This is a genomic window from uncultured Maricaulis sp. (genome assembly GCF_947259345.1).
Lineage (GTDB): Bacteria > Pseudomonadota > Alphaproteobacteria > Caulobacterales > Maricaulaceae > Maricaulis.
Window position 1 is genome coordinate 55,060 of the sequence record NZ_CAMYLS010000009.1, and the last position, 54,282, is coordinate 109,341.

At 63.6% G+C, this 54,282-nt stretch carries 59 protein-coding genes, 1 tRNA gene and 1 riboswitch (2 of these 61 cut by a window edge); of the genes, 28 read left to right on the forward strand and 32 right to left on the reverse strand.

The window, feature by feature from the left end:
• Positions 1-103 carry the final stretch of a 30S ribosomal protein S21 gene (rpsU, locus tag Q0X62_RS05330; RefSeq protein WP_075188542.1) on the forward strand. It extends 134 nt beyond the left edge of the window, so the window shows 103 of its 237 coding nt (coding positions 135-237); its start codon lies off the left edge, out of view; it ends in the stop codon at positions 101-103.
• A 123-nt stretch (positions 104-226) separates the two neighbouring features.
• On the opposite strand, the gene Q0X62_RS05335 is transcribed toward rpsU, so the two are convergent.
• From Q0X62_RS05335 to Q0X62_RS05345, 3 genes are all read right to left on the reverse strand, one after another.
• Positions 227-1,627, reverse strand: a complete 1,401-nt coding sequence (locus Q0X62_RS05335; protein ID WP_297732483.1) for an ABC transporter permease — start codon at positions 1,625-1,627, stop codon at positions 227-229.
• Entirely contained in the window at positions 1,627-2,568 is a 942-nt protein-coding gene (locus tag Q0X62_RS05340) for an ATP-binding cassette domain-containing protein (RefSeq protein ID WP_297732485.1), read from the reverse strand. The genes Q0X62_RS05335 and Q0X62_RS05340 overlap by 1 nt, the downstream gene beginning before the upstream one ends.
• Positions 2,569-2,661: 93 nt before the next feature.
• Positions 2,662-3,159 carry a DinB family protein gene (locus tag Q0X62_RS05345; RefSeq protein WP_297732487.1) on the reverse strand — a complete coding sequence of 166 codons (498 nt, stop codon included), beginning with the start codon at positions 3,157-3,159 and terminating at the stop codon, positions 2,662-2,664.
• Between the two features lie 90 nt (positions 3,160-3,249).
• Here Q0X62_RS05345 and Q0X62_RS05350 point away from each other — a divergent pair, with 90 nt between their 5' ends.
• Entirely contained in the window at positions 3,250-3,573 is a 324-nt protein-coding gene (locus Q0X62_RS05350; RefSeq protein WP_297732489.1) for a TraR/DksA C4-type zinc finger protein, read from the forward strand.
• A 100-nt stretch (positions 3,574-3,673) separates the two neighbouring features.
• The gene (locus tag Q0X62_RS05355) at positions 3,674-4,414 is read left to right on the forward strand and encodes a 2OG-Fe(II) oxygenase family protein (protein WP_297732491.1); all 741 of its coding nucleotides are present in this window, start codon (positions 3,674-3,676) and stop codon (positions 4,412-4,414) included.
• Here the strand turns inward: Q0X62_RS05355 and Q0X62_RS05360 are convergent.
• The gene (locus Q0X62_RS05360) at positions 4,411-4,956 is read right to left on the reverse strand and encodes a DUF4269 domain-containing protein (protein WP_297732493.1); all 546 of its coding nucleotides are present in this window, start codon (positions 4,954-4,956) and stop codon (positions 4,411-4,413) included. The genes Q0X62_RS05355 and Q0X62_RS05360 overlap by 4 nt on opposite strands.
• A 126-nt stretch (positions 4,957-5,082) precedes the next feature.
• Here Q0X62_RS05360 and Q0X62_RS05365 point away from each other — a divergent pair, with 126 nt between their 5' ends.
• Both Q0X62_RS05365 and Q0X62_RS05370 read left to right on the forward strand, forming a co-directional pair.
• A complete protein-coding gene (locus tag Q0X62_RS05365; protein ID WP_297732495.1) occupies positions 5,083-5,703 on the forward strand; it encodes a class I SAM-dependent methyltransferase in 621 nt (206 codons plus the stop codon).
• Positions 5,704-5,863: 160 nt separating this feature from the next.
• Positions 5,864-6,337: a DUF6265 family protein gene (locus tag Q0X62_RS05370; protein ID WP_297732496.1), complete on the forward strand. Its 474-nt coding sequence runs from the start codon at positions 5,864-5,866 to the stop codon at positions 6,335-6,337.
• 16 nt (positions 6,338-6,353) lie between these two features.
• On the opposite strand, the gene Q0X62_RS05375 is transcribed toward Q0X62_RS05370, so the two are convergent.
• From Q0X62_RS05375 to Q0X62_RS05395, 5 genes are all read right to left on the reverse strand, one after another.
• Positions 6,354-6,650, reverse strand: coding sequence for a hypothetical protein (locus Q0X62_RS05375; RefSeq protein ID WP_297732498.1), 297 nt, complete (start codon positions 6,648-6,650; stop codon positions 6,354-6,356).
• A gap of 45 nt (positions 6,651-6,695) precedes the next feature.
• Complete coding sequence (locus Q0X62_RS05380; protein ID WP_297732500.1) at positions 6,696-8,099, reverse strand: NAD(P)(+) transhydrogenase (Re/Si-specific) subunit beta; 1,404 nt, start codon at positions 8,097-8,099, stop codon at positions 6,696-6,698.
• 2 nt (positions 8,100-8,101) lie between these two features.
• Positions 8,102-8,440: an NAD(P) transhydrogenase subunit alpha gene (locus Q0X62_RS05385; RefSeq protein ID WP_297732502.1), complete on the reverse strand. Its 339-nt coding sequence runs from the start codon at positions 8,438-8,440 to the stop codon at positions 8,102-8,104.
• A 2-nt stretch (positions 8,441-8,442) separates the two neighbouring features.
• The gene (locus Q0X62_RS05390) at positions 8,443-9,573 is read right to left on the reverse strand and encodes a Re/Si-specific NAD(P)(+) transhydrogenase subunit alpha (protein WP_366946110.1); all 1,131 of its coding nucleotides are present in this window, start codon (positions 9,571-9,573) and stop codon (positions 8,443-8,445) included.
• Positions 9,574-9,701: 128 nt separating this feature from the next.
• The gene (locus Q0X62_RS05395) at positions 9,702-10,007 is read right to left on the reverse strand and encodes an aa3-type cytochrome c oxidase subunit IV (protein WP_297732504.1); all 306 of its coding nucleotides are present in this window, start codon (positions 10,005-10,007) and stop codon (positions 9,702-9,704) included.
• A 174-nt stretch (positions 10,008-10,181) separates the two neighbouring features.
• Between Q0X62_RS05395 and Q0X62_RS05400 the strand changes: the two genes are divergently transcribed.
• Genes Q0X62_RS05400 through Q0X62_RS05415 form a run of 4 tightly spaced genes read left to right on the forward strand, consistent with a single transcriptional unit; the run spans position 10,182 to position 12,782 of the window.
• On the forward strand, positions 10,182-10,754 hold the full coding sequence (locus Q0X62_RS05400) for a hypothetical protein (RefSeq protein ID WP_297732506.1): 573 nt from the start codon (positions 10,182-10,184) through the stop codon (positions 10,752-10,754).
• 17 nt (positions 10,755-10,771) lie between these two features.
• On the forward strand, positions 10,772-11,875 hold the full coding sequence (locus tag Q0X62_RS05405) for a sensor histidine kinase (RefSeq protein WP_297732508.1): 1,104 nt from the start codon (positions 10,772-10,774) through the stop codon (positions 11,873-11,875).
• A complete protein-coding gene (locus Q0X62_RS05410) occupies positions 11,872-12,474 on the forward strand; it encodes a response regulator transcription factor (RefSeq protein WP_297732510.1) in 603 nt (200 codons plus the stop codon). The genes Q0X62_RS05405 and Q0X62_RS05410 overlap by 4 nt, the downstream gene beginning before the upstream one ends.
• A gap of 50 nt (positions 12,475-12,524) precedes the next feature.
• A complete protein-coding gene (locus Q0X62_RS05415; protein WP_297732512.1) occupies positions 12,525-12,782 on the forward strand; it encodes a hypothetical protein in 258 nt (85 codons plus the stop codon).
• A gap of 4 nt (positions 12,783-12,786) precedes the next feature.
• On the opposite strand, the gene Q0X62_RS05420 is transcribed toward Q0X62_RS05415, so the two are convergent.
• Both Q0X62_RS05420 and Q0X62_RS05425 read right to left on the reverse strand, forming a co-directional pair.
• A complete protein-coding gene (locus tag Q0X62_RS05420) occupies positions 12,787-13,734 on the reverse strand; it encodes an alpha/beta hydrolase (RefSeq protein ID WP_297732513.1) in 948 nt (315 codons plus the stop codon).
• Positions 13,735-13,765: 31 nt separating this feature from the next.
• Complete coding sequence (locus tag Q0X62_RS05425; RefSeq protein ID WP_297732515.1) at positions 13,766-14,599, reverse strand: CPBP family intramembrane glutamic endopeptidase; 834 nt, start codon at positions 14,597-14,599, stop codon at positions 13,766-13,768.
• Between the two features lie 196 nt (positions 14,600-14,795).
• Here Q0X62_RS05425 and Q0X62_RS05430 point away from each other — a divergent pair, with 196 nt between their 5' ends.
• Positions 14,796-16,259, forward strand: a complete 1,464-nt coding sequence (locus Q0X62_RS05430; RefSeq protein WP_297732517.1) for a sigma-54 dependent transcriptional regulator — start codon at positions 14,796-14,798, stop codon at positions 16,257-16,259.
• A gap of 93 nt (positions 16,260-16,352) precedes the next feature.
• On the opposite strand, the gene Q0X62_RS05435 is transcribed toward Q0X62_RS05430, so the two are convergent.
• The 12 genes from Q0X62_RS05435 to ykgO all read right to left on the reverse strand — a co-directional run bounded on the left by Q0X62_RS05435 (position 16,353) and on the right by ykgO (position 26,449).
• Complete coding sequence (locus Q0X62_RS05435) at positions 16,353-16,829, reverse strand: ASCH domain-containing protein (RefSeq protein ID WP_297732519.1); 477 nt, start codon at positions 16,827-16,829, stop codon at positions 16,353-16,355.
• A gap of 50 nt (positions 16,830-16,879) precedes the next feature.
• A complete protein-coding gene (locus Q0X62_RS05440; RefSeq protein ID WP_297732521.1) occupies positions 16,880-17,308 on the reverse strand; it encodes a hypothetical protein in 429 nt (142 codons plus the stop codon).
• A gap of 88 nt (positions 17,309-17,396) precedes the next feature.
• The gene (locus tag Q0X62_RS05445; protein WP_297732523.1) at positions 17,397-17,867 is read right to left on the reverse strand and encodes a hypothetical protein; all 471 of its coding nucleotides are present in this window, start codon (positions 17,865-17,867) and stop codon (positions 17,397-17,399) included.
• A gap of 26 nt (positions 17,868-17,893) precedes the next feature.
• On the reverse strand, positions 17,894-18,178 hold the full coding sequence (locus Q0X62_RS05450) for a DUF2312 domain-containing protein (protein WP_297732524.1): 285 nt from the start codon (positions 18,176-18,178) through the stop codon (positions 17,894-17,896).
• A 55-nt stretch (positions 18,179-18,233) separates the two neighbouring features.
• The gene (locus Q0X62_RS05455; protein ID WP_297732526.1) at positions 18,234-19,226 is read right to left on the reverse strand and encodes an alpha/beta hydrolase; all 993 of its coding nucleotides are present in this window, start codon (positions 19,224-19,226) and stop codon (positions 18,234-18,236) included.
• A gap of 3 nt (positions 19,227-19,229) precedes the next feature.
• The gene (locus Q0X62_RS05460; protein ID WP_297732528.1) at positions 19,230-19,808 is read right to left on the reverse strand and encodes a hypothetical protein; all 579 of its coding nucleotides are present in this window, start codon (positions 19,806-19,808) and stop codon (positions 19,230-19,232) included.
• Between the two features lie 73 nt (positions 19,809-19,881).
• The gene (locus Q0X62_RS05465; RefSeq protein ID WP_297732530.1) at positions 19,882-20,337 is read right to left on the reverse strand and encodes a response regulator; all 456 of its coding nucleotides are present in this window, start codon (positions 20,335-20,337) and stop codon (positions 19,882-19,884) included.
• Positions 20,334-22,973: an ATP-binding protein gene (locus Q0X62_RS05470; RefSeq protein WP_297732532.1), complete on the reverse strand. Its 2,640-nt coding sequence runs from the start codon at positions 22,971-22,973 to the stop codon at positions 20,334-20,336. The genes Q0X62_RS05465 and Q0X62_RS05470 overlap by 4 nt, the downstream gene beginning before the upstream one ends.
• A gap of 138 nt (positions 22,974-23,111) precedes the next feature.
• The gene (locus tag Q0X62_RS05475) at positions 23,112-24,200 is read right to left on the reverse strand and encodes an acyl-CoA dehydrogenase (protein ID WP_297732534.1); all 1,089 of its coding nucleotides are present in this window, start codon (positions 24,198-24,200) and stop codon (positions 23,112-23,114) included.
• 3 nt (positions 24,201-24,203) lie between these two features.
• Complete coding sequence (locus Q0X62_RS05480; protein ID WP_297732536.1) at positions 24,204-25,385, reverse strand: acyl-CoA dehydrogenase family protein; 1,182 nt, start codon at positions 25,383-25,385, stop codon at positions 24,204-24,206.
• A gap of 218 nt (positions 25,386-25,603) precedes the next feature.
• Positions 25,604-26,218 carry an HAD family phosphatase gene (locus tag Q0X62_RS05485; protein WP_297732538.1) on the reverse strand — a complete coding sequence of 205 codons (615 nt, stop codon included), beginning with the start codon at positions 26,216-26,218 and terminating at the stop codon, positions 25,604-25,606.
• 105 nt (positions 26,219-26,323) lie between these two features.
• On the reverse strand, positions 26,324-26,449 hold the full coding sequence (gene ykgO / locus Q0X62_RS05490) for a type B 50S ribosomal protein L36 (RefSeq protein ID WP_075188610.1): 126 nt from the start codon (positions 26,447-26,449) through the stop codon (positions 26,324-26,326).
• A gap of 178 nt (positions 26,450-26,627) precedes the next feature.
• On the opposite strand from ykgO, the gene yghX reads away from it, so the two are divergent.
• The 5 genes from yghX (at position 26,628) to Q0X62_RS05515 (ending at position 31,569) form a co-directional block, all read left to right on the forward strand.
• On the forward strand, positions 26,628-27,512 hold the full coding sequence (yghX, locus tag Q0X62_RS05495; protein WP_297732540.1) for a YghX family hydrolase: 885 nt from the start codon (positions 26,628-26,630) through the stop codon (positions 27,510-27,512).
• 21 nt (positions 27,513-27,533) lie between these two features.
• Positions 27,534-28,706 (forward strand): iron-containing alcohol dehydrogenase, encoded by a 1,173-nt coding sequence (locus tag Q0X62_RS05500; RefSeq protein ID WP_297732542.1) that lies wholly within the window; start codon positions 27,534-27,536, stop codon positions 28,704-28,706.
• A 75-nt stretch (positions 28,707-28,781) separates the two neighbouring features.
• Positions 28,782-29,558: a DUF1194 domain-containing protein gene (locus Q0X62_RS05505; RefSeq protein ID WP_297732544.1), complete on the forward strand. Its 777-nt coding sequence runs from the start codon at positions 28,782-28,784 to the stop codon at positions 29,556-29,558.
• Positions 29,555-30,355, forward strand: coding sequence for a DUF1194 domain-containing protein (locus tag Q0X62_RS05510; RefSeq protein ID WP_297732546.1), 801 nt, complete (start codon positions 29,555-29,557; stop codon positions 30,353-30,355). The genes Q0X62_RS05505 and Q0X62_RS05510 overlap by 4 nt, the downstream gene beginning before the upstream one ends.
• Positions 30,352-31,569 (forward strand): lytic murein transglycosylase, encoded by a 1,218-nt coding sequence (locus tag Q0X62_RS05515; protein WP_297732548.1) that lies wholly within the window; start codon positions 30,352-30,354, stop codon positions 31,567-31,569. Before Q0X62_RS05510 ends, Q0X62_RS05515 begins: the two co-directional genes overlap by 4 nt.
• On the opposite strand, the gene Q0X62_RS05520 is transcribed toward Q0X62_RS05515, so the two are convergent.
• Positions 31,570-32,844, reverse strand: coding sequence for an MFS transporter (locus tag Q0X62_RS05520; RefSeq protein WP_297732550.1), 1,275 nt, complete (start codon positions 32,842-32,844; stop codon positions 31,570-31,572).
• A 187-nt stretch (positions 32,845-33,031) separates the two neighbouring features.
• Here Q0X62_RS05520 and motA point away from each other — a divergent pair, with 187 nt between their 5' ends.
• From motA to mnmD, 3 genes are all read left to right on the forward strand, one after another.
• Positions 33,032-33,904 (forward strand): flagellar motor stator protein MotA, encoded by an 873-nt coding sequence (gene motA, locus Q0X62_RS05525; protein ID WP_297732552.1) that lies wholly within the window; start codon positions 33,032-33,034, stop codon positions 33,902-33,904.
• A gap of 119 nt (positions 33,905-34,023) precedes the next feature.
• Positions 34,024-34,590 (forward strand): alpha/beta hydrolase, encoded by a 567-nt coding sequence (locus Q0X62_RS05530; protein WP_297732553.1) that lies wholly within the window; start codon positions 34,024-34,026, stop codon positions 34,588-34,590.
• On the forward strand, positions 34,587-36,329 hold the full coding sequence (gene mnmD / locus Q0X62_RS05535; RefSeq protein ID WP_297732555.1) for a tRNA (5-methylaminomethyl-2-thiouridine)(34)-methyltransferase MnmD: 1,743 nt from the start codon (positions 34,587-34,589) through the stop codon (positions 36,327-36,329). The genes Q0X62_RS05530 and mnmD overlap by 4 nt, the downstream gene beginning before the upstream one ends.
• Positions 36,330-36,339: 10 nt before the next feature.
• On the opposite strand, the gene Q0X62_RS05540 is transcribed toward mnmD, so the two are convergent.
• On the reverse strand, positions 36,340-36,579 hold the full coding sequence (locus tag Q0X62_RS05540) for a hypothetical protein (RefSeq protein WP_297732557.1): 240 nt from the start codon (positions 36,577-36,579) through the stop codon (positions 36,340-36,342).
• Between the two features lie 147 nt (positions 36,580-36,726).
• On the opposite strand from Q0X62_RS05540, the gene Q0X62_RS05545 reads away from it, so the two are divergent.
• The 5 genes from Q0X62_RS05545 (at position 36,727) to Q0X62_RS05565 (ending at position 42,399) form a co-directional block, all read left to right on the forward strand.
• Positions 36,727-37,611, forward strand: a complete 885-nt coding sequence (locus Q0X62_RS05545) for a WecB/TagA/CpsF family glycosyltransferase (protein ID WP_297732559.1) — start codon at positions 36,727-36,729, stop codon at positions 37,609-37,611.
• Between the two features lie 33 nt (positions 37,612-37,644).
• Positions 37,645-37,840, forward strand: a riboswitch (cobalamin riboswitch).
• A 111-nt stretch (positions 37,841-37,951) separates the two neighbouring features.
• Complete coding sequence (locus tag Q0X62_RS05550) at positions 37,952-39,850, forward strand: TonB-dependent siderophore receptor (RefSeq protein ID WP_297732561.1); 1,899 nt, start codon at positions 37,952-37,954, stop codon at positions 39,848-39,850.
• On the forward strand, positions 39,786-40,655 hold the full coding sequence (locus Q0X62_RS05555; protein ID WP_297732563.1) for an ABC transporter substrate-binding protein: 870 nt from the start codon (positions 39,786-39,788) through the stop codon (positions 40,653-40,655). The genes Q0X62_RS05550 and Q0X62_RS05555 overlap by 65 nt, the downstream gene beginning before the upstream one ends.
• Positions 40,652-41,632 carry an iron ABC transporter permease gene (locus Q0X62_RS05560; protein WP_297732565.1) on the forward strand — a complete coding sequence of 327 codons (981 nt, stop codon included), beginning with the start codon at positions 40,652-40,654 and terminating at the stop codon, positions 41,630-41,632. Before Q0X62_RS05555 ends, Q0X62_RS05560 begins: the two co-directional genes overlap by 4 nt.
• Positions 41,629-42,399: an ABC transporter ATP-binding protein gene (locus tag Q0X62_RS05565; protein WP_297732567.1), complete on the forward strand. Its 771-nt coding sequence runs from the start codon at positions 41,629-41,631 to the stop codon at positions 42,397-42,399. The genes Q0X62_RS05560 and Q0X62_RS05565 overlap by 4 nt, the downstream gene beginning before the upstream one ends.
• Here Q0X62_RS05565 and Q0X62_RS05570 read toward each other — a convergent pair.
• From Q0X62_RS05570 to Q0X62_RS05580, 3 genes are all read right to left on the reverse strand, one after another.
• Positions 42,392-43,480, reverse strand: a complete 1,089-nt coding sequence (locus tag Q0X62_RS05570) for an Mrp/NBP35 family ATP-binding protein (RefSeq protein WP_297732569.1) — start codon at positions 43,478-43,480, stop codon at positions 42,392-42,394. The genes Q0X62_RS05565 and Q0X62_RS05570 overlap by 8 nt on opposite strands.
• An 82-nt stretch (positions 43,481-43,562) precedes the next feature.
• Positions 43,563-44,372, reverse strand: coding sequence for a Stf0 family sulfotransferase (locus Q0X62_RS05575; protein WP_297732571.1), 810 nt, complete (start codon positions 44,370-44,372; stop codon positions 43,563-43,565).
• A gap of 119 nt (positions 44,373-44,491) precedes the next feature.
• Positions 44,492-44,566: transfer RNA gene (locus Q0X62_RS05580), tRNA-Val, on the reverse strand.
• 323 nt (positions 44,567-44,889) lie between these two features.
• Here Q0X62_RS05580 and Q0X62_RS05585 point away from each other — a divergent pair.
• A complete protein-coding gene (locus Q0X62_RS05585; RefSeq protein WP_297732573.1) occupies positions 44,890-47,937 on the forward strand; it encodes a TonB-dependent receptor in 3,048 nt (1,015 codons plus the stop codon).
• A 138-nt stretch (positions 47,938-48,075) separates the two neighbouring features.
• Here Q0X62_RS05585 and cpdR read toward each other — a convergent pair whose 3' ends face one another.
• Complete coding sequence (cpdR, locus tag Q0X62_RS05590; RefSeq protein WP_075188630.1) at positions 48,076-48,441, reverse strand: cell cycle two-component system response regulator CpdR; 366 nt, start codon at positions 48,439-48,441, stop codon at positions 48,076-48,078.
• A 77-nt stretch (positions 48,442-48,518) separates the two neighbouring features.
• Here cpdR and Q0X62_RS05595 point away from each other — a divergent pair, with 77 nt between their 5' ends.
• The 3 genes from Q0X62_RS05595 (at position 48,519) to hisN (ending at position 50,824) form a co-directional block, all read left to right on the forward strand.
• On the forward strand, positions 48,519-49,454 hold the full coding sequence (locus Q0X62_RS05595; protein WP_297732575.1) for an N-formylglutamate amidohydrolase: 936 nt from the start codon (positions 48,519-48,521) through the stop codon (positions 49,452-49,454).
• Positions 49,455-49,575: 121 nt separating this feature from the next.
• The gene (locus tag Q0X62_RS05600) at positions 49,576-49,962 is read left to right on the forward strand and encodes a helix-turn-helix domain-containing protein (RefSeq protein WP_297732577.1); all 387 of its coding nucleotides are present in this window, start codon (positions 49,576-49,578) and stop codon (positions 49,960-49,962) included.
• 64 nt (positions 49,963-50,026) lie between these two features.
• Positions 50,027-50,824, forward strand: coding sequence for a histidinol-phosphatase (gene hisN / locus Q0X62_RS05605; RefSeq protein ID WP_297732579.1), 798 nt, complete (start codon positions 50,027-50,029; stop codon positions 50,822-50,824).
• Here hisN and Q0X62_RS05610 read toward each other — a convergent pair.
• Together Q0X62_RS05610 and Q0X62_RS05615 are read right to left on the reverse strand one after the other, a co-directional pair.
• Positions 50,821-51,489, reverse strand: coding sequence for a hypothetical protein (locus tag Q0X62_RS05610; protein ID WP_297732582.1), 669 nt, complete (start codon positions 51,487-51,489; stop codon positions 50,821-50,823). The genes hisN and Q0X62_RS05610 overlap by 4 nt on opposite strands.
• Positions 51,489-52,433 (reverse strand): methyltransferase domain-containing protein, encoded by a 945-nt coding sequence (locus Q0X62_RS05615; protein ID WP_297732584.1) that lies wholly within the window; start codon positions 52,431-52,433, stop codon positions 51,489-51,491. Before Q0X62_RS05615 ends, Q0X62_RS05610 begins: the two co-directional genes overlap by 1 nt.
• Positions 52,434-52,656: 223 nt before the next feature.
• Between Q0X62_RS05615 and Q0X62_RS05620 the strand changes: the two genes are divergently transcribed.
• Positions 52,657-53,133, forward strand: coding sequence for an Hsp20 family protein (locus Q0X62_RS05620; RefSeq protein WP_297732586.1), 477 nt, complete (start codon positions 52,657-52,659; stop codon positions 53,131-53,133).
• Between the two features lie 99 nt (positions 53,134-53,232).
• Here the strand turns inward: Q0X62_RS05620 and Q0X62_RS05625 are convergent, their stop codons facing one another.
• Positions 53,233-54,282, reverse strand: partial view of a pentapeptide repeat-containing protein gene (locus Q0X62_RS05625; RefSeq protein ID WP_297732588.1) — the 3' portion only. Its footprint extends 252 nt past the window's final position; only the last 1,050 of its 1,302 coding nucleotides appear in the window; its start codon lies off the right edge, out of view — the gene reads right to left on this strand; the stop codon is at positions 53,233-53,235.

The window sequence follows — 54,282 nt, forward strand, 5'->3', positions numbered from 1 at the left end:
TCGCCAAAAGGCTGAAGCCATTCGCCGTGCGCGCAAGCTGGCTCGCAAGCGGGCTCAGCGCGAAGGTCTCGTCGCCAAGCGTGGCGGCACGACGCGTCGCTAGGGTCGCCAGGCCTCATTGCGGGTAAAGTGAAACCGCCGTGTCCGATCGGGCACGGCGGTTTCCTTTTGTCCAGGTTCTGGACGCGGTAACCGGCTGCCCCGAAGGGCAGCCGGTTGTTTTGTGTCAGGAGGCGGCCGGCCTTTTCTTGCCGCCGATCTTGAACCAGCCCTTCACCGTGTCCTGGTTGGCCTGGTTGAGAGCACCCATGCGGAACAGGACGCCAGAGCCCCAGATCACAAAGACGGCGAAGGCGATCATGGCGGCACTGGTGCCGATTATGTCGACCATGCCGATGTCATGAGGCAGGCGGGCCAGCATGATGAAGGGGGTCCACAGCGGCACCCAGCTGGCGATCGCGACGACCGGCGAGTCCGGTGAGTCCATGGCCATCATGACCAGGAAGAGCGGCACCATCATGACCAGCATCATCGGGCTCATCAGCGTCTGGGCATCCTGCAGCGTCTCGCACAGCGAGCCGATGGCCAGGAAGACAGCGCCATACATCAGATAGCCGATGATGAAATAGCCCAAGGCCGGAAGCAGAAGGCCGGGATCCAGCACGGCGGCGAGAATCTCGGCGATTGGCATATCCGCGGAAGCGGCAAGCTGTTGCACGCCAAAGGTTCCCAGCAGGCCTATTCCGCCCCAGACAACCAGCAGTGTCGCCGAGACGGCGGCGACGCCGAGCAGCTTGCCGGTCAGGATTTCATGATGCCGGGTCGAGGCCAGCATCATTTCCAGGATCTTGTTGCCCTTCTCCTCGATCATGGCGCTGAGCAGCATGTTCACGACCGAGAAGATGATGACCCAGAGGCCGAAGGCCGTCATCGCGCTGACGATCAGCGGGATGCGTTCGGCGGCCGTGACTTCAGCCGTATCGCCGGTGCGTTCCGGATTGAGCTCGCGGACATTGGGTGAGAGGTCGTCGGCGGTTTCGATCAGGTCCGGGCTGACCCCGGCATCGATGAGATACTGCGTTTGCATGTGATCGCGCAGGGCGTTGCGGATCTGCGAGCGTAGACCACCGTCGGAGACATTCGCACTCCAATAGTCGACTTCGATGGCGCCCGCCGTTCCCTGGCGCAGGAAAATAGCCGCGAACAGGCCATGCTCACCATCAGCCGAGGTGAAGCTGGCATCCCCTGTGAGGTAGGGCCGCAACGCCTCCAGCTCGGTCTCGCCGACATCGACGCGCAGATAGCGCTCGTCGGATAATTGCGGTTGTGAGGCGAGGGCGGCGTCGATCTGGGGCAGGTCACCGAACATCTCGCGGGCGGCTTCTCGCGCTCGTTCGAGGGCTTCGGCACGACTGGCCTCGGCCTGGGCTTCCAGGGCCGCTTCCAGCGTGCCGCCCGTCTCGTCGACGAGGACGTAATAGCGGGTGGGTTGGGAATTCTCGATCAGGATCGGCATGCCGATGCCGAGCGCCATGAACATGGGCATCGAGGCGAGCGAAAGCCAGAAGCCCCAGGTGGCGACATAGGAGAGGAATTCGCGGCGGGCGATGAGATAGATGGCACGCATCACACAGTCTCCGTTTCGGCTGCGGCGTTCGAGCCGACAAGATGGACAAAGGCATCGTGGAGATGCGCGCGGACCGGCTCGAAGCGGGCCAGTTTCACACCGGCATCAACACAAGCCTTGAGCACGTCCTGGGCATCCGTCCCCGGGGCAAGATCGACGGTCCAGATAGCATTGCCATCCACCGGCTCACCGCGCGCGATCTCGCCCTTGCCAGCGAGGAGCTGAGACACGTCCTGGTCGGATGTGACTTCCACCGTCACCCGACGCGGCACTTCGCCGAGGGCCTGGCTGACGCTGCCGTCAAACACCTTTCGCCCCTTGGCGACCAGCACGATCTGGTCACACAGGCGCTCGGCATGCTCCATGACATGGGTTGAGAACAGCACGGTCCGCCCGGCCTCGGCCTGACGGCGCACGATCTGTTCGAGCGCATTCTGGTTGACCGGGTCGAGGCCCGAGAAGGGCTCGTCGAGGATGATGAATTCCGGCTCGTGCACCAGGGTCGAGATGATCTGTACCTTCTGGGCCATGCCCTTGGACAGGGTCTTCACCTTGCTCTCGGCAACGCCCGGCAGGTCGAACTCTTCCAGCATGGCGAGGCCACGCTTGCGGGCCTCCGCAGCGCCGACACCCTTGAGGCGGGCAAAGAATGTGATGACATCGATCACTTTCATCTTGCGGTAGATGCCGCGTTCTTCCGGCAGGAAGCCGACGCGGTCGAGGGCGTCGGGGCGCGGCTTGCCGCCGAACAGGGTCACCGAGCCGCTATCGGGGGTCAGAATGCCCAGCGACATGCGCAGGCTGGTGGTCTTGCCGGCGCCGTTCGGGCCGAGAAAGCCCGTGATGCGGCCGCGCTGAACGCCAAAACTGACATCGCGCACAGCCGGTTTGCCGTTGAACGTCTTGGAAACGTTCGACAGTTCGAGAATGGTCTCGGACATGATGCCCCCTATGCTGATCGCCGCGGAGGCTAGCGAGCCTCGGGATATGGTGCCACCGGTATTGCGCAGCCAAGCGTCCCCCGTCGCGGGCGATCAGACAAGGTCGAGCACGAAATAGGGCAGGTCCAGCGGCGGCGGCTCGGCCAGGCCGAGCTGGGTCAGCTGGTGATGGGCCTGCCCGCGATGATGGGTGGCGTGGTTGAACATGTGGGTGAGGATGATCCGGCGCGGCAGGCGTCGCGGCATTTCCGACATGTCACGATAGTCCAGGTCGGCCGCGATGGCGGCGTCATCCAGCTCGGCAATGAAGGCATAGGTGGCCGCGTCCTGGTCGCGCCGGGCTGTCCACAGGGTTTCGAAGTCGTCGGTCGGTGTCTCGTCCAGCCTTGCATGGGGCGCCGGCTGGGCCAGCAGGCGGGCCATCCACAAATGGTCGGCGACGAGGATATGGGTCATCGTGCCCTGCAGCGAGCCGAAATAGGCGCCGATATCGCGGGTCCGTGCTTCCGCCCCGATCTCGCGCGCCGCGTCATAGATCCGGCGATTGGCCCAGGCGTTGTAATCGGCGAGTTGCAGGAAGTGATCGCGCATGGCGGGCTCCGGGCTGTGTGCGGCGCTGGCCGCGCGGCAATAGGAGGCCGATAGTGCCTGCGCCGTCTTGGCACGCAAGGGTGAGGATACATGACCCCTGAAGATGCCCGCGCACGGCTCAACGCCCTGCGCCAGGAATTACTCGATCATTCCGACGCCTCCAGCGAGGACCGCAAGCCGGTCGAGCTCGACCAGCAATCAGTCGGGCGCCTCTCGCGTCAGGATTCCATGCAGGTCCAGGCCATGGCCAAGGCTGCCGATGCGCGCCGTGTCCAGGAGATGCGGCGTATCGAAGCCGCGCTGGCGCGGATCGACGAGGATGAATTTGGCTGGTGTGTGGAATGCGGAGAAGCCATAGAACCGCCGCGTCTGGAGATCGACCCGGCGGCGCCGCGCTGTGCCGCCTGCGCCTGACAGGCAGGCGCCGACAACTGCAATCGGGTCGGGAAATTGCTGATCTATCACTTCTGTCCGGCCCGTCTGTCTGGAAGACTGGCGGTGGAGGGATGAGATCATGTTCGACCTGACGCCGGCGCGTCGCAAGGATGCCGGCAATCAATTGCACGCCCTGTCGCGCGGCCAGATCAAGGATGCTCTGCTGGCGCCGGCCCATACCCGTCTGCTCAAGGCCGCCGACGCGATCCCGCGCTGGACGTTGGTGACGCGGCTGGGCGGCCGGCATCTTGATCTCGATGCCGGGGCGATGGCGCAAATGTCCAAGGCCCAGCGTGAGGAGTTTGACGTGCGTGTCCGTGCCGGCGCGGCCCAGGGCTTTCAATATCTCTACGAGACCTATCCGCTCTACGACAAATGGCACGGCGGCGTGCTGGCCGACGAGGCGCCGGTATTCGCCGAACTGTTCGGCGTGCTCAACAGCGCCGACTTCCTCGACCCCATGCGTGAAGTGCTCGATGCGCCGGAGATCAGCTTCGCCGATGCCCAGCTGACCCGCTATCGCGCCGGCCATTTCCTGACCACGCATGATGATGGCGTGGCCGGCAAGAATCGTGTCGCGGCCTTTGTCCTGACCCTGAGCGAGGGCTGGCAGAAAGATTGGGGCGGGGCGTTGGCCTTCCAGGCCATCGATGGCCGGGTGATTGACCGTTTTGTCCCGCGCGGCAATACCCTCTCCCTGTTCAAGGTGCCCCAGCCGCATGAAGTGACTCCGGTCGCCGCTGATGTCACCGCGCACCGCGTCTCGGTGACCGGTTGGCTGCGTACCGGCAAGGATCCGGGACCGCAGGCGGGGCGCTAGCGCGTCGCGTAGCCGGCCTGGCGAACAAGGGCTCGCAAGGCTTCATCGCTTGGCGATGCCAGTTTCAGCAATTCCATATAGGGATCACCGCCCAGTTTCAGGCAGGCCGCGAAGGCGGGTTCGGTCTTGAGGCCGTCGGCCTTGGCCGCCCGGATATCCAGCCGCAGCCGGTCATCGGCGAGCTGGAGCAGGCGATGCTCCGCCAGCCAGTGGACATAGCTTTCATGTGTCTCCACGGGTCTCAGGCGTCCGAATACCTCGACCGGGATGCCCTCGATCTCGAATTTTGCGATCACCGAGGCTTCTCCGGCATGGACATTGTCCATCACCGCCGCGCCCGGCCACAGCGCCCGCAGAGCGGTCTTGAAAGCGTCCAGCCCGGTGATGGCCGAACAGGCCAGATCAATATCCGCGCCCGGCCCGTGAATATTGAGCGGGATGGAGCCGACCCAGCGTGGTGTGAAGGCGGCGAGGCGCCGCATTAGCCCGTGCCGGGACATGATCTGGCGCACCTGGCTGCAGGAGAATATCTCATCGCTCATGGCGGCGCTTTCGCCTGTTGAACCCCGTCTGTCAATCCGGCGCGGATAGCGAGGCATTCTGACGATTGTGTGCATGGACAGGTGAACGCGCGTGGGCCAGCCTGTCCTCCAACCCGGGAGGTCCGTTTGGGATTCTACAACGAGCGCATATTGCCCAATCTCATTGCCTGCGCCTGTGGCAGCAAGCCGGTCGCCAACCATCGCAAGATCATGGTGCCGGAAGCCTCGGGACGGGTGCTGGAAGTGGGCATAGGGTCGGGGCCCAACCTGCCCTTCTATGACGCGACCCGTGTGTCGCAGATCGTCGGCGTCGAACCCTCCGCCGGCATGCGGCGCAAGGCGCAGCGGGCGATTGATCGTCAGTCCATTCCGGTCGAGCTCCTGGACGCGCCGGGCGAAGCCCTGCCGCTGGAGGCCAAGTCCGTCGACACGGTCCTGCTCGCCTTCACCCTGTGTACCATCCCCGATTACGACCAGGCGCTGGCCGAGATGCGACGTGTGCTCAAGCCCGGTGGCCGACTGGTTTTCATGGAGCATGGCCTGGCCCCTGACGCGGGCGTGGTGCGCTGGCAAAAGCGCCTTGAGCCAATCTGGAAGATTACCGGGGGCGGCTGTCATCTGACCCGCCCGATGGACCGCCTGATCGAGGCCGGCGGTTTCCGGATCGACCGAATGGAAGCGGACTACGAACCGCGGACGCCGAAATTCGCGGGCTATATCTATCGGGGACTGGCGGCGGCGCGTTGAAGGGCGCCTGGTTCTCTCCACCTTTATTCGGCCGTGGAGGCGCGTTCCTGCTCGCTGCGATCAGATTGGCATGCGGCGGAACGATAAACCGCAAGATCGGCAACGCCATGCCCTTGATAGTCCGCTAGGGTCAGGCCCTGACAGCAAAGAGGCAGCGACGATGACATTTGCAATTCTGGCTTTGGCGTTGATGGTGCAGCCGGCCGAAGCCGACCCTGACAATGCCGGCATTCTGGAACAGCTGGCCTGGATGGAGGGTTGTTGGCAGGCGGACGGGTTCGCCGGTGAGATGTCGGAGTGCTGGATGCGGACGCAGAGCGGTGAGCTGGTGGGGGCCTTCCAGTATTCAGCGCAAGGGGCACTTCAATTCACGGAAATGCTCATGATCGGCACCAATTCCGAGGGCGAGTTCGGCTACCATGTGAAGCATTTCAATCGCGACTTCTCGGGCTGGGAAACCCAAAACGAACAACTCACTTTCGACTTCCGGCAAATCTCGGAAGCGCGCATCGAGTTTGGTGGCCTGGTTCTGGAATTCGAGGGGCCGGACGCCTTCACAGCCCGGCTCGACATGCGGCAGCAGGACGGAAGCTTGAGGACCGAGGTGTTCGAATTCAGCCGGGTCTCCCCCTAGGCGCGCATTCCGCTCCTCACGGCAGTCCCGGAAAGCTCGTCACATATTCAATCTTGATGTCGGGGAAGCTGGTCACGAACTGGATGGTGAAATCCGGGAAGCTGTCGACATATTCCCATTTGCCGCACTCATCCGGGAAGGATGTGACGGTCTTGACCTTGAGATCGGGAAAGCTGCTGACGACCTGCACCCGGAGGTCCGGAAAACTCTCCACGATCTCGACACGCCCGTGCAGCGGGATGCCGTTGAAGGTGCAGTCTTCGGCAATGGGGCCGATCAGAGTGGCGGCGGTGAGGGCGAGTATGGCCAGCATGCGGTTCAGCCTGCCCTTGCGAAGCTGAACCGCAGCTGAAAGGGCCTAGTCCAGCGCCTTGACGATGCTTTCGGTCATCTTCTTGGCGTCGCCCAGCAGCATCATCGTGTTGTCGCGGAAGAAGAGCGGGTTTTCGACGCCGGCATAGCCGGAGCCCAGCGAGCGCTTGATGAAGAAGACGGTGCGCGCCTTCCAGACCTGCAGCACCGGCATGCCATAGATCGGCGAGCCGGGATCATCCTCGGCGGCCGGATTGGTGACGTCATTGGCGCCGATCACGAAGGCCACATCGGCATTGGAGAAATCGGAATTGATATCCTCCAGCTCGAAGACCTCGTCATAGGGGACATTGGCTTCGGCCAGCAGGACATTCATGTGGCCCGGCATCCGCCCGGCAACCGGGTGGATGGCATAGGCCACGTCGACGCCTTCGGCCTTCAACATGTCGGCCATTTCCTTGAGCGCATGCTGGGCCTGGGCGACGGCCATGCCATAGCCCGGCACGATGATGACCTTGCCGGCATTCTTCATCACGAAGGCGGCGTCATCGGCCGAGCCCTGTTTGGCATTGCCCTGCGGTCCGGCAGCCGCAGCGGCGTCACCGCTCTCGCCAAACCCGCCCAGGATGACCGAGATGAAGGAGCGGTTCATGCCCTTGCACATGATGTAGGACAGGATCGCGCCGGAGGAACCGACTAGCGCGCCGGTGACCAGCAGTGCGGTATTTTCCAGCGTGAATCCGAGCGCCGCGGCAGCCCAGCCGGAATAGGAGTTCAGCATCGACACCACGACCGGCATGTCGGCGCCGCCGATCGGGATGATCAGGGTCACGCCGAGCACCAGGGCCGCCAAGGTGATCAGCCAGAAGGCCGTCTTGGCGTCGCCGCCCGAGGCCATCAGGAAGGCCATCATGATGATGATGAAGCCGCCGATGGCGATGTTCAGCAGGTGACGGGCCGGCAGCATGATCGGCGCGCCGGACATATTCCCGTTCAGCTTGGCAAAGGCGATAACCGAGCCCGAGAAGGTGATGGCCCCGATCGCCGTGCCCATGGACAGCTCGAACAGGGAGAGATGTTTGAGATCGCCCATCGCGTCGGCGATGTGGAAGGCACCGGGTGCATAGAGCGCAGCGGCCGCAACCAGCACGGCAGCGAGGCCGACCAGTGAGTGGAAGGCGGCAACCAGTTGCGGCATGGCGGTCATCGGGACACGCCGGGCGATGATCGCACCGATGCCACCACCAATCATCACGCCGCCAATGATCAGGGCGATCGAGGCCCCGTCCAGATTGACCGCGAGCAGAGTGGTGACAATGGCGATCGCCATGCCGGCCATGCCGAACAGATTGCCGCGCCGCGCGGTTTCCGGGTTGGACAGGCCCCGCAGGGCGAAGATGAAGAGAATGCCGGAGCCCAGATAGAGCAGGGCAGCGAGATTGGCTGACATGTCTAGCGCTCCTTCTTCTTGTACATGGCGAGCATGCGCCGGGTGACGAGGAAGCCGCCGAATATGTTCACACTGGCAAGGATGATGGCGATGAAGCCGAGCCCGCGCGAGAAGCCGGCCCCTTCGGTCTGTGCTGCCGTGGCGGCAACTTCACCGGAACCGGTCGCGGTCGCTGTGGCGGCCAGAAGGGCGCCAACGATGATGACCGAGGAAATGGCATTGGTAACGGCCATCAGCGGCGTGTGCAGGGCCGGGGTCACCGACCAGACGACGTAATAGCCCACGAAGACCGCCAGGACGAAAATCGCCAGGCGGAAGATGACGGGATCAACGGCTTCCATGATCAGGACTCCTTTTTCGTCAGGCTCGGATGCACGACGGCACCATCCTTGGTCAGCGCCATGCCCTGGATGACTTCATCATCCCAATGCGGGGCGAGGCCGCCTTCCTCATTGACGAGGAGCGGCAGGAGATTGGCGAGATTCTTGGCGTAAAGGGCCGAGGCGTCGGCGGCGAGCCGTCCGGGCAGATTGCCATAGCCGGCGATCTTGACGCCCTTGTGCTCGACGACCTCGTCGACCTTGGTCAGTTCGCAATTACCGCCATTGGGAGCGGCCAGATCAATGATCACCGAGCCCGGCTTCATGCTCTCGACCATGGCCTTGGTGACCAAGGTCGGGGCCGGGCGGCCCGGGATCAGGGCGGTGGTGATGACAATGTCCTGCTTGGCGATATGGCTGGCCACCAGCTCGGCCTGTTTGGCTTGGTATTCCTTGGACATTTCCTTGGCATAACCGCCGGCGGTCTCGGCCTGCTTGAATTCCTCATCCTCGACAGCGACGAATTTTGCGCCCAGGGAGGCGACCTGTTCTTTCACGGCCGGACGGACATCGGTGGCGGTGACGATGGCACCGAGGCGACGCGCCGTGGCGATGGCCTGCAGGCCGGCCACGCCGACCCCCATCACGAAAGTCTTGGCCGGGGCAACCGTGCCGGCTGCCGTCATCATCATCGGGAAGGCGCGGCCATAAAGCTCGGCGCCCTCGATGACCGAGCGATAGCCGGCGAGATTGGCTTGCGAGGACAGGGCGTCCATGGCCTGGGCGCGGGTGATGCGCGGCACGAATTCCATAGCCAGCGCATTGATGCCGGACTTGGCCAGGCCCTCGGCCATCTTGGTATTGCCGTGCGGGCTGAGATGGGCGACCAGCAGGACGCCTTTCAGCTTGGCCAGCGTCGCCTCGTCCGGGCTGCGCACTGCGAAGAGCGCGTCAGCGCCCTTGAGTGTTGCAGCTGCGGTGCCGATTTTCGCACCTGCGTCGGTGAAGGCGTCATCGGTCACGGCGGCGGTCAGGCCCGCGCCCTTCTCGATGGCGACCTCATGACCCGCGGCCACGAATTTCTTGACGGTTTCAGGAGTGGCTGCCACGCGGGTTTCGCCCGCATGTCGTTCTTTCAGAATGGCAATTCGCATTTCGTCCCGCCGCTTTTGGCTTGATGCGGCGAGGATGCGCGAATTCTCCCGAGAGGGGAAGGCCCCTCCGGGAAATTTCTAGACCGGAAACCGGGAAAATTGTGCAGTGCGAAGAAGCGGTGAGGAAATCAGCCGCCGATCACCATACCGAACAATTGAACAATACCGCCGCAGACAAGGCCAAAGAAGAAAAGACCGCCCAGGGTGACATACCACGACGTCTTCATGCCGAGGGCGAGGCCGAGAACGCCGCCGACAATGGCGGTGCCGATCAGGCCGGCCAGCCAGTCCATGCCAACGGCAAAGACGAGCGTGAGGTAGAGCACGGACACGATGGTGAGCAGGCTGCCCCAGATCGTAACCGCGATGAATCCGCCAAAGGTGGCTTTCTGGTCGGCGATGTCCATTTCGCCACGAACATAATCAGACGCCATTGGTCCTCAACCTCCGTCAAATTCGGTTTCGAGCGGATAGCACGCGTTGCATGCCCCGCCAAGATGGCAGCGCCATTTGCCGCAGGTGACAGCTGTCATGCGCGAAGGATGACGCCTGTGTCTGCACGGCGGCGCGCAGACCGGTCAGCATGGGGACAGATAAAGGAGTGTCCCATGACTGATCTCAAAGCCATCATCCTCAATGAACGTCGCCGCTATAGCGCTGAATCCGGGGGCGGGGTGTCGCTGCCGGTGGCCGGTGCCATCTACTGGGCCGGGCTGGCCATTGCCGGCGCCTATATGGACGCAACGAACTGGGCCTATGCTGCGGCCGCCTTTTCCGGGGCCATCTTCCCGCTCGGCATCTTGTTGCAGGGTGTTTTCAAATCCCCCTTCATGAAGGCCAAATCGCCGCTTTCCGGGGTTACGACAGCCGCCATTGTCGCGATTAACCTGCTCTGGCCGATCCACATGATCGTGATCTGGACCGCCCCCCAGGCCGCCCCGTTGACCCTCGCCATCGGGATGAGCCTGCACTGGCCGATCATCGGTTGGGGCTATGCCTCGAAGGTCTGCATGGCGCATGCGATTGTCCGGGTCGCGGCGGTGACGGCGATCTTCTTCCTCGCACCGCAATACAGCCTGGTCGGCATCCCGCTCGTGGTCAGCGGCCTTTACCTGCTGGCCGCAGCTGGGCTTTCATGGGAATCGAACCGCTATCGCCGCATGATTGCGGCCCCGGCCTGAGAAAGGCGGACCGACCCGTGATCGCCCTGCGCACGCTGATTTCGCCGAACCGGCCGTGGATACACCTGATTTATCTGGGCATGTTCTTCTTCGGCTGGCTCTATCTGCCGCCGACGCGGCTCGAGGTGATCACGGGGCTGGCCAGCATGGCCGGCTTCATCGCTCTCTACGTCTTCGCCATGCGACGCATGGACTGGACGCTCTATCCCGCCGCCGCCTTCACCACGCTTCTGGGTCTGCTCCTGATCCCGCATACCCTGGGCGGTGGCGTCTACTTTGTCTTCGCCGCGGCCATGTTGGGCCGCCTCGACTGGACGCCACGCCTGTGGACCGCGATGGCGCTGCTCGCTTTGACAAGCATCACCGCTGTCTGGATATACGCGCCGACTCCGCTCTTCGCACTGGCCATGGCCGGCCTGGCCGCGATGGCGGCCGGCGGATCGATGATCGCGGCGCGGCACGAGCGCCAGGCCGATCAGGCCGAGGAGACCCGGTCCCGCGCCGCGCGTGAGGCGGCCGAAGCCGAGCGCCAGCGCATCGCCCGCGATCTGCATGATCTGCTCGGCCAGACCCTGTCGACCGTCACCCTGAAGGCCGAGATCGCCGAACGTCTGATGAGCCAGGATGGCGAGCGGGCACGGACGGAGCTTCAGGCGATCCAGACCATCTCCCGGCAGGCCCTGGCCGATATGCGGGAAGCGGTGATTGGACTGCGCGGGCGGAAGCTGGGCGATGCGATGCGCGAAAGCGTCCAGCGTCTGGCCGATGCCGGTGTCGCGGCCGAGCTTGAAGGTGAGGAGGATACAGACGACAGGCTGTCCGATTCTGCTTCCACCGCCCTGGCCATGGTTACGCGGGAAGCCGTCACCAATATCATTCGCCATGCCAATGCGAGCCGCGCGAAACTGGGCTTCTTCCGCCAGGATGATGCAGTCCGGCTGATGATCCGGGATAATGGGCGCGGCGGGGCCGATCCGAACGGGGGCGGGCTCAGCGGCCTGCGCGCCCGGCTTGAAGGACTCGGTGGCGCGCTGGAGGTCGGCCCGGTTAATCGAGACGAGGGAACGCTCCTGACGGCGCGCTTGCCGGATCAGGCTGAGAGCGAGGGACAGTCGCAATGATCAAGGTCGTGATCGCCGAGGACCAGACCCTTTTGCGTGACGCCCTGGCGACGCTTCTGGGGCTGGAGAGCGATATCGAGATTGTCGGTCTCGCCGCGAATGGCCGCGAGGCCCATGACGCGATCCGGCGCCAGGATCCCGATCTCGTCCTGACCGATATCGAGATGCCGGACATGACCGGTCTGGAACTGGCCGACCTCCTGCGCCGTGAGCAATCGCGTACGCGTGTCGTCATTGTCACCACATTCGACCGGCCTGGCTATCTCCGCCGGGCGATGGAGGCGGGTGTCTCCGGCTTTATTCTCAAGGACGGGCCATCTGCCGATCTGGCCGGCGCTGTCCGGCGCGTCATGGCCGGCGAACGCGTGGTGGCCCCGGAACTGGCCGCCCGCGCCTGGGATGAGGCGGATCCGCTCAGTGATGCCGAGCGTCGGCTCCTGCGTCTCGCCGAGGCCGGGCTGGACAGTCCCGCCATGGCCGAGGCGACGGGCCTGGCTCGGGGGACGGTGCGCAATTACCTTCACAGCGCCATCGGCAAGCTGGGCGCAGCCAACCGCATCGAAGCTGCAAGACGGGCCCGACAAAAGGGGTGGTTGTAGAAAATTCGCTGGCCTAGACTGGCGCGGCTATTGCCAGTCCGGAGTTCCGCATGCGCATTCCCTTCGCCCTTTGGTCGGCCGTGATCGCCCTTCTGGCCTTTGCCGGAATGGCCGCGCGGGAATATCTCAATTTCGGCGCGATCGAGTTTGCCTATCTCTGGCCCGTCGGGCTGAAAATCGGTGGCGTATGGCTGGTTTTGGTGATCGTGGTCGGAATCGTGAGTGGTCTGCGCAAGGCCACGACCACCTCTCCGGATGCCCTGCCGGATGATGTTGCCCGCGAGCTGCGGCGTCACCCGGAAGATTAAAGCTTCAGCCCCATCCCGGCCCGGTCAGGACTTCCAGTCCAGCCGCAACAGCGACAGGCTGATCGAGGATGAGATGGTGTTCCGCATTCGGGATCGACACCATTGTCGTCTTCGGCCCGAACAGCTTGCCCATGAAGGCCCAGATCTCGTCATTCACAAGCCGTGAGTCCGCACCCCGGAAGAGGGCGATGCGGGTCTTCAGCGCGTCGACGATGTCGGCCGGGGTCGGGCGGTCGTAGTCCAGCTTGTCCCAAAGCTTGGGATCGAATTTCCAGGTCCAGCCCTGTGTGCCGTCCGGACGCGTGACCGCTTTCAGCGATTGCCGGGCGATATGGTCCAGCAGAAAGGCATTCTCGCAATCCTGTTCCGGCAGGAGGCGGAAGCGAGCCAGCGCCGCCTCGAAGGAGTTGTAGATCATGCCGCCACGTGAGGGCGGCGAGGAACGGCGCTGTTCCTGGCTGGGCCGGATCGGGCTGTCGAGCACGGCGATCCCGGCGAGTTGATCGCCATGTTCCATCGCCGTGGCGACCGAGACGAAGCCACCGAAGGAATGACCAACCAGGAAGGGTTTGCCGGCGTCGAAGGCGCCGCCATCCTTGCCCGCGGCGAGGACTTCCTGTGCATAGGTGTTCATGCGGTAGCGATCACGGTGATCACTGTCTCCCATGCCGGACAGGTCAAGCGCGACGACGCGCCGGGTCTCGGCGAGGAAGGGCGCGATACTGTCCCACCAATCCTTGTGGGCGACTCCGCCATGGACAAGGATCAGGCCGGGCGCGCCGCGCTGGCCCCAGGCTTTCCAGCAGATATTCGCGCCCTCAACCGTCACGCTGCCGCGATCCGTCGGGACTTCAAGGGCCTTGAGGAACCAGTCTGGCGCTGGCGGTCGGGCGCCATTGAACTGGACAAGGGGAGCTGGCGGGCGGGGGGAGGTGGCGGCTTTTTGGCTCATGAACTAGCGCTAGCCCCGGGGGGCGGTGGCGTCAATTGCCGGTGGTCGCCGGAGCGAGCGAGATCAGGTAGGGCACGGCGAATAGTGCCCATGCATTATTGGCGACATGACCAAGGATCGGGGCGGCGAGCCGGCCGGTCCAGACCCGCGCCGCGCCGAGCGCGAGGCCGAGAAAGAAGGTTGAGGTCATCACCAGCAAGCCCTGTGCGGTATGGACCAGGCCGAACGCCAGGGCGGAGATGATGACCGCAAACAGGCTTGGCACGCCCCGCGCCATCATCATGGGCAGCATCCAGCCCCGGAAGATGACTTCCTCGACAATCGGCGCCGCGATCAGGCTCAGGCCGAGGAGCAGCCAGAGGCTGGCTCCCGCGCCGATGAAATCATCGACATTGGACAGGTCGTCCCGGTTGGCGCCGCCGGTGAGTGTGAGTTCGGGTTCCGTCATCGCGAACTCGTGGAAGCTCAGGGTCAGCGGGCTGGCGATCAACACCATGAAGATCATGATCAGGATGGCGGCGAAGAAATCGGTCAGTCGCAGGGGGAAAATCGCAAAGACAGGCCGGTGAGCCTGGTAGCGCTTCATCCAGGCCCACATGATCAGACCCAGACCGGTATAGCCGATGATATTGCCGAGGAAGATCGCGCTGCCGTGACTCAAACCGGTCTGCGGACCTCCGGCCGCATTCCAGCCGATCAGAGTGGCCAGTTGTGCGGCGATGACCAGGGCGAACATCAGCGCCGGCCAGACGATCATGCCTGGCAGGGATCGGATAACCCGCATGCGGTATTCTTCTGCCAGATTGGCAAACACATCATGGCGGGCGAAGGGCCAGCGGGTCCGGGATCCGGGAGAAGCAGTCATGATAGGCGGGCAGGCATCCTGCGTGGGCCAGTCCGTTAAGACGGTCTTGATCCTTATGCTTAACCGGTCGTTGCCGTCTCTTAAACGTCAAATTTAGACAAGTGTCCCATAACGGTTCGCATAGACGCCCCGCTCGCAAGAGTGGTGAGGCCAAAAGGCCCGGCGAGATAACAAAGCGACCGAAAAGGCGTGGGTGATGGTGAAATCAGTTCTGATCGTTGATGACGATCCGACACAGCGCCGCCTTCTTCAGGCGGTGATCGAAAAGCAGGGTTATCGCGCCGAAACCGCCGAGAGCGGCGAGGCTGCCCTGGATCGCGTGGCATCGCCGGGGATTGATGTCATGCTGCTCGACCTGATCATGCCCGGCATGGACGGGATGGAGACGCTGGAGGCGCTCAAGCGCAAACAGCCGGATCTGCCTGTCATCGTGCTGACCGCGAGTGGGGGTATTGAAACGGTTGTGGCAGCGATGCGCGCCGGTGCGGTGGACTTCTTCGTGAAGCCGGCCAGCCCGGAACGCATCACGGTGTCGATCCGCAATGCGCTGCGTGTGCAAAACCTGTCCGGTGAGGTCAAGCGCCTCAGCCGCAAGGCCGAAGGCACGCTCGGCTTTTCCGATATGATTGCCGGTGCGCCGGCCATGCGTCAGGTGGTTCGCCTCGGCGAGCGTGCGGCGCAGTCGGATATACCGATCCTGATTACCGGCGAAAGCGGCGTCGGCAAGGAGCTCGTCGCCGGGTCCATCATGGCCGCGTCCAAGCGCGCGGGTGGGCCTTTCGTGGCCGTGAACTGCGGTGCCATTCCTGAAAATCTCGTTGAATCGACCCTGTTCGGTCACGAGAAAGGTGCCTTCACCGGTGCGGTCGGCAAGCATATGGGCAAGTTCCAGGAAGCCGATGGCGGAACGCTCTTCCTCGACGAGATCGGCGAATTGCCGCTCGACATGCAGGTCAAGCTTCTGCGCGCCCTGCAGGAAGGCGAAGTCGATCCGGTGGGTGGCAAGCGCCCGGTCAAGGTCAATGTCCGCATTATCTCCGCGACCAATCGAGATCTCGCTGAGCAGGTTGCCATCGGGGCCTTCCGCGAAGACCTCTTCTACCGCCTGAATGTCTTCCCGATCGAGGTGCCGTCCCTGCGGTCCCGCAAGGATGATATCCCGGCTCTGGTGCGTCACTTCATCGGTCGTTTCAATGCCCAGGAAAACAAGTCGATCCAGGACGCGGCGCCGGAAACGCACGCCCTCCTGACCCATTTCGACTGGCCGGGCAATGTGCGCCAGCTGGAGAATGCGGTCTTCCGCGCCGTCGTCCTGTCGGATGGTGATGTGCTGAAGCCGGAGGACTTCCCGCAAATCTCGGGTCTGACGCCGGAGATTGGCGAGATGCCGGATACCGGCGCCCTCGCCAATATGGCGGAATCGCTGGCCGCGGGTGATGCTGCAGCCAGTGCCGAGCTTGGCCCGGTCGACATCATGGATGAGGGCGGTCATCTGCGCTCGCTCGAGGATATCGAGCGTGACCTGATCGAGTTTGCCATCGAGACCTATGCCGGACGGATGAGCGAAGTGGCTCGCCGCCTCGGTGTCGGACGCTCCACGCTCTACCGCAAGGTCCGGGAGTACGAGCTGGATGTCGACGGGGTTCGCGCCGCCGGCTGATCCCAGGAAAAAGCCTCCCCGCCACGGGAGGAGGCCTGCCCCGCGGGGTGGGGGACGGAACGGGCCGGCGCTGCCATGCGCGCCGGCCCGTTTTCATGGGATGAGGGCGGAGGCCGGCAGCGGCCAGACCCGGTTGAAGCGGTGGAAGACCGCGTCCTGGCTGACATCGAACACATAACCTTCCTGTTCGGCTTCGCGGTTCCAGTAATCGATATGGGCGGCCATCCACCAGGCGAGGGAGCGGTCGCCTTCGCCCTCGGTCCAGGCGAATTCTTCGGTCGTGTCCCGGACCGGATGGATGTCGACTCCGGTTGTCTGGATGATACAGGCTGGCGCGTTTCGTCCATCGAGGACCAGGGCCAGGTCGCCCGGCTTGGGGATCGGGTCCTTGCCCGGTCCATGCCAGCGCGCATGGGAGGCGGTCGCTTTCTTGCGATCGATCAGGACCAGGGCCAGAAGCTCGTCCGCCAGTGCCTCACTGTCGCCAAAGGCAAAGACATCGTCCGGTGCACGGTCATGCCCGGTGGTGTCGCAGAATTCCTGCCAATAAGCGGCTTGGACGGGTGTCATGGCAGGTCTCCGATATCAGCCTGCCTTGGTGCGTGATTGGCCGCGGCGCGTCAATGCGCGGCGGCGACCTGGTTGGCGTTGCGGTCCAGCCAGCCGGCATAGACCGGCATCAGTGCGGCCTCGCGGCGGAAACGGGCGCGCAATTGGCGCATCAGGCGTTGCAGGGAAAGGTCGAGATCCGGCCGCTCGTCGCTCTCCATCAAGCCCAGCTCAATATGGGTCCGCAGAATATCGATCCGGCTGGACAGGCCATGGATCTGGCCATCCAGGCGGGAGATGTAATCGCGGGTCAGCGGATCGGCTGCAAGCGGCGAATAAATTCGCGCTTCCTTGTCCTCAACCAGCCGGTCGAGCTCGACCATGGCGGCTGAAAAAGCCTGTCGACCAGCATCGCTTGAGACACCGGCACGCTGGGCCTCCTCGAGATCCGCGAACAGGGACTGCTCGTGGTGGTCGAATACATCGATGTCCTGAAACATGGCGCTCATCCTGCTACCTACCAGAGACCAGGATAGGGCGAGGACGGTGGTCGCGCGCGCGAAACACGGTTTAACCGTGAATCAAGTCCTAAGACGTGGAGCTGTCGGAGGTGTCAGTGCCGCCTGAAATCACGCGAAATCCGGCGCGCCGTTTGTGGGGCGATACGGCCGGCTCTTGCTCGGGCCGGGCCGGGGCCCCGGTTTGCGCATCGTCCAGATCGTCATAGATGTCGCGGCCGCGCGGAGCAGCCCGGTCAGACTTGCGTTTGAAGCCATTGCCGCGGGACATCGGCTTGCGGGCCTTGCCCTTCGCCTTTTTCTCGATCTCGCGGAGTTTCAGGGCCTGGCGAGCCGAAAGGGCCTCTTCGGTATTGCCCTTGTCGGGATCATTGAAGGCCGAGCCGAATTTCTCGAGCCTTTCTTCCAACGAGCCCAGAAACTCGCCTTCCCATTCCGACAGATCCACCTTGGCCTTGTCAGAATCGGCAGCGGCCTTGCGGGCTCGTTCGAGCCGCCGCAAGGCGCGTCGCGTCTTCTTTTCGTCGACCTTGCGGACCAAGCGAGCCTCCCGGTGAGGCTGTCAGTCTAGCCCTCGACAGCGCCGAGATACAATTCCAGCAGCGCTTCGGCTTCCTGACGCTCATGGCGGTCGATCTTGCGCAGGGCAATGACCTTGCGGAGGATCTTGGTGTCATAGCCGGAGGATTTCGCCTCGGCATAGACTTCCTTCATGTCGGCCATGACATTGGCCTTGTCTTCCTCGAGGCGTTCGATGCGGGCCACAAAGGCTTTCAGTTGCTCGCGGGCAGCGCCGCCGATGGCGTCGGATACATCACTCTGGGACTGGGGCGCGGTGTCGGTAAATGCCATGGGAGAAGCCTTTCTGGTGGACGGAGGCGGAGACTAATTCCAGCCCTGTCCGGCCTCAAGCGGCGGGGCCAGTCATCACGGTATTTCCTGCAAGGTCACGGGCCTGTTCGCGCACTTTGTGCACCGCTTCCAGTATGATGGCGGGATGGTGATGATGCAGGTTGTGGCCGGCGCCGGAGACCCACTGCAATGTCGCTCGGGGCATGCGCTGCGACACCATTCCGCCATGCCGATGCGCCCATAGCACCGTGTCAGCCCGGGCATTGATGATCATGGTGGGTTGATGGGTGTCTTCGTAGCGGTCTTCCTGGACTTCAAGATGGTGATTCACTTCCATCATGTCGCGGGCATTGGCACGCCAGGTCGAGGGCCTCAACAGGAGCGGCAGGGCCGATTGCTCCAGATAGTCGTCGGGAAGCTCTTCCGGGTGGAAGGCGCTGACCGCACCGGAGCGGGCCTGCTCCTCACCGATGAGCGGGACAATGACATGGGTGATGAGGGGGCCAAGGATCGGCCAGAAGCTGGCGGCGTTGAACCAGGCGGCATCACCAATCCAGGCCGAGAGCGCCGGTGCGATCAGCACGACACTGTCGACCCTGTCGGGATAGTCCATCGCCAGGCGCAGGGCGATGGCGCCGCCCCAGGAATGGCCAATGACGGTGACAGGCCCGACCTCGAGCGTCTCCAGCAGGCGGGCAATCAGCTTTGCCTCGCGTTCGGGTGACCAGGGGCCGGCCGGGCGTTCGCTCCAGCCGAGACCCGGGCGGTCGAGCCAGAGAACGCGCTCGCCGGAGAAGGTATCCCCGAGAGCTAGATGGGGTTCTTCGAGATTGGAGGCCGCGCCGTGCAGGACAAGAATGGCTGATCCATGCGCCGGGCCGGTCTGGCGAAGATGGAGGCGGACGCCGTCAATAGCGATGAATTCGGCCCTGGGCGGAAAACGTGCCTCGATTGTGTCTATGGCGCGCCTGGCCAGAATCCAGCTGAGGGCCATCAGAGCGGCGAGGCCGACAGCAAGTCCGGCGATGATGTATCCGGCCAGGGGCACCGGTCAGAGCGCCCGTCCGGATTGCAGGGCGAGCAGGCGGTCACGCGCTTCGGTGGCGGCTTCATGGGCCGGGTAGATGGCCAGCGCGTCCTCATAGGCTTCCAGCGCGGCCTCAATCTCATTGGCACGCTCGAGCAGGCGGGCAATGGTCAGATAGGCGTCATAGCGGCGCGGTTCGAGGGTGAGAGCGGTATTGAGTGTTTCCAGGGCATAGCCCCAGTCCTCCGCCTGTGCGGCCATTCGGCCGGCGGCCAGCCAACCTTCGGCAAAATCGGGATCGAGCTGGGTTACATGATCATACATGCGCGCCGCGATGTCGGCGTTTTCTGCCTGTTCCGCAGCGCGTCCACGGTCCATGAGCAGGGAAATCGTGTCGCTGCCTGAATGCGCCCACAAGGCATGGATCTCGTCGACCAGCGGCGCCGCTTCGCGCGGACCGGCCTCAGCCAGCGCGTTGAGGCGCTCGGTCAGGCGCTCTTCCGGCGTCTGGAATTCTGTCTGTGGCGCGATCTGCACGTCCGCTTCGGGAGCGTCCTGAGCGGCAGTCAGCAGGAGGAGGCCGGAAAGGAAAATGGGTGTCATGGACAAAACATAGCCGCAGGGGCGGCTGCGTCCAGATGGTCTCACCAGAAAGTGGACGAGATTTAAGGCCGTATCAGTGCGCGGTCGGGGATGCGGTCGGCAGGACGGCCGTCGCGAGCCAGAAGGCCTCGACGGCTTCCACGATTTCCTCATAGCCCAGCGCGTCGAACGGTTTGGTCATGTAGGCATTGGCGTGCAGGGCGTAACAGCGATCAACATCGGCCTCGGATGATGAGGTGGTCAGGATCAGGACCGGAATATTGGCGAGTCGATCATCATCCTTGAGGCTCTTCAGCACGTCGCGCCCGTCAATCTTCGGCAGGTTCAGGTCCAGTAGAATGATATCGGGTGTCGGCTTGTCAGCATGCTCCCCGAGGCCCCGTAGCCGGTCCAGTGCCGCTTCGCCGTCACGAGCCACTTCAAGTTCATGGCGTGCCTTGCCGCGTTCGAATGCGTCGCGCACGAGAAACTCGTCACCGGAATTATCTTCCACAATCAGTATTTTGGCAGCGCGAGGCATCTTCTTCATTCGGATTCTGTCGGCTCGGTCCCAGGGTCCGGCTTGGGCTTGGGAGCGGTTTTGGGCAGCGTGAAGCGGAAAATGCTTCCATGAGGCTTATTGTCGGAAATGGTTATCACACCGCCATGGGATTCAACAATTTTCCGGCTGATGGCGAGACCCATCCCGCTGCCGGGATAGGCATCTGGCGAATGCAGGCGCTTGAAGGGCTGGAAAATCTGATCGCGGTACTCGCGTTTGATGCCGATTCCGTTGTCGGCAACGGAAATCGTCCAGACATCGTCGCCATCTTCGGCGGAAATCCAGACTTCGGCTGTTTGGCCCTGAGGCTGAAACTTCACCGCATTGCTGATGAGATTTTGTATCAGCTGCGCCAGTCGGGCCGGGTGCCCCCGGACCACGGGCAGCTCGCCAATGTGAATATGGTCCCGAACAGCCTGCACGGACGGGCCAAGGGTCTTGAACGTGTCCTGGACCAGCTTGCCCAGCTCAATCTCGGTTCGCGTGGCGTCGGCATCGGAGTTCAGGCGGCCATAGGCGAGCAGGTCGGTGATGAGGGTCTGCATGCGTACCGTCGCATCCAGTGTGTGCTGGATATAGGTCTGGCCGGTATCGTCGAGTCGATCGCCATAGCGGCTGGCCAGAAGGCCGGTGAAATTCGAGATCAGTCGCAGCGGCTCCTGCAGATCATGGCTGGCGACGAAGGCAAAGCGTTCCAGCTCCTCATTGGCGCGCGTCAGACGCTCGATGAAGCGCTCCCGGTCTGCCTCCGCTTCGACGCGCTCCGTGATATCGCGGACAACCGTTACTGCGCCCGTCGGGCGGCCCGCGTCGTCGCGCATGGTCTCAGTCGCATATTCGGCAAAGAAGTCGCTGCCATCCTTGCGCCGAAACCGGTCAAAGCCGGCATGGGGGCTGTGCCTCTCGGCCTCCCGGATCATCTCGCAGTCGGCACGCGTATGGGGGCGGCCCTGCATGTCAACCGGGTGGATTATGTCGTGAATGACCTCGCCCGTCAGTTCCTCCGGCGCATAGCCAAACAGCTCGCCGGCGGCTGGATTGACCAGCACGCCCCTGCCGTCGGCATCGAAGCTCATGATGGCGTCGGCCGCGTGCTCGAGGATCAGCGCGAGATTGTTGGAGAGGGTGCGGGTCTCGTCTGTTTTCTCGTCAACCAGGCGCTGGACCAGATCGGTTCGCGCTGTCGAAAGCATGGCCAGGGCGTTGAGTACAGCGATGAAGCAGAAGCCGACCACGATCACGGCCCAGGATATCCAATCCTGTTCATCCATGAGGAACCGGTCCGTGGCGACATAGTCGATTTGCCAGAGCTGGTCGCCGACCGGCAACTCCCGGCTGGTCATGAGCCGTGCCCCCGCGAGGGCACTGCCATGTTGCCAGATCGTTCGGCCTGCCGCGTCCAGCCCACGAATGCGATAGGAATAAACTGAGCCCTCATTCGCAAAGGCGGGCTGGAGGATGGTGTCGATGCGGAACGTCCCGACCGCGACGCCGCGGAGCGCCTGTCGTCGCTCGCTCATGCCGGAGGGAATCGCGCGTCCCTGGAAGGCGGGAATTGCAAGGGCGATCCAGGCCCCCCGGCCGGAGGCGTTGAGGGGTGATGCGGACAGGCGCCCGGTCTCCAGCGACGCATTCACCAGATCAGGCAGGCCGTCGAAGAAATAGTCCGACGCCAAATGCCGGTCAGCGGCGACCATGAGCTGCCGACCGGACTCGAACCGAATCCCCTCCACTGGTGCCAGGAGGGCATGGCGCGACACGTTCGGACCCTCGTCAACGACCAGCCAGTGAATGGAGCTTGCACTGGCGACTTGCTCAAAGCCGATGTCAACAAAGACGGAAAACTCTTCTGCCGAAACATCTTCGGAGGCGGCGAAAAAGCCATTCAGCGATTCCAGCCTGCGCCGTGCCGCATTCAGGCTTTCCTGCAAGGCGATATGGTCTTCGGTCACCTCCGTCTCGAAATGTTCCCGACGCTGGTCCAGTGCGGCCAGCCGTGTAAGGGCGAAAGTGGTCAGGCTGATGGTCGCCAGGATCGCGAAGACCAGGGCGATATTGCGTTTGCGTCGCCGACTGACGCGATCCTTCTCAAAGAGGATAAGGAGCACGGGCGTGATCGCGGCGGCAGCTACGGCATTGCCGGCCCAGTTTCGGGCAAAGGCGGACCCGAAGTCGAGATCGGGCGGTCCGAAGCCGCCAATGGTCAGCCATGCCGAGGCGAACACAGAACCGGCCATGCTGGCCAGGATGGCGCCCAGGACAATCAGGCGGACGAGCTCCGTGCCGGTTTCCAGCGCGGCGCTGTGGCCGGGCGCGGGCTGGAGGAGGCGTCTCGCGAAGGCAGCCTGAAGTACTGCCGCGACTGCCAGGCCGAGACTTCCGCCCAGGGAACGCCAGGGCCCGGCTTCCAGGACGTAGAAGCCGTAAGGCAGGGTGAGCAGGAATACGCCCAGGCCGATGGCGGGCAAGGCGCGGTATCCGACCAGCAGGACAGCGGCGAGAATGACGGCGCCAGGCAGCCAGAGCGGTGCGAGGAAACCCGGGGGAATGGCCAGTCCGAATGAGGTTATGCCGGCGGCCAGGCAGGCAATCAGTATTATCGCGCTTGCCCTGAGATCACGCATCCGCGCAACCGCCTCCCGCCCACCGAAGCCGGGATTGGCCCCGAACCCGGATTGAACCGTAATTCCTTCGGGGCGACAATGGCTTGCATAGGAAATGAGGGGCGGGCAGCGTGTCCGCCAAGCCCGCCCCTCATTTCATCAGGCGCTTTCGGCGATGTCCGACAGCGCCATGGCTGTGCGCAGCTGGTCTTCGGTATCGCCCAGCTGGTGGTCGATCATGATCAGGCGTTTGGCATAGTGCGACCCGGAATATTCCCAGGTCATGCCGATCCCGCCATGCATCTGCACGGCTTCCTCGGCGACCAGCTTGCCGGCCCGGCCGATGAGGTTCTTGGCCTGGGCCACTGCAAGGGCGCGTGCCTTGGCGTCGCCTTCGTCCAGCTTCGCCGCAGCGTGGATGGTGATCGATCGGGCCTGTTCGATCTCGATGGAGAAATCGACCAGACGGTGCTGCAGGGCCTGGAAGAGCGCGATCGGACGACCGAATTGCTGGCGCTGCATCAGATAATCCTTGGTCATCACCTTGAGCACATCCATGGCGCCAACGGCTTCAGCGCACAGGGCGACGCGTCCGGCATCCAGGGCCAGCTCGATGGCGTCGCGCGCGTCTTCGGCAAGGCAACGCGCCTTGGTCTTGTCGAGAATGATCTCGGCCGCACCGGCGCCGTCGATCATGGCGTAGGAGAGGACTTCCGCGTCTGCGGCAGCGACTTCGTAGAGGCCCAGCTTGCCGCCGCCCGACTGGGCCGCGACCAGGATGTGGTCGGCGCAATGTCCGCCATAGACCACTGTCTTGCGACCGGTCAGCGTGTCGCCGCTGGCGCTGGTCGTGATGCTGTCGAGATCGCCATAAGCGTCGCTTTCGTCGAAGCCGAAGGCAGCTTTTTCCGCGCCCGCGATGATCGCTTCGATGCGTTCCGCCTCGCCATGGGCGGCATAGAGGCGCAGCGCCATGAGATTGCCCAGCATGGGTTCGGCACAGATGGCGCGACCCATTTCCTCGAACACGGTGGTGATATCGAAACCGGCACCCCCGAACCCGCCATCCTCCTCCGACACGAGCGCGCCAAGAATGCCGAGTTCGGCCAGCTCGGCCCATTTGGCCGGGTCGTGGAAATCGCCTTCATAAGCGACCTGGTTGCGGTGTTCGATCGGGTACTGGTCGGCCAGATAGCGACGCAGGCTATCGCCGATCATGCGGCGATCTTCAGTCGGCGTGAAATCCATGGATCAGGCTCCGAAGGTTTCTTTGGCGATGATATTGCGCTGGATCTCGTTCGATCCGCCAAAGATCGAGAGTTTGCGATTGTTGAAGTAGTTGGCCGCATTCGAGGCCGCTTCCGCCGGGGCGATGGCGTAATTGCCGATCACGTCTTCCGACGGGAAGGGGGCCGCCGTGGCACCCAGGGCGCGACGTGACAGGTCATTGATGGCCTGGCGGATCACCGTGCCCTTGATCTTCAGCATGGAGGAGACCGAACCCTGCGCATCGGCGACGCCGGACAGCATGCGCAGATTGGTCATGCGCATGGCTTCCAGATCGATCTCGACCTCGGCCACCTTGGCCGCGAAGATCGGGTCCTGGGCCAGCGGCTTGCCCTTGCGCTTGACCTTGCGAGCCAGCGCCTTGAGCTGGCTGAGCGCTTCGCTGGAGGCGCCGACACCAGCGATATTCGTGCGTTCGTGGCCAAGCAGGTATTTGGCGATCGTCCAGCCCATATTCTCCTCGCCGACCATATTGGCAGCGGGAACACGGACATCGGTGAAGAAGACCTCATTCACCTCATAGCCGCCCTCGATCAGCTTGATCGGGCGCATTTCAATGCCCGGCGTCTCGAGATCGACGAGGATGAAGGAAATGCCTTCCTGGCGCTTGCCTTCGGTCGAGGTGCGGACAAGGCAGAAGATCTTGTTGGCGAACTGGCCCAGCGTGGTCCAGGTCTTCTGCCCATTGATAATGTAATCATCACCATCGCGGATGGCGCGAGTCTTCAGGCTGGCCAGGTCGGAACCGGCACCCGGCTCGGAATAGCCCTGACACCACCAGTCCTCACCGGACAGGATGCGCGGCAGGATGGTCGCCTTCTGCTCTTCCGTGCCGAACTTGATCAGCACCGGACCCAGCATGTTGAGGCCGAAGGGAACCGTGCGCGGCGCATTGGCGCGGGCCAGCTCTTCCTCGAAAATGTGCATGTGGACCGAATTCCAGTCCGTGCCGCCATGCTCGACCGGCCAGCCCGGTGCCAGCCAGCCCTGACGGTTCAGCGTGGCGTGCCAGTTTTCCATATCGGCCTTGTTCAGGTCGCGACCATTGCGCACCTTGGTGGCCAGCTCCTCGGACAGATTGTCCTTGAGGAAGTCGCGGACTTCCTGGCGGAAGGCCTCCTCCTCGGAGGTGAAATTCAGATCCATCTTGTCTCTCCTCGCGCCCTCTTATCGACCGCATTCACGACGAAACCGGGTCCCGGTCTTGGGCCGGGCATCTCCGAGTTTCGATGACTGGGTATGTATGTAAATCAAAACCTGCCGATGTGAATAGTGCGCACCTGCAGCATTAGGTGCGGCGCTGCGGCGCAGGCGGTGTTGACGTAAGGGGAAGGTTCGCAGTCCGGCAGGCCGGAAGCCTGTTATCAGGCCGAGACGAGCAGGTCGCGGGATTCCAGCGCGGCGCTCAGGGCGGCCTTGCCGGTGAACAGCTCGGCGTCAAAGCCGTGGGCGCGGGCCGCATCGACATTCACCTGGCGGTCGTCGAAGAAGACAACCTCGTGCGGCGAGAAGGGCAGGCGGGCATCCGTGACCGCATAGATCTTCGGATCCGGCTTGATCACGCCTTCATGGGCCGAGACGATGACGTCCTTCATGTGGCGCATTTGCGGGTAGAGGCGATTGACCGGCTCGACCCACTCCGCGGGCAGATTGGTCAGCGCATATTGCGGCACGCCATGGTCGGCCAGGGCGTCCATGATCGCAGGCGTCCCGTCAACGGCGCCGTTGAGCATTTGCTCGAAACCGGTTTCCCAGGCGCGGATCGCGTCCTCGAGATGCGGATGAGCCTCGATCAGGAGCAGGCGATTCTCGGCCATCGGCACGCCGCGATCATGGGCGGCATGCCAGTCCATCGTGCAGACATTCTCGAGGAAGTGCTGGCACTCGGCGTCGGTCGCGAAGAGTTTTGAGTAGAGATAGGCGGGCGACCAGTCCAGGAGGACATTGCCGAGATCCCACAGAACGGCTTTCGTCGTCATGCCATCTCCTCAACGCAAAACCCGCGCACCTTTTCGATGCACGGGGCAAGCGGCATTCATGCTGATAAGCGGGCGCGCCTGGGTGAGGCGCTGCCGACGCGTCGACTAACCGGCGCGCGCTTTGAAGCGCGGATCGGTCTTGTTGATCACGTAGATGCGGCCACGGCGCTTCACGACCTGGCAATCGCGGTGGCGGTTTTTCAGCGATTTGATCGAGCTGCGGACTTTCATCGTATGGCCTTCGCGTTACAAGCGTAATTCAACGGAGCGCGGGAGATACTGGAGCATTTGCGGCCTGTCAACGTGTCAGGTGCGCGAAATGCGCATGTCACGCAGCCCTGCCCCGGCGAAGAATTGCCGCGCGACCGGGATGCCCTAGTCTCAGGCCACGGACAAGGGAGGGCCCCACATGACCCGCAAGACCGCCGCGGATTTCGACCAGCGCATACTCGACTTGTTTGACGGCTATGTTCACGGCCAGATGACCAAGCGCGAATTTCTCAGCCGTGCGACCCGTCTCACCATTGCCGGCGTCAGTGCTGCGGCTGTTCTGGAAGCCCTGCAGCCGGACTATGCCCTCGCCCAGCAGGTCGCGCCCGATGATCCGGATATTGTCACCGAGCGCATCCGCTACCCCTCGCCGGACGGGTATGGCGAAGTCGAGGGTCTGCTCGCGCGTCCCGCGGGGCCGGGCCCCTTCGGCGCGGTCCTGGTTGTGCACGAAAATCGCGGCCTCAATCCCTATATCGAGGATGTCGTGCGCCGCTGCGCCAAGGCCGGCTATCTGGCCCTGGGCCCGGACGGACTGACAACGCTGGGCGGTTATCCCGGCAATGATGATGAGGGGCGGGTGATGCAACGCCAACTCGACCCCCAACGCCTGCTGTCGGACTTCTTCGCCGGCTTCGAGTTCCTGGCGGGACATGCGCTTTCGACCGGCCGGGTCGGTGCGGTCGGCTTCTGCTATGGCGGGGGTGTCTGCAATGCGCTGGCCGTGGCCTATCCGGAGATGGCGTGCGCCGTGCCCTACTATGGACGCCAGGCCGCGACCGAGGATGTGCCGGGCATCGAGGCACCGCTCCAGCTGCACTATGCGGGCAATGATGATCGCATCAATGCTGGCTGGCCGGACTATGAGGCGGCCTTGCAGGCGACTGGAAAAACCTTCGAAGTGCATGTCTATGACGGTGCCAATCACGGCTTCCACAACGATACCACGCCCCGCTACGATGAAGCCGCCGCCACTCTGGCCTGGTCGCGAACGCTGGACTGGTTCGGTCGTCACATCGGCTGATGGCCAAATGCAGGAGTTGTCATGACCGCTAGCCTCGTATTGCCGCGCTTGATCCGGACCGGTTCCGGCGCTTTCGGGGAGGTCGCAGACCTGCTCAGGCGCTGCCGCGTGGTCCGGCCTATGATCGTCACCGACTCGACCATGGCCCAGCTGGGCTATGTTGATCGGCTGATCGCCCATCTCGATGAAGCCGGCCTGGCCTACGGCGTTTTCGACGCGACCGAGCCGGAACCCACCGAGACCTCGGTCATCGCGGCCCAGGCCATCCTGACGGCGGGCCTCGACGGTGCGCCCTATGACGGCCTCGTCGCCCTGGGCGGGGGGAGTGCAATCGACACTGCCAAGGCGCTCGCCGTGCTTGGGCCGCATGGCGGACGGATGCGGGACTACAAGGTGCCGCGCATCGTCGACGAGCCGGGCCTGCCGGTGATCGCCATTCCGACCACCGCGGGAACGGGATCGGAAGCGACCCGTGTCACGGTTATCACCGATCCGGAGAATGACGAGAAAATGCTGTGCATGGGGCTCGCCTTCATGCCGGTCGCCGCCATCCTCGATCCCGACCTGACCCTGTCCCTGCCCAAGCGGGTGACAGCGGATACCGGGATCGACGCGCTGACCCACGCCATCGAGGCCTATGTCAGCCGCAAGGCCTCGCCCTTCTCGGATCAGCAGGCCTTGGCCGCGATGCGCCTCATTGCCCCCAATCTGCGTCGCGCCTTCCATGATGGCGAGGATCGCGCGGCGCGCGAGGCCCTGCTGATCGGGGCCTGTTTCGGTGGCATCGCCTTTTCCAATGCCTCGGTCGCCCTCGTGCACGGGATGAGCCGACCGATCGGTGCCTTCTTCCATGTCCCGCACGGGCTTTCCAACGCCATGCTCCTGCCCGCCATCACCCGCTGGTCCATCCCGGCGGCACCCGAGCGCTATGCCGATTGCGCCCGGGCGATGGGGCTGGTCGGCGAGGCTGTGAGCGATGATCACGCCAATGAGGCGCTGCTTGCAGACCTGCAGGCCCTGAATGACGAGCTGGACGTGCCGACGCCGGCCGGGTTCGGCATTTCGCCAGAGCGCTGGCAGCAGTTGCGCCCCCTCATGGCCGAGCAGGCGCTGGCCTCCGGATCACCCGGCAATAATCCGCGCATTCCGACCGCGGACGAGATCATCGCACTCTATGATGAGGTTTGGCGGTAACACCTGATCCGCCTCGGCCTTGCCTTACAACATCGAAAGTTGCCCCGCCGAGGCGCGCTCCATAGTGTGCGCGCCATGACAGGCTTGGGTAAGACATGTGCCGCCGCACTGGCGGCCTTTTTCGTGGCTGAATCGGCGTCTTTTGCGGTTCAGCCCGGTTCGATCGATGTCGATGTCGAGCTCGTGCTCGCCGTCGATATTTCCTATTCCGTGGACGAGGAAGAGGCGCGCCGACAGCGCGAGGGCTATGTCGCCGCCCTGGCCTCTGAAGACGTGATCCGTTCCATCCAGGGCGGACCTCTGGGACGGATTGCGGTGACCTATGTGGAATGGGCGGATCGCGGCTTCCAGCGTGCCGCCGCCGACTGGACCGTGATCGGCTCGGAAGAGGATGCGCTGGCCTTTGCGTCCCGCGTCGCCGCGGCGCCGCTCGAGCGGGGGCATTATACCGCTATCGGTGCCGCCATCGCTGATGCGGTCGAGCGCCTTGAGACCAATGATTACAACGCGCCGCGTCTGATCATCGATATTTCCGGTGACGGTCCGCAAAACCAGGGCCTGCCGCTGGAACAGGCTCGTGCCATGGCGGATCAGGCGCAAGTCGTAGTCAATGGTCTGCCGGTCATCTCCTCCGGCAATGGTCGCTGGGTGCGGCCGGTCGAGGTCAATCTCGACGATTATTTCCGCGAAAATGTGATCACCGGACCGGGGGCCTTCGTTCTGCCGGCCCGGACCGAAGACGAGTTCCGCGAGGCCATCCTGCGCAAGTTGATCATCGAAATTGCCGGTGCCTTGCCCAGCCATGGCGAGGTCGACCCGCTCTACGGCACTGCGGCCGGCCGCGCGCCGTGAGACGCGGTCTAGCACTCGTTGGCGCTGTCGTGCTGTCCCTGACGCTTGGCGCCAGCGGTCGCGCGCCTGCGCCCTGGCTGGATGAGGCGCGCCCGCACGAATACACTGAGGACGGTCGCGAGTTGGTTGATCTCGAGCTTGTCCTCGCAGTCGATGTCTCATCCTCGATCGATGAGACCGAGGCCCGGCGCCAGCGCGAAGGCCATGTCGCGGCGCTTGCCGATCCCGACATCATCTCGGCCATCCAGAGCGGCGGCTATGGCCGGATCGCGGTTGTTTATCTGGAATGGGCCGATGCGGATTTCCAGCGTGTGGTCGCGCCATGGACCGTGATCGAGACCGAGCAAGACGCCCAGGTTTTCGCCGCCACGCTGGCGACGGCGCCCTTTGTGTCCGGTCGACGGACGGCCATCGGCGCCGCGATCGAAAGCGCGGTCACGCTGATGGAAGAGAATGCCTTTGAAGGCGTGCGCCAGGTCATCGATATCTCCGGCGACGGACCGCAGAATTCCGGCTCCAGCCTGAGCGCGGCGCGCCAGCGTGCTGAAGCGGCGAATATCACCATCAATGGCCTGCCGATCGCCGGTGGGCGTCAGCACCCGTTTCGCCCCTCGGTCTCCATCGATGTCAGCGCCTATTTCGAGAATCAGGTGATTGCCGGGCCGGGCGCCTTTATTTCGCCCAGCAATGAGCATGATGATTTCGTGGACGCGCTGCGACGCAAGCTTATTATCGAAATTGCCGGGCTCGATCCGCGTCTTCTTCTCGAGCCGGCTGTGCTCGTGAGGAATGGATGATCCGTCGACTGCTCGTACTCGCCGCCACTGTGTCCCTGTTCGTGTCGCCTGCCCTGGCCCAGCCAGACGGGGAGAGCTTTGCCGACTGGCGGGGGGATTTCCGCACCCGTTTGATCGCGACCGGCGTTGAAGCGGCGACGGCTGCGGACATGCTGGACGGGCTCGAGCCGGAAATGCGCATTATCGAGCGCGATCGCAGCCAGCCTGAATTTGTGCGACCGATCTGGTCCTATCTGGACATTGCGGCCTCGGACCTGCGCATCACCAATGGCCGCAATGCCTATGCCGAGTACCGCGCCGACGTCGATGCGATCGCGGCCCATTTCCGTGTGCGCCCGGAAATCCTGATCGCGATCTGGGGGCTGGAAAGCTCCTACGGCGCCATTCCGGGCAATAATGATATCGTCCAGGCGCTTGCCACGCTCGCTTGGGAAGGCCGCCGCCGTAACTGGGCCGAGGCCCAGCTGATCGCGGTCGCGGAAATGCTGGAGTCCGGTTATGCGACCCGCGCCCAGCTAACCGGCTCTTGGGCCGGCGCCATGGGCCAGATGCAATTCATCCCGACCACCTATCTCGAACGGGCGCATGACTGGGATGGAGACGGGACCCGCAATATCTGGACCGACCCGGCGGATGCGCTGGCCTCCGCCGCCAATCTTCTCGCCCGCGCTGGTTGGCGCGACGGCGCGCCGAGTATTCTGGAAGTCGCTGTGCCCGCAGATTTCGATTTCGCCACCTGGGATCCGGGCCAGTCCCGCCTGGTCAGCCAGTGGGCCATGCTGGGCCTGACACCGGCATCAGGGGAATGGGATGCGGATCACCTGATGCGCGCAGCGCGGCTGGAATTGCCGGCGGGCGGGCAGGGGCCGGGTTTTCTGACCTTCCCCAATTTCCGCGTCATCAAGCGCTATAACAATTCCACCTCCTACGCGATCGGGGTGGCCCATCTCGCCGACCGTATCGCGGGCGAGGCGGCCCTGGTCGGGCCCTGGCCAGAGGACAACCCGCCGATCAATCGCTCCCAGACCCGCGAGGTCCAGGCCGCGCTCAACGCGCTGGGTTTTGACAGTGGAACGCCGGATGGCCTGGCCGGCCCTAATACCCGTGCTGCCCTGCGCGCCTTCCAGCGGGCCAACGATCTGATCGCCGACGGCTATCTGGGCCGGACCATGTATGACGTGGTGATGGCCGCGCAGGCTGCTCAGGCGGAGTAGTCAGACGTCCGGTTCGACCTCGACCACGTCCACTGCGCGCCGGATGCCCGGGTGGTACCAGGCGATGAGGACGGCGATCACGCTCAGTACGACAGCGACATAATAGGGCACGAGGTGGCCCAGCTGGTTGTACATGAAGAGGCCGCCGACCGGACCGATGATGAAGCCGAGACCGGCCGTTGCGGTCGTGAGACCGGCGGCGCGGCCCTGCTCTTCCGGTTCCACGGCAATCGAGGCGCCACCGACAAAGCCGGATCGCGACAGGCCGAAGGCGAAGCTGATCAGGATATAGGCGGTGACGATACCGGCATAATTGGGCGCGATGATCATCAGGCCGAAACCGGCGATGGTGATAATGCCGCCGAGTGTCATCAGAACGCGCGGGCTGGCCTTGAGCGCCGGGATCACCACCAGCTGCGCCACGATCAGCGCCCCGGCCCCGGCCGCCAGCGCGATGGCGGACATCTGCAGGCCCTGATCCTCGTCCAGTCCCAACGAATCCATGATGAAGAAGGCCAGGGTGGACAGGCTCAGCGATTGCACGATCCAGGTCACACAGCCATAGCCGACAAAGGGCGCGATGCGCGGGTCGGCGGCAAAGGCGAATTGTTTGAACGGATTGATCGGCCGGTTTTGCTGTTTGGGCGGTGATTGCTCCGGCAGGAAATGCCAGACCGCCCAGGCGCCCAGGGCCACGGTGGCGGAAATGATCACCATGAAGATCGGCACACCGACCAGCTCGACCAGGGTCGCTGCCAGGGTCGGGCCGATCACCGCACCCATGCCGAAAGCCGCGGTCAGACCGGCCAGGGCTTCGGTCCGCTCCAGCGGCGTGGTGCGGTCGGCGACATAGGCCTGGGCGGCGGGGTTGGTGGCCGAGCCCAGCGAGCCGAACAGGGTTCGCGCCAGCGCCATGGCGAAAATGGCGGCCAGTGGCGGCACCCATCCGCTCTCCCCGGCCCAGGCGGCCGCCGCGAAGATCAGGGTCGAACAGGCGAACGCCGAAAGGCCGAAGACGATGAAGCCCTTGCGCCCGCGCCGGTCGGACAGGGCGCCCCAGATCGGGGTCATGGTCATGAAGAGGACGGCGGACACCGTGTAGATCGCGCCAACCCAGTATTCCGGCACCGCCAGGCCCCGCGCCAGCGGCGGCAGGATGGCGAACAGCATGTTATTGCCGATCCCGGTCGCCATCAGGCACAGGAAAAGCAGGCGAAAGGCCTTGCGCCGCTCGGTCTGGCTGGACGGGTTGGTTGGATCATAGGGCGGCGTCATGCGGCCAGACCTAGACCGCGTTCCGTCGAGCGTCCAACACCAAAACCGAAAGACGGCTATCTGTATTTGCCGACCGCCACCGGTAAACAGCCATCTAACGCCCGTTCAACCGGACATTAAGCTTACCGCGCCATAGTACGCTCAAATCGGGTGGAAAAACCGCCTGGCAGATGTGGTGGACGGGTAGATGTTTCAGATTATCGGCATTGTCGTCGTTTTCGTGATGGTGTTTGGCGGCTTCTCGCTCGCCGGTGGCCATTTCGACGTGATCATGAAGGCCTTGCCCTTCGAGATGATGATGATTGGCGGCGCTGCCGTCGGCGCTTTCCTGATCGGCAACAAGCCGAAAACGGTGATGAAGACGCTGGGCGACCTGTCCAAGATCTTCACCGGCTCGAAGTGGAAGGGACAGGACTATACCGACCTCTTGTCACTCTTGTTTTTGCTAACAAAGACAATGAAGACAAAAGGGGTGATTGCGCTGGAAAGCCATATCGAGAACCCCAAGGAAAGCACCATCTTCACCCGTTATCCGCGCATCATGAAGGACCATTTCGCGGTCGACTTCATCTGCGACACGCTGCGCATGATGACGATGAATCTGGAAGATCCGCACCAGGTTGAGGACGCGATGGAAAAGCAGCTGGAAAAGCACCATCACGAAGCCGCCGATCCGGCCCATGCCATGCAGACCATGGCCGATGGCCTGCCGGCCCTGGGCATCGTTGCCGCCGTGCTGGGTGTCATCAAGACGATGGGCGCGATCGAAAGCCCGCCGGCCGTCCTCGGTGGCTATATCGGCGGCGCGCTGGTCGGAACCTTCCTTGGCGTCTTTATCGCCTACGGCTTTGTCGGTCCGTTCGCGGCCTATATGCAGGCTGTCTATGATGAAGAGCATGCCTTCTACAAGATTATCCAGGATGTGCTGGTGGCCCACCTGCACGGCAATGCCGCCCAGATCTCCGTCGAGATCGGCCGCGGTGGCGTGCCTTCCAAGATGCAGCCCAGCTTTGTCGAGCTGGAAACAGCCCTGGACCAAATTCCCGCCGAAGCAGCCTGATCCAACAAGGCGCACACGGGTTCCTGGCGCGGAGTCGAAAGGCTCCGCGCCTTTGTTTTTGTGCAATCCCTCAACCCGCCGGGGCTGGCAGCGCCGCGATTTGGGTTTAGAAGGGCGGCATGAAAATCAAGGACAGCGAAATCCTCATCGTGCCCGGCCTGGGCAATGCCTCGCCCTTCCATTGGCAGAGCCGCTGGCAGGACAAGATGTCCACCGCGCGCCGGGTCGAGCAGGCTGACTGGCACCAGCCGCGGCGCGGCGCCTGGACGGCGCGTCTGGTTGAAGAGGTCGAAAAGGCGAAAAAGCCGGTCATCCTGGTGGCGCACTCTGTCGGTGTGCTCACGGTGGCTCATGCCGCGCCGGATCTGGGCGACAAGGTCGCAGGGGCCTTCCTGGTCGGCGCTTCCGACTGGGAGCGTCCCGAGCTCAAGGACAAGTATGGCGATCACGGTTTCGACCCGGTCCCGCGCGAGCCCCTAGGCTTTCCCGGCCTGATGCTTGCCAGCTCCAATGACCCGACCTGCAAGCTGATCAAGGCCGAGGCCTGGGCGCGTGATTGGGGAATCCGCTTTGGCAATGCCGGCGAGGCCGGGCATTTCGAGCCGGAAAGCGGGCATGGCCCCTGGCCGGAAGGTCTGATGGCCTTCGCCAAATTCACCCAGTCGCTCGGCACGCAGCCGGAATGACCACCGACGGGCTGTATTGCGAGCCCGCCACGCTCGACTGGTCGCAGGCCAGTGGACCGCGGGCCAGCGATTATGGCGATGTCTATTTCTCCGCCGAGGACGGCCTTGCCGAGACGCAGGCGGTCTTCCTGAAAGCCTGTCAGCTGCCGGAGGCCTGGACGGGCCGTCGCCAATATGTGGTCGGCGAATTGGGCTTTGGCACCGGGCTCAATGCGCTGGGGCTGTGGCAGCTCTGGCGCGATGAAGGGCCCGTTGATGGCTGGCTCGATTTCATCTCGGTCGAGAAACATCCGCTTGATCGCGACGCGGCGGCGCGGGCGCTCACGGCCTGGCCGCATCTCTCCGATCTGGCTGCGCGCCTGCTCGCGCAATGGCCGAGCCGTCTGAAAGGCCCTCAGCGTCTGGTCTTTCCCGACGACCGCTTCGCCATCACGATTTTCCAGGACGAGGTCGAGGCCGCGCTGGCCCAGATGCGCGGCCCTGTGGATGCCTGGTTCCTCGACGGGTTTGCGCCGGACCGCAATGCGGCCATGTGGTCGCAGGGTGTTTTCAATCGCATTGGCGAGTTGTCCGCACCGGGTGCGCGGGTCGGGACCTTTACCGTCGCCGGTTTCGTCCGTCGTGGTCTCGCCGAAGCCGGGTTCGATGTGGTCAAGCAGCGGGGCTTCGGGCGCAAGCGTGAGCGCCTGGAGGCGGTCTGGCCGGGCGGGCTCGGCGTCCGCTCGGGCTCAGTCGGCGCGGGTCCGGTCGCGGTCATCGGGGCCGGCATTGCCGGGGCGTCACTGGTTCAGGCCCTGCGCGCACGCGGCATCGAGACCCGTCTGATCGATGCGGGCGGACCCGGTGCGGGCGCCTCCGGCGCGCCGGCCGGCCTGCTGACACCACGTCTGGAAAAGGCTGACCGCCCGCATGTCCGTGCAACGTTGGCGGCTTTTGATTTTGCGCGCCGTCTCTATGACGGGCGCGACGGCTTTCATGCCGAAGCGGTAATACGTTTGCCCAAGGATGAGCGCGAGGCGGATCGCTTTGCCGTGCTGGCCGACTGGATGCCGGATCATCTCGTCTGGACTGGCACGCAGCTGGAAATGGTCTGCGCGGGACGGTTCGAGCCGCGGCGCCTTATCAGCACGCTGCTTGGCGAGAAGGCTTGCCTGTCTGCGCGGGTCGCACGGATCGACCCGACGTCCGACGGGCTGAGTGTGGTGGACGATCAGGGCCATCGCCTGGACGAGGTCGCGCATGTGATCCTGGCGGTTGGAGCGGGTCTGTCGGCCTTTCATGACGATATCGAGTTGAGCGCCGGACAATTGGCGGTGTTTGACGGTGAAGCCCCGGACCGGTCGGTCAGTTGGGGGCATTATGCCTGCCGCGCGGGATCCGGAGTATTGGTCGGAGCGACCCATGTCCGAGGCGAGCATGTTTTGCCAGACGACGAGGCCGAGGCCGGTTTCCGCGCCGCAATGGCCGAGAGCCTCCCGGGCGTTGCGCTGGGCCCGGTCAAGGAACGCTGGGGCGCGGTTCGCGCGGCGACACCGGACCGCCTGCCAATTCTGGGGCAGGTCAGGCCGGGCGTGTCTGTGCTGGGTGGCTTGGGATCGCGCGGCTTCGCCCATGCGCCCTTGCTGGCGGACGCGCTGGTCAGTGAATTGACGGGCGGTGGTGCCGTTCTGGAACAGGCCGGACTGGAGACGTTGGCACCGTCACGCTTCGCCGAGCGACGGGCCCGAAAGGGCCGGTAGCGCCCGCTGACTAGATGGCGACCCGATAGCTGGGTGTTTCGACCGCGCCGATCCGCAAGGCGGCGAGCGGACAGCCGGAATTCAGGCATTCCACATTGAGATCGACATCAAGGCCGCGCTGGCGGGAGACTTCCAGTTCGACCGGGCCGACCGAAATGGCGACGGCGGCGCCGGCCGCGTAGGGAATGGCCACGGGCAGGCCCAGGCTGCCTGATACCAGACACCCGATCAGCGCTGTCTTCGTCAACATCTGTCTCTCCCGGAATGTGTGCCTCGGTCCTGTGATGCCGCCGCGGCGCCTTTTGGATGCACGACGTGTCAGAAATTCGGCGCGGGTTTTGCACGGGACGCGGGCAAGCGCGCGATCTGACGCGTATCGAGACAAGAGTGGTGCAACATGGTCATGGCTACGGGTGAGAGTTTCGTCGACCGGCGTTCCGGTTCGCGACATGTCTGGTTCCTGAACTCGGCCTTCGACAAGATCGGCATGGATGTCGCCCTGCGCCGGATCACCGAGCGCGAGCCGACCCAGCCCTTCGCCTTTGTCGTGACCCCCAATGTCGACCATCTGGTGCGCCTTGAAACCGATACCGTTCTCGCAACGCTCTACGCCCAGGCCTGGCTCACCGTCTGTGACAGCCGGGTCCTCGAGCTGATCGGCCGGATTTCCGGCGAGACGATTGATGTCACGCCCGGATCGGATTTGACCGAACGCCTGTTTGACACCGTCATTGATCCCGACGCGCCGCTGACCATCATTGGCGGCGATCAGGCGGTGATCGACGCGGTCACCAATCGCTATGGCCTGACGGATGTCCGTTGGCATGAACCACCCATGGGGCTGCGCAACGACCGTGAGGCGGTCGAGGAATGCGCGAAATTCGTCGCCGAGAATCCCTCACGTTTCACGTTCTTCTGTGTCGGCTCGCCGCAACAGGAAATGATCGCCGAGGCCTGTCTGGACCGGGGCGACTGCACCGGTGTGGGTCTGTGTGTCGGCGCCTCACTCGACTTTCTCGCCGGCGCGGCTCAACGGGCTCCGGTCTGGATGCAGAAGGCACGCCTGGAATGGCTGCACCGCCTCTGCCAGGAGCCCGCTCGCATGTGGCGTCGCTATCTGGTCGAAGGTCCTAAAGTCCTGCTCCTGTGGCGTCGCTGGCGCAAGACGCGCCGCTCCATGCGCAAACTGGAAATGGCGCTGGGCGCGCCCGATCGGGTCAAGGAACGCAATCTGCACCTGCGCATCCGAAACCTGGAGCGCGAACTCGCCGCGCGCGACTGATCCGGGTTGATTGCCTTTTGCAGCGGTGCGGCATAGCGTCCGCGCCGTGATGGTTCCCTCACGGGAGTAATAGGGAAGCTGGTCAGGCCCTCGGGCCAAGTCCAGCGCTGTTCCCGCAGCCGTAGGCGGTGAGCGGTGAGGCACAAAGCCACTGGGGGCGACCCTGGGAAGGCGCTTCATTCGCACTGACCCGCAAGCCGGAAGACCTGCCGTCACTGTCGTCTGTCCGCTCGTGCGGGAGCTCACGAGACCGGCGCGGTATTTTCCGTTTCTGACGACTCCTCTGCAACCCGCTCGCGGCCGAACGGCCCCGGGCCTGACTGCTATGGAGACGTGGCACATGCGTATGAAAACCTGGCACCAGCTCTGTCTGGCCGCCTCTTGTCTAAGCCTTCCCGTATCGGCTTTCGCTCAGGCGAGCGACGAAACCGAGATCATTTATGTCACTGCGGCGCGGGTCGCGCTGCCGGCCGATCAAGCGACTTCCAGCATCACGCTTCTGGATGCCGATCTGCTTGAGGCGCGCGGGGCCAGCTTCGCCGCGGACGCCCTGCGGGCCGTGCCCGGCCTGGCCGTGTCGCGGTCCGGCGCGCCCGGCTCCCTGACCCAGATTCGTGCCCGCGGCGCCGAGGCCAATCATGTCCTGGTGCTGATCGACGGTGTCGAGGCCTCCAATCCCTTCACCGGCGAAGCCGATTTCTCGCACTATGCCTTTGACGATTTGGCATCGATCGAGGTCGCGCGGGGCGAGCAGTCTGCCCTTTGGGGAGCGGATGCCATCGGCGGGGTCATCCGCCTCAACTCACGGCGTCCTCAGACCCGGTTCGAAGCGGGCGGTCGCATCGAGGGGGGAAGTTTCGATACCCGGCGGCTGAGCCTCCAGGCCGGCGCCGAGTTTGGCCATCACTGGCTTTCCGGCAGCGTCAGCGACTACCAAAGCGACGGCATCGATGTGTCGGGCCTGGGCGGCGAGCGCGACGGCTATGCCAACACCGTCCTCGCTGTTTCCGGCGGTTATCAGCTTGGCGAGGCCTGGCGGCTCGAAGGAACGGCGCGGCGAATTGCCAGCGAGAGCGATTATGACAGCGATACCGATTTCGATGGACGTCTGGACAATGTCGACCTGCGCACCGATGGCGAGACCGTGCTGGCGCGGCTGGCCCTGCTGGGAGATCAGCAATGGGGCGATGTGCGGCTCAGCCATGAAGCGGCGCTGCAATTGACCGACGACACGTCGCGCTCCTTGTCGGCCGGGACGCAATCATCGCGCGCCCTCGGTCAGCGATTGCAGGCGCACTACGAAATGACAGGGCATTGGGAGACCGGGCCCTATCAGCACCGCCTGACCGGTCTGGTCGAGCATGATCGTGACCGCCTGAAATCCTTCTCAGGTGTGGGCGCGGGTTCGAACCAGACACGGCGACTTGAGGCCGACGCGCTGGGTTTCGACTATGGCCTGTCGCGCGGCGTATTCGATTTCACCGCGTCAGCGCGGCATGATGCCCACTCCCTGTTCGCGGACTCGACGACCTGGCGCATCGGCGCCGGTTGGGACTTCGATACGCTGGGCGGTCGCTTGCGCGCGAATTTCGGAGAAGCGGTCAAGAATCCGGGCGTCTATGAGTTGTTCGGCTTCTTTCCGGGATCGTTCAACGGCAATCCCAATCTCGTGCCGGAGGAGTCGAAAGGCTGGGAAATTGCCTGGGACCAGAGCCTGCTGGGTGACGCAGCCAGCCTGTCACTGGTCTATTTCAACTCCGAGCTGGAAAATGAAATCTACACTGATTTCGGGTCTTTCCCGGCGACGGCCCTCAATGCCGGCACACGGTCGGATCGTCAGGGTGTGGAAATGTCCATTGCCTGGGATATCGACGCGAGCTGGTCGGTCTTTGCGTCGGCCACCCTGCTGGAAAGCGAAGAGAACGGGGTCGCGGAAATCCGCCGTCCGGAACGCCTGGCGTCACTGACCTTGTCCTGGGCGCCGACCGACGGGCCGCTGTCCGCATCGGTGACCCTCGATCATACCGGCGACCAGACCGATACGGATTTCGGCATCTTCCAGCCCGTGGTTCTGGACGCCTATACGCTGGTCGGCGGTCAGGTCGGCTGGGAAGTCAGAGAGGGTGTCGAAATCTATGCGCGCGGGGATAACCTGCTTGATGAGGAGTATCAGGATGTCTTCGGCTATCACACGCCGGGTCGTGGCCTGTTTCTCGGCCTGCGCCTCACTCATCGCTAGCCCGGCTTTGGCGCGGGAAGAGGCGGTACCGCACAGTGGTATCGCCTCGACCTCGCTGTGCGCGGACACTTATGTGCTGGCCCTGGCTCCGGAGGACGCGATCGCGGCCCTGTCCTGGCAGGTTGATCAGCCGGTCTCCGCGGCACCGCCCTGGTCGCGCGCGCTGCCCAAGGCGTGGCCCGATGCCGCGCGCCTGCTGGAATTGTCGCCCGCGCTGACCGTGTTCGGAACCGGTGAGGGCGGGCGGACGGCCCGTTTGCTCGAACGCGCCGGTCACTCGGTCTTGGAGCTCGCTTGGGCTGATGATTTCGAGGCGGTACGCGATAACCTGCACGCGCTTGGCCTGGCCACGGGACGGGCCAGAGACGCTGCTGCGGTGGTCGCCGGGATCGACCAACGCCTGGAACGTCTCAACGAGCGGGCGGCTGCGCGGTTGCGCGCGCCCCGCATCCTCTATCTGAGCGCATCGGGTGGTTCGGCCGGCGCCGGCACCTATGTCGATGCGGCCATTGCCGCCGCTGGCGGTGTCAATGTCATGGCTGAGCGCGGGGCGATCGGCTGGACCCGCTCGGATCCGGAACTGGCGCTGGGCCTGGAGGCCGATATCGTTCTGACCAGCTTCTTTGCCGATGGCTATGCAAGCACCTTCAATCGGGCGCGCCGTCACGCCGCCTATCGGCGTCTTCTCGAACATCCGGCCCGGGCCGAGATACCGGCCGGCGTCTGGCCTTGCGCCGGGCCTCGTTTGATCGACGCGGCTGAGTTGATTGCTGACGCCATTGACGCCTGGGAGCGTGACCGATGACCCCGCTGAGACTCACCGTCCTGCTCGCGGCCCTCCTGGCTCTGGTCGCCGTGATCGCCCTTTTCGCTGGCAGCGGCGGGGCCGGACCCGCGGCGCTCTTCAGCGCCGATGAGGAGCTGGGTGGCCTGGTCCTGCGCGAGCTTCGCCTGCCGCGCGTCCTGCTGGGCATCCTTGTCGGGGCCGGTCTGGGTGCATCCGGTGCGGCGCTGCAGGGGTTTTTCCGCAATCCCCTGGCTGATCCCGGTGTGGTCGGTGTGTCGGCGAGCGCAGGCCTTGGCGCCGTCATCTGTCTCTATTTCGGGCTCTCCTCCCTGTTCGCGCTGGCTCTGCCCCTGGCCGGTGTCGCCGGCTCAGCGCTGGGCGTGATCGCCCTGTTTGCGATTGCCGGTCGCGGTGCGAGTGCGACCACCCTCATACTCGCCGGCGTGGCGGTAAACGCGACGGCTGGCGCCTGCACGGCGTTGCTGATGAATCTGGCGCCGAACCCGTGGGCGTTGGCCGAAATCGCCTATTGGCTGATGGGCTCGCTGAGCGATGCCAGCTGGACCGAGGTGGGCTTCGCGACGCCGGTCATCCTCGCGGGGCTTGTTGTGCTGATGCCGCTGGCGCGCGGACTGGATGCGCTGGGCCTCGGCGAAGACACCGCGCGCTCGCTGGGGATCGGGCTCGGGCGGCTGCGCCTGGCTGTCGTACTCGGAACCGCCCTGGCGGTCGGCGGCGGTGTCGCGGTTGCCGGGGCGATCGGCTTTGTCGGCCTGGTCGTGCCGCATATATTGCGACCGCTGGTGGCCTGGCGCGCCGGGGCCCTGATCCTGCCGTCAGCCCTCGGCGGCGCGGTGCTGATCGTCCTCGCCGACCTGGCGACGCGCCTGCTGTCCGGGCCCGGCATCCCGCTTTATCTCGGCGTCCTGACGGCCCTGATCGGTGCCCCATTCTTTCTCTGGCTGGTCCGGCACACACAAAGGCGTGCACCATGACCCGACTCCTTCTTGATGCGGTTCACTATCAACCCGGGCCGCGGCCATTCTTCGCGGACATCTCCTTGTCCTTCGACCGGAGCGGGCTGGTGGCGCTTGTCGGTCCAAACGGTGCCGGCAAGTCCAGCCTGTTGCGTTTGCTGGCGGGCCTGGCCGAGCCGGCGCGCGGTCGGGTGATCCATGACGGTCGGCCGCTCTCCGGCCTGGCCGACCGTGACCGGGCCCGGGCCATCGCCTATCTGCCGCCCGACGGTCGCACCGCCTGGCCGATCGAGGTGCGCCGTCTGGTCGCCCTGGGCCGCATCCCGCATCTCAAACCCTTGCGAAGCCTGACCCTGGCCGACGCCGACGCCGTTGATGCAGCGCTGGAGAAGACCGCGACCACGCATCTGGCCGGCCGACACTTCGACACCCTGTCATCCGGTGAGCAGGCCCGGGTCCTGCTGGCCCGGACCTTGAGCGTGGGCGCCGACACTATCCTGCTCGATGAGCCGACAGCGGCGCTTGATGTCCGCCATCAGCTCGGTGTGCTTGAAATTCTTGCCGAGGAGGCGGCGCGCGGCGCGCTGGTCATTGTGGCCTTGCATGCGTTGGAGCTGGCCGCACGCCGGGCTGATCGAGTCATCGTGCTCGCGGACGGACAGATCCGGGCTGACGGCGCGCCGGCTCGGGCCTTACGTCCGGACATACTCGCGGACATCTTCGGGGTCCAGGCTCCGGACGGGCTCGTTTCCGGCGGCCTGAGACTGGCCGTGCCGACTAGCTGAGAATGATTTCCGGCGCGGGCTTGTTGGCCTGTTCGGCGGCCTCGAGCGCGGCCAGGGCCGCCTTGCGGAAGGCCTTGCCGACGGGACCGTCATCGAGGGCGGCCGGTTCGCCGGCATCCGAGCGGGCGCGCAATTCCGGGTGTAGTGGAATATCGCCGAGATAGGCCAGGCCCATGCGTTCCGCTTCGGCCCGGGCACCGCCTTCACCGAAGATATGACTGCTTTCACCGCAATGCGGGCAGAGGAAGACGCTCATATTCTCGATCATGCCGAGCAGGGGAACATGGGTCTGCTCGAACAGGCTCATCGCCTTGCGGGCATCGTCCAGCGCCAGGTCCTGCGGGGTGGAGACGATGACCGCACCGTCGACCGGCATGTCCTGGGCGATGGCGAGCTGGGCGTCGCCCGTGCCCGGCGGCATGTCGATGATCAGCACATCGGGCTGACCCCAGTCGGTGTCCATCATGAATTGCCGGATCGCGCCCTGGACCATGGGGCCGCGCCAGACCACCGCGGCGCCGGGTTTGACCACAAAGCCCATGGAGACCAGCTTCACGCCGTGTGCCTCGACCGGTTGCACGCCGGCATCGGTCTTGCGCAGGCCTTCGACATCGGTCAGCCCGAACAGGCGCGGCGCTGACGGACCGTAAATATCGGCATCGAGCAGGCCGACTTTCAGGCCTTCACGCGCCAGGGCGACGGCGAGATTGGCGGCAATCGTCGACTTGCCGACACCGCCCTTGCCCGAGGCAACCGCGATGATGCGTTTGGCCGGTTTTTCGCGCGGCGCGGCGGTGTGTTTTCGGGGCGTCGGGCGAGCCGCCGGCTTGGCGGACTGGCCATCACGGTGGGCGGTCATGACCACCCGGGCTCGTTCGATGCCGTCCAGCGCCGTAATGGCCGCTTCGATCTGCGGCTGAAGACGGTCGAGGTCGGGTGCGCCGGCGACCGGTCGCTTGACGATAATCGTGGCCGTGTCACCGGCAATGCCGGCCGCCTCGATGCGATCTGAATCGATCAGGTCACGCCCGGATTGCTGTTCGGTGATCGTCTTGAGCGCGTCGCGCAGCCGGTCTTCCATAACACTCTCCCTTGTCGCCTGCGAGAGATAGCGATGACGGGGCTTGAGCGGTAGGGCGCACGCGCAGTTTGCAACCGCCAGGTCAGCTCATCGAGACCGGCGTGTGGACGAAGGGACGATGTATTGCGAGGCCGGCGAGGAAGTCGGCGTCTTCTTCGCGATAACGCGCTTCCCACTCGTCGGTGCGCGAGGTTCCGACCCGTTCTATCGGGCTGTCTTTCACGGGCGGTGTGGCATCCAGGCCGAGGACATTCGAGAACAGGCGGATCACCCGTTCCGGCCGGGCCGTAATATCCTCATAATACAAGCGGACCGGTTCAATGCCGATCCGGCCGAACTCGCGCTCCCATTTCATTTCCTCGTCCTGCAGGAATTTGACCCAGCTGCGAAGCGCCGGCGGGTCATACATGACCGCATCGCGGACCTTGCGTGCATCATCATTCATCTGGAAGGAGTGCAGGACGCCGGACTGATGGGCGACATGCATGGAGATCGCCTGGCGGACAATATTGCGGCGGCGCAGGTAGAAATAGGTCCAGGCCGGGTCGAGAATATCCTGTCGTCCCGTTGCCTCCCGGCCCCAGGTGAGGTGGGCCAGAGCCAGCTCGATCCCGCTGACCCCGGTCGCGGAGGCATGGCGTGCCAGCATGCGCCGGATCAGCGTGTCCCAGTCATCCGCGCCGGTTTCACGGGCCTGATCCTCGACGATCGGGAAGCCCAGCCACTCATTCGGATTGCCGAAAGCGCCGGTCTCCTTGATCAGATGGGTCAGGAAGGTCGACCCGGAACGCGGCACAAGGCAGATGGCATAGCGTCGTGTCAGGCGGATGGAGTCGAGCGAGAGCGGGTCGCTGTCAGACGCCATTCCCTCGGACCGCAGGTGCCTGAACATGCCTGACATCGTGTCGTAGGGCAGGCCGGCTGTTGCGGGAATGCGCGGGTTTCTGGCCGAACTGTTGATACCGGGAGATGCGGGAGGTTTTGCGGAGGTCATACCGGCCTGAGACTTGATGGTGGGCGATACTGGGATTGAACCAGTGACCCCTTCGATGTCAACGAAGTGCTCTCCCGCTGAGCTAATCGCCCATCCGTCTCAAGAGAGCCGGGGTTCTAACCCCACCTTTCGCAGAGCGCAAGCCGTCTCTCGCACCCGAGTTGCAGACCGGCCGGAATTCCTCTCCAGCCCTGTTCGCGAACGCGGGAAGGTGGTGCATGGCCGAAGTGTTTCCCTAGCCTGAACGGCCTATGACTTTTTTGCAACAATTGGGACGGAAATGCGGCGACGCCGCGACTCCTGCTTTCATCACACTGTCCCCTCCGACATAGTCCGGCGAGGTAGGGTTTAACCCAACCATCCCGAGTTCTGCACCAAAGCGGATCCGGGAGACACGTAACAAAGGGGTACAATCGTGAGCAATATTTGGGATCGGGAGCGTCTTCTGCGCTCCACCATCCTCGCTGGCTTTGCTGCCGCCGGTCTGACCATTTCGCCGGCTTACGCTCAAGACCAGGACGAGGACGAAGACGAGCAGGCTGAAGAATCCAGTGATGATACCATCGTCATCACCGGTTCTCGTATCCGCCGCGATGCGTTCAGCTCGCCGGCTCCGCTCCAGGTCATCGACAATGAAGAAATCCGCGACGCCGGTCTGATCGACGCCGCGCAAATCCTTCAGACGTCGTCCGTGGCCCAGGGCGTCCAGCTCGACAACGCCATCGCCGGTGCTTTCGTCACCGACGCCGGCCCGGGTTCGAACACCATTACGCTGCGTGGTCTCAATCCTGACCAGACGCTGCTTCTCATCAACGGCCGTCGTGTCGCTCCGTCGGGCGTTGAAGGCGCTCCGTCGCTGCCGAACCTCGACATTATCCCGACCGATGCCATCGCGCGCGTCGACATCCTTCTGGATGGTGCGTCTTCGGTTTACGGTTCTGACGCCGTTGCCGGCGTGGTCAACGTCATCCTGAACGATTCGTTCGATGGCTTCCGCGTTGGTGCCGTGACGTCCACGCCGGAACAGTCCGGTGGTGGTTCGCACCGCTGGAACATGACGATGGGCGATTCTTCCGAGAACGGCCGCTTCATGTTCTCCATGGAATACTTCCACCAGCAGCGTCTGCAGGTTCAGGATCGTGATTACAATTACGATCCGACCGATGGCCTGTACTGCTCGCGCGACATCGAGATCGCGGCTGACGGCTCGCTGCTGTCCGAGTGCGAAGGCTCCATCATCAACCGTATCCGTACCTTCAACTACTATGTTGATGGTTCTCCGAACCTGGCGTCCTACTTCGCCAACCCGGGTCTGTTCAGCACCGACGTGTACTCCACGCCGGGCACCTCGAATTTCGTGAACCCGATCATCGGTTGGTCAACCGGCAACTCGACGGATGAGCAGAACCGTTCGTCCTACCTCGACCAAGCCACGGACGTTATTCCGGACAGCCAGCGTTACTCCTTCCTGTTTACGGGCGATTACACGATCGACCGCATCCTGGGTCAGGAAAACGTGACGGTCTTCACCGAGCTGCTTCACACCAACTCGCAGACGACCTACCGCTCCGGTTACCACGGTCAGATCTTCCCGACCGTTGGCGCCAGCAACCCGTTCAACCCGTTTGGCTTCGATGTTGTTCCGATCTTCGCTTCGCCGATCGAGCGTTCCAACATCGACGTGGAAACCCAGTACACCCGCTTCATGACGGGCGTTCAGGGCGACTGGAGCTTTGCTCCGTCCTGGTCGTACGAGATGTTCGCCGGTTACACCCGTTCAATGGGTTACTCGCGTCGTCCGCAGGTTGACGAAGACCGTCTGACGGCCACGATCGCCACCACCCGCGTTGAAGGCGGTGAGATCGTTTGTGGTTACGACAACTCGAGCGTCACCCTGTTCGGCTTCCTGAACCCGGGCAATTGTGTGCCGGTCAACCTCTTCCACCAGAACCTGTACCCGCAGGACGGTGTTTCGGCTCCGCACTTCGGTTCCCAGGAAGAGTATGACTTCCTGCGTATCGACCGTACGGCCACGACCACCGTTGATCAGCTGATCATGGGCGGTTTCACCACTGGTCCGGTTTTCGAACTGCCGGCTGGTGAAGTGAACGCCGTGGTCGGTATCGAATGGCGTCGTGACTCGCTCGACTCCGGTACGGACACCGTGACCTCGCAGGGCCGTGCGGCTGGCTACTTCGCCGACCGTCGCTCTGTTGGTGAAGCGTCCCTGACCGAGTATTACGGCGAGCTTTCGGTTCCGCTCGTTTCCGGTGCAGCCTTCGCTGAAGACATCTCCATTGATCTCGCCGGTCGTTTGACCGACCACGAGTTCTACGGTCAGAACTCCACCTACTCGGTACGTGGTGCCTGGGTCGTCAATGATACGCTGACCTTCAATGGTACTCTGGGTACGTCCTTCCGGGCTCCGAACCTTCGCGAGCTCTTCCTGGGCGGCCAGACCGGCTTTGCCTCGGGCTTCTCCGATCCGTGTGTGGTTCCGACGGCTGCCAACAATAGCGGCGTCTACGACCCGGCCAATGATGGTCGTGATCCGGTTGTGCTTGCGAACTGTGTGGCTGAAGGCGTCGATCCGACGGCTCTGGGCCTGAATGGCGTGTCCTCGATCGAGGCCTTCCGTGCAGGTAACCCGGGTCTCGAGCCGGAAACGTCCGACGCTTTCTCGGTCGGTTTCGTTTTCGACCAGCCGTTCACTGATGCATTCGATGCTTCGCTGCGTGTCAGCTACTGGGGTATCGAAGTCCAGGACTCCATCGCGATCCCGGGCACGGCCTTCTCGCTGTCTCAGTGCTACAACTCGACCAACTTCCCGAACGACCCGTTCTGTGCACGCCGTACGCGTGACGCGAACACCGGTCAGCTGCTGCTCGTTGACAACACACCGTTCAACGTTGCGACGCAGGAAGCGACGGGTTGGGACTTCAACGGTCGTTTCAACATGGACATCGATCTGTTCGGTGGCTTCAACTACGACATGAACGGTACGTTCACGAAGTCCGAAGAGATCCTGAGCCAGACCACGGCTGCTTCTGACACCAACAACTTCGTTGGTGACTGGGGTAACCCGGAATGGCGCGGTACCGTGAACAACCGCTTTGACTTCGGTGACTGGAACATCAACTGGCGCGTCCGCTATGTGGGCGAACAGGCTTCCATCTCCAACGTCGTCGGCGTCAATTACGGTGAGCGTCTTGAGGCAGCATCCGAGCTCGGCGGCGACGCTGTCGACAGCTGGGATGCCGTCTACTACCACGACCTTTCCACCAACTGGGAAATGGACACGTGGGGCGTTACCGTCGGCGTCAACAACCTGTTTGACGAAGACCCGGCTGTGGTTGACCAGAACGCCTCTGGTGCCACCCAGGGTTCGGGCAGTGAAGTGCTCGGTTCTGGCTACGACCTCCTGGGCCGTCGCCTCTACGTCAACGTTCGCAAGGCCTGGTAGTCTCCAGACCTTCGACGACAAGGATCGGGGCCGCCTTCGGGCGGCCCCTTTTCTTTGCGCAAACCTCAATGCCCGAACAAAAAAATGCGCCGCCCGATCGGGCGGCGCTTTGCGTGATAAGGGTCTGTTTTGGCCGGATCAGGCAGCCATAACCCGGGCCACTTCATCGACCAGCTCGCGCAGGTGGAAGGGCTTGGATAGAACCTTGGCATTGGTCGGCGCGCCGGAGCCCGGATTGAGGGCCACCGCGGCGAAGCCGGTAATGAACATGATCTTGAGCGCGGGGTCGATCTCCGCGGCCCGACGGGCCAGCTCGATACCGTCCACGCCCGGCATGACGATATCGGTCAGCAGAAGATCGAACTGCGCCGGCTGCTCGCCGATCGCATCCAGGCCTTCCTCGCCGTCCGAGCACACCAATACCTCGTGTCCGGCGCGCTTCAGCGCCTTGGCGAGGAAGTCGCGCATCGAGTCATCATCTTCCGCGAGAAGAATCTTTGCCATTTTGGTTCCCACCCTTGCGAAATCTCAACGTGAGCGCACCGTAAACCCATCTGGTAAAAGCGAGCTGAACGCCGCGCATGCTTGACCAGCGAGATGCAGCTGACCACTGTTTGTCAATGGCAAACCCTATTCCAACCATTTTCACCACGGAGGCAGGCCAGCAGCCGGATCAGGACCAGCGCGTGGTCCGCATCGGGCGCCCGATGCATGATCAGACGCGTCCGCTCATTTTCGCCTCCCCCCATTCCGGGCGCGAGTATGATGCTGTATTGAGTCGCTCTACAAGACTATCCGTCGATATGCTTCGGCGATCCGAAGATGCTTATGTGGATCAGCTCATTGATTTCGCGCCAGAATATGGCGTCACGACGATATGCGCGAAATTTCCCCGCGTGTTTGTGGATGTCAATCGATCGAGCGGTGAACTGGATCCCGGCATGTTCGCCGACCGTGTGCCCGAACCGGATATCGCGCCGTCGCGACGCGCCGCGTCGGGACTGGGCGTGATCCCGCGGATCGGCGCCGAGGGGCGCTCATTATACCGGCGCCGACTCCGATTCGCCGAGGCGCAGGACCGGTTGGCGCGATTTTACTTCCCCTATCACCAGGCGCTGCAAGCCGAGATCGACGCCTTGCACGCCCGCTTCGGGTGTGTGGCCCTGATCGACATGCATTCCATGCCCGCTCTGAGCGGCCGCGGCGCCGATATCGTCCTTGGCGATCGCTTCGGTACTTCCTGCAGCGAGGCTTTGACGAACAGTATTGAGGCGATCTTCCGCGATCAGGGTTTCGTCACAGTTCGGAACATTCCCTATGCCGGCGGCTACACGACGGAGCATTATGGCCGGCCTTCGGATGGGGTGAATGTGATCCAGATCGAGATCAACCGCGGTCTCTATATGGACGAGAACCGGGTCATTCTGCGCCCCGATCACGCAGACTTTATTGCCAAAATTCGTCAATTTGTCAGTGGGTTAACTGAGACCGACTGGTCGGCTCGCCTCAAGCCATAATCATGCCCATTTCAGGCGAAGACTGGCGTTGGCCTTCGCCCGGCACGCGCTTTGCTCCCCTGTGAGGTGTGCGTCCCATACCGGCGCATTTTGAGACGCGAAGATTAGGCGGCGAGTAGTTATGACGAATGATATCGATCTTCATGTGGGTAAACGGTTGCGCCGCCGGCGCCGCCTTCTGGGCCTGACCCAGCAGCAAGTGGCCGAGTCGGTCGGTATCCGTTTCCAGCAGATCCAGAAATATGAATGCGGCGCCAATCGGGTCAGCGCCAGCCGGCTCTTCGAGCTGGCTGAATCCCTCGATGTACCAGTGCAGTACTTCTATGAAGGTCTGTCCAGGCGCGACGAGACGGACGGCGATGAGACCCTGGCTGCAGATGTGCTCTCCCAGAAGGAGACGATGGACCTGATCCGAGCCTACTACCGGCTTGGCGAACGTCCGCGCAAGCGTCTGCTGGAACTGGCCAAATCGCTTGAACCGGAAGAAGCGGCGAACGACGCGGCCTGATCTTTTGCAGGATTGGTATCAAGGCGTCTGGCACCGGCCTGCAGGTCGTGCTAGGCGCCCTGCCATGTCTGATCATGATTTCCAGTCCGATCTCCGGATCGCGCACGCGATGGCGGATGCAGCGCGCGCGGCCATCAAGCCCTATTTCCGGACACATCTGGATATCGACAACAAGCTGAGCGAGGGGTTCGACCCGGTCACGGAAGCCGATCGTGCGTCCGAGAAGGCAATGCGGGATGTTCTGGCGCGCCTCGCGCCGCAGGATGGCATCCTTGGTGAGGAGTTTGGCACAAGTCGTGGGAGCGGCGACCGCCGCTGGGTGCTGGATCCGATCGATGGCACGCGCGCCTTCATCGCCGGGCTTCCCACATGGACGGTATTGATCGGGCTCGAAGTGGCGGGGCAGCCGCAGCTCGGCGTCATTGACCAGCCCCATATCGGCGAGCGATTTTCCGGCTGGCCGGGGGGTGCGCAATGTAATCATGGCGGCAATGTCAGGCCGCTGGCAGTCTCGACCTGCCGATCGCTGGACCAGGCCATTCTCGCCAGTACGGACCCCTATCTCTTTGTAGGTTCGGAGCGTGAGGCGTTCGAGGCCGTTCACGGTGCGGCGCGCCTCTGCCGGTTTGGATTCGACGCCTATGCCTACGCCATGCTGGCGTCCGGCGGGATCGACCTGGTCGTAGAGAGCGGGCTGCAAATCTATGACGTCCAGGCGCTCATCCCGGTTGTTACCGGTGCGGGGGGCGTTGTGACCGATTGGCGGGGCGGCGATCCTTCGCGCGGCGGCCAGGTCGTAGCTGCGGCCAACAGGAATCTGCTGGATCAGGCGCTTGATCGCCTTGCGCCCGCAGCGCTCTAGCTATCAAGCAGGACCCGAGCGGGCATCTCACCGAGTTCGATCCGCGCGAGGTTGCGCATGGCCCGGTCTCGAGGGCGGATGACGACCCGGTTCTCCTGAGCCGTGAGCGGACGTGTTGATCCGTCCGCCATGATGGCCGTCGCGCTCGGGGCGGGACCGTCGAAGACAAAGATCAGGGTCCGGAAATTCGGGGCGAAAAGAGCGGCAACGCCTGCGGCCTCGCGCATGGCGTGATTGGCTTGTCCCAGCGCCAGATTCAGATCTGCCGCGGCATAGTTGGGGCCGTCGGGTAGAGTGGCCTCGAACTGCATGTTCAAGGACATGCCGCCGCCTTCCTGGTTGATGAAAACGGATGGGGCATCCGCCAGCGTTTCCGCGTCTGGCCGGTGGGTGATCCGCCCGCGCTCATCGATCTCGAATGACACGCGGGCCCCATCCTTTTCGTACCACATCTCGATTTCCGACGGCGGGATGCCGGCCTCGGAGGCGACAGTGTAGGTCAGGCGGAAATGCGTTCGCCGCTCAGCTTCGATCTCGAGATAAGTCTCCTGGTGCGGAAAAAAGCGTGGCAGTGGCCCGGCTTCCCGTTCGACCGATTGCGCGAGGGCAATCGACGACAGGAAGCCGGTCAGCACACTTGCGATGATAAGGGCGCTGATGCGCATTACTCGCCCGCATCCGTCGAAACGGGTTTGCGGAAGAGCAGTGTCATGCGGTCGCTCTCGCCAATGGCGTCATAAGGCGCGCGATCCCAATCAGCGGCCATTTCGCTGTCTTCAGATGGATTGCGGCGAACCGGAGGAAGGGTCCAGACGCCCAGCGGGTGGTCAGCTGTGTCGGCCGGGTTGGCATTGATTTCGGACGCACCCACAAACTCGAAACCCGCTTCCTCGGCGAGCGCGATAACATAAGCCTGCTGAACGTAGCCGCTCGAAGCGCCCGGGTCCTGCTCTCGGGTGGAGGGCAAGCGGTGTTCAACCACACCCAGGACACCCCCCGGGCGCAAGACCGTGTGGAAGTCTGCCAGGGCGCGTTCGGTGAAGCCACGGGCCATCCAGTTGTGGATGTTGCGGAAGGTCAGGACTGTATCGACCGAGCCCGCCTCGAGGGCCAGCGGGGTTTCCATATTGAAGTCGACCGTCATCACCTCGCCATAGAGCGCCGTGTCGGCGACCATTGCGTCGAAGGATGCGCGGGAACGCTGACGATACCCGCTGGAGGATTCCGGGCTGAAATGTGCGGCGATGTACTGGCCGCCATTGGCGTTGATCCAGGGGGCCAGGATGTCGGTATACCAGCCGCCACCTGGCCAGATTTCGACCACCGTGCCGCTCGGGTCGACATTGAAGAATTCCAGTGTCTCGCGAGGATTGCGCCAGGTATCACGCTGACTGTCTTCAGCCCGCCAATCGCCCTCAAGGACGACTGATATCTCGGAGAAGTCGGGAGCCGCGGCTTCCTGGATGACGGGTTCCGCAGCTTCCGACACGGCTTCGGTTTCTGTCGTGGCTTCAGCGTCGGGGCGGTCAGCGGGTTCATCGGAGCCGCCGCTGCAGGCAGCAAGAATGGCCGTACCGGCAAGAAGCGCGAGCAAGTGAGCGTGACGCATGTTGGAAAACTCCTGTGTGTGAGGGGCAATTGGTAGCCAAGGGCGCGCCCTTTCGCAAATCCTGAATGCGGGGGGTTGCGGGGGGCGAAATCGCTACCCAAATAGACGGCACGGGTCGCCAAAAGGGGCCCGCCAGACCAGCCAGGATTCGATTTGATCTGGCTTTTCTTCAACCGCCCGGTCCGCCGGGCCTGTTTATCGCTCTGAAGGAGGATGGACTGATATGCGTACTGTTGATTTCACCCCGCTCTACCGCTCGATCGTCGGCTTTGACCGACTCGCCGACATGATGGACTCGGCCACCAAGATCGAGTCCCAAGGCTACCCACCCTACAACATTCAACACGTCGCCGATGATGAGTATCTGATCGAGCTGGCCGTGGCCGGGTTCGGTGAAGAGGATCTCGTTGTCGAGGTGCAGGAAACTGTGCTGACCGTTTCCGGCAAGAATGGCGAGAAGCCGGACAGCGATGATCGCCGCTTCTTGCATCGCGGGATCGCCGAGCGATCCTTTGAGCGCCGTTTCCATCTGGCCGACCATGTCGAAGTGGCCGACGCCGGCTTGAAGAACGGGCTCCTGCAGATTCGTCTGGTTCGGGAAGTGCCGGAAGCGGCCAAACCAAAACGGATCGAAATCAAGTCCGGTGCGGGTTCAACCCGTGCCAAGCTGATCGAAGGTGGCAAGACCAAGGCCGCCTGACCCGTCGCTGACGGACACTGATATTCCCTCCGATTGACCCTGAAGGCGGTGAGCGCATGCTTGCCGCCTTCTATTTGTGACTTGAGGGTATTGTTCTTGTCAGGCGGCGTTGAAATCAACCGCCCCGTCGATCGACTCGGCCGCTTCGACGAAGTCCTCGTCAAGCCGTGCGCCTGTAAAACAGGAGCCATTGAAGATGGCCTTTTTCACGTTGGCACCGTTCAACATGGCATAGGAAAAATCTGCGCCGGTCGCCTTGGCCTGGCGCATATCGGTGCCACGCAAATCTGTGTAACGCGCCCGCACGCCTGCGAGCGAGGCTGGCAGAAGCCGATTGCCCTCAAGGAGGAGTGGGCCGAGTTGACAGTCACGCAGGTCTGCATTGGACAGATTGGCACCTGTCAGGTCGGCGCCGCGCAGATCTGCTCCGCGCAGGCTGACCATCCTCAGGTCGGCTTTCTCCAGGCGTGCGCCCTGTAATTGCGCGCCTTCCAGATCAAGTCCGTAGAGTGTCGCGCCGCGAGCATGGAAGGCCGTCAGCGTCCTGCCCGCGAGTGAATTCAGGCCGCGCAAATCGGTACCGTCGAACAGGGAGGGCTTACCCTCCTTTCCGTTGGTATCGCACCACCGAACATGTTCTGCGATCTGTTCGGCAACCGGGTGTTCCAGTTCCGACGCATCAATGCCGACGGGTGCACTCGTCAGCGCGCCTTCGGTATTCATGCCCTGCTTCTTGGCCATGACAGTCTTGGTGCCGATCAATACAGCGTGCGTGAAATCTGTGTCTGTCAGGTCGGCCCCGGAAAGGTCGGCGCCTTCCAGATTTGCGCCCTGGAAAGACGAGCCTCGAAGATTGGCGCGGATCATCCGCGTGCCTAGCAGCATGGCGTCGGTGAAGTCGGCCTTTTGAGCCGCGATACCGGCCATTTTGGAGCCCGACAGATTCGCCCCGGTGAAATTGGCAGTGCCGGCATCGTTCTCCTGGGACTTGTGGGTCAGGATGGCCAGGCCCTTTTCCTTGTCCATCTGAGCGATTGCGCCTTCACGCAGATCAGCCTCGGTCAGGTCTGCGCCGGTCAGGTTGGCGCCACGCATGATCGCACCGCGCAGATCGGCGCGACGCAGGGAGGCGCCTTCCAGATTGGCGCG

Bases quoted from the DNA above. Each gene is read 5' to 3' on its own strand.
- Q0X62_RS05335 (WP_297732483.1), bottom strand. From the start codon at position 1,627: ATGCGTGCCATCTATCTCATCGCCCGCCGCGAATTCCTCTCCTATGTC.
- Q0X62_RS05340 (WP_297732485.1), bottom strand. From the start codon at position 2,568: ATGTCCGAGACCATTCTCGAACTGTCGAACGTTTCCAAGACGTTCAAC.
- Q0X62_RS05345 (WP_297732487.1), bottom strand. From the start codon at position 3,159: ATGCGCGATCACTTCCTGCAACTCGCCGATTACAACGCCTGGGCCAAT.
- Q0X62_RS05350 (WP_297732489.1), top strand. From the start codon at position 3,250: ATGACCCCTGAAGATGCCCGCGCACGGCTCAACGCCCTGCGCCAGGAA.
- Q0X62_RS05355 (WP_297732491.1), top strand. From the start codon at position 3,674: ATGTTCGACCTGACGCCGGCGCGTCGCAAGGATGCCGGCAATCAATTG.
- Q0X62_RS05360 (WP_297732493.1), bottom strand. From the start codon at position 4,956: ATGAGCGATGAGATATTCTCCTGCAGCCAGGTGCGCCAGATCATGTCC.
- Q0X62_RS05370 (WP_297732496.1), top strand. From the start codon at position 5,864: ATGACATTTGCAATTCTGGCTTTGGCGTTGATGGTGCAGCCGGCCGAA.
- Q0X62_RS05375 (WP_297732498.1), bottom strand. From the start codon at position 6,650: ATGCTGGCCATACTCGCCCTCACCGCCGCCACTCTGATCGGCCCCATT.
- Q0X62_RS05380 (WP_297732500.1), bottom strand. From the start codon at position 8,099: ATGTCAGCCAATCTCGCTGCCCTGCTCTATCTGGGCTCCGGCATTCTC.
- Q0X62_RS05385 (WP_297732502.1), bottom strand. From the start codon at position 8,440: ATGGAAGCCGTTGATCCCGTCATCTTCCGCCTGGCGATTTTCGTCCTG.
- Q0X62_RS05390 (WP_366946110.1), bottom strand. From the start codon at position 9,573: ATGCGAATTGCCATTCTGAAAGAACGACATGCGGGCGAAACCCGCGTG.
- Q0X62_RS05395 (WP_297732504.1), bottom strand. From the start codon at position 10,007: ATGGCGTCTGATTATGTTCGTGGCGAAATGGACATCGCCGACCAGAAA.
- Q0X62_RS05400 (WP_297732506.1), top strand. From the start codon at position 10,182: ATGACTGATCTCAAAGCCATCATCCTCAATGAACGTCGCCGCTATAGC.
- Q0X62_RS05410 (WP_297732510.1), top strand. From the start codon at position 11,872: ATGATCAAGGTCGTGATCGCCGAGGACCAGACCCTTTTGCGTGACGCC.
- Q0X62_RS05415 (WP_297732512.1), top strand. From the start codon at position 12,525: ATGCGCATTCCCTTCGCCCTTTGGTCGGCCGTGATCGCCCTTCTGGCC.
- Q0X62_RS05420 (WP_297732513.1), bottom strand. From the start codon at position 13,734: ATGAGCCAAAAAGCCGCCACCTCCCCCCGCCCGCCAGCTCCCCTTGTC.
- Q0X62_RS05425 (WP_297732515.1), bottom strand. From the start codon at position 14,599: ATGACTGCTTCTCCCGGATCCCGGACCCGCTGGCCCTTCGCCCGCCAT.
- Q0X62_RS05430 (WP_297732517.1), top strand. From the start codon at position 14,796: ATGGTGAAATCAGTTCTGATCGTTGATGACGATCCGACACAGCGCCGC.
- Q0X62_RS05435 (WP_297732519.1), bottom strand. From the start codon at position 16,829: ATGACACCCGTCCAAGCCGCTTATTGGCAGGAATTCTGCGACACCACC.
- Q0X62_RS05440 (WP_297732521.1), bottom strand. From the start codon at position 17,308: ATGTTTCAGGACATCGATGTATTCGACCACCACGAGCAGTCCCTGTTC.
- Q0X62_RS05450 (WP_297732524.1), bottom strand. From the start codon at position 18,178: ATGGCATTTACCGACACCGCGCCCCAGTCCCAGAGTGATGTATCCGAC.
- Q0X62_RS05460 (WP_297732528.1), bottom strand. From the start codon at position 19,808: ATGACACCCATTTTCCTTTCCGGCCTCCTCCTGCTGACTGCCGCTCAG.
- Q0X62_RS05465 (WP_297732530.1), bottom strand. From the start codon at position 20,337: ATGAAGAAGATGCCTCGCGCTGCCAAAATACTGATTGTGGAAGATAAT.
- Q0X62_RS05470 (WP_297732532.1), bottom strand. From the start codon at position 22,973: ATGCGTGATCTCAGGGCAAGCGCGATAATACTGATTGCCTGCCTGGCC.
- Q0X62_RS05475 (WP_297732534.1), bottom strand. From the start codon at position 24,200: ATGGATTTCACGCCGACTGAAGATCGCCGCATGATCGGCGATAGCCTG.
- Q0X62_RS05480 (WP_297732536.1), bottom strand. From the start codon at position 25,385: ATGGATCTGAATTTCACCTCCGAGGAGGAGGCCTTCCGCCAGGAAGTC.
- Q0X62_RS05485 (WP_297732538.1), bottom strand. From the start codon at position 26,218: ATGACGACGAAAGCCGTTCTGTGGGATCTCGGCAATGTCCTCCTGGAC.
- ykgO (WP_075188610.1), bottom strand. From the start codon at position 26,449: ATGAAAGTCCGCAGCTCGATCAAATCGCTGAAAAACCGCCACCGCGAT.
- yghX (WP_297732540.1), top strand. From the start codon at position 26,628: ATGACCCGCAAGACCGCCGCGGATTTCGACCAGCGCATACTCGACTTG.
- Q0X62_RS05500 (WP_297732542.1), top strand. From the start codon at position 27,534: ATGACCGCTAGCCTCGTATTGCCGCGCTTGATCCGGACCGGTTCCGGC.
- Q0X62_RS05505 (WP_297732544.1), top strand. From the start codon at position 28,782: ATGACAGGCTTGGGTAAGACATGTGCCGCCGCACTGGCGGCCTTTTTC.
- Q0X62_RS05515 (WP_297732548.1), top strand. From the start codon at position 30,352: ATGATCCGTCGACTGCTCGTACTCGCCGCCACTGTGTCCCTGTTCGTG.
- Q0X62_RS05520 (WP_297732550.1), bottom strand. From the start codon at position 32,844: ATGACGCCGCCCTATGATCCAACCAACCCGTCCAGCCAGACCGAGCGG.
- motA (WP_297732552.1), top strand. From the start codon at position 33,032: ATGTTTCAGATTATCGGCATTGTCGTCGTTTTCGTGATGGTGTTTGGC.
- Q0X62_RS05530 (WP_297732553.1), top strand. From the start codon at position 34,024: ATGAAAATCAAGGACAGCGAAATCCTCATCGTGCCCGGCCTGGGCAAT.
- mnmD (WP_297732555.1), top strand. From the start codon at position 34,587: ATGACCACCGACGGGCTGTATTGCGAGCCCGCCACGCTCGACTGGTCG.
- Q0X62_RS05540 (WP_297732557.1), bottom strand. From the start codon at position 36,579: ATGTTGACGAAGACAGCGCTGATCGGGTGTCTGGTATCAGGCAGCCTG.
- Q0X62_RS05545 (WP_297732559.1), top strand. From the start codon at position 36,727: ATGGTCATGGCTACGGGTGAGAGTTTCGTCGACCGGCGTTCCGGTTCG.
- Q0X62_RS05550 (WP_297732561.1), top strand. From the start codon at position 37,952: ATGCGTATGAAAACCTGGCACCAGCTCTGTCTGGCCGCCTCTTGTCTA.
- Q0X62_RS05555 (WP_297732563.1), top strand. From the start codon at position 39,786: ATGTCTTCGGCTATCACACGCCGGGTCGTGGCCTGTTTCTCGGCCTGC.
- Q0X62_RS05560 (WP_297732565.1), top strand. From the start codon at position 40,652: ATGACCCCGCTGAGACTCACCGTCCTGCTCGCGGCCCTCCTGGCTCTG.
- Q0X62_RS05565 (WP_297732567.1), top strand. From the start codon at position 41,629: ATGACCCGACTCCTTCTTGATGCGGTTCACTATCAACCCGGGCCGCGG.
- Q0X62_RS05570 (WP_297732569.1), bottom strand. From the start codon at position 43,480: ATGGAAGACCGGCTGCGCGACGCGCTCAAGACGATCACCGAACAGCAA.
- Q0X62_RS05575 (WP_297732571.1), bottom strand. From the start codon at position 44,372: ATGTTCAGGCACCTGCGGTCCGAGGGAATGGCGTCTGACAGCGACCCG.
- cpdR (WP_075188630.1), bottom strand. From the start codon at position 48,441: ATGGCAAAGATTCTTCTCGCGGAAGATGATGACTCGATGCGCGACTTC.
- Q0X62_RS05595 (WP_297732575.1), top strand. From the start codon at position 48,519: ATGCTTGACCAGCGAGATGCAGCTGACCACTGTTTGTCAATGGCAAAC.
- Q0X62_RS05600 (WP_297732577.1), top strand. From the start codon at position 49,576: ATGACGAATGATATCGATCTTCATGTGGGTAAACGGTTGCGCCGCCGG.
- hisN (WP_297732579.1), top strand. From the start codon at position 50,027: ATGTCTGATCATGATTTCCAGTCCGATCTCCGGATCGCGCACGCGATG.
- Q0X62_RS05610 (WP_297732582.1), bottom strand. From the start codon at position 51,489: ATGCGCATCAGCGCCCTTATCATCGCAAGTGTGCTGACCGGCTTCCTG.
- Q0X62_RS05615 (WP_297732584.1), bottom strand. From the start codon at position 52,433: ATGCGTCACGCTCACTTGCTCGCGCTTCTTGCCGGTACGGCCATTCTT.
- Q0X62_RS05620 (WP_297732586.1), top strand. From the start codon at position 52,657: ATGCGTACTGTTGATTTCACCCCGCTCTACCGCTCGATCGTCGGCTTT.